Source organism: Segatella copri, assembly GCF_009494835.1.
GTDB classification, from domain to species: domain Bacteria; phylum Bacteroidota; class Bacteroidia; order Bacteroidales; family Bacteroidaceae; genus Prevotella; species Prevotella copri_F.
In genome coordinates, this window is sequence record NZ_VZBE01000088.1 from 1 (window position 1) to 57,671 (window position 57,671).

Consider the following 57,671-nt stretch of genomic DNA (forward strand, 5'->3'; position numbering starts at 1 on the left):
TAGGGCTTGTTAGGGACTTGCACCCATTAGAATAAGCTCATGCCGAGCATACCATAAGAAAAAGAGGCAGACTCCCCACAGCGAGAGTCTGCCTCTTCTAATTTATAAAGAACAGATATCTTTATTCAACAACTTCCCATGTAAAAACACAGCCGTTCTTCATGCCGGCATCAGCACCTTGGAAATCTGCTGAATAAGGACTTCCATCCACAGGATTCTTACCCACATAACGCTGAGTCTTCAGAGAAAGCAGCATACAGCGGTTATAAAGCATATCCTGCCATACAAACTCCTCTGCCTTGGAAGAGTCGGAAGTCAGACGAACATCACCAGATAAACCAGCACCAGCAATATAAACATATCGTCCGTCAGCCGTCTTCAAAGCAATTTTTCCCTTACCTCTATCCTCCACAACAAACTTCACCTGATTTCTCATGTCCTTTCGGTTACTAGAACTATGCATCAATCCATGTCCGGTAGCATCCATCAGACTGCCATCAGCGAGATTAGAGAATCTTATGGTCTTGCCGATAGGCAAATTGGCTGTTCTGTCTGCCAACGGCTCCTCCACCTTGAAATCATCAAAATCAGCCACACCGCCATTCACTTCCTTCTTATTGAAAGCATAAAGTGCTACACGTACACCCTGGAAGGTCTTCAACTGATAAGGCGAAAGTATCTGCTCGCCGATATTCTCCCAGTTCTTACCATCCAGAGAATAGGAATATTGCAACTGGCTCTTGTCATAATCACCCCAAAGTCGCAACCATACTACCTTGCTTTTAGCCAACGGCTTCAGCACTTCCCTATTGGTATTCTGGTCGTAGCATCTCAAGCTTAATCCCTTATCCGTCTTGACAACGCCCAATGAAGCATATGGCGTATTGATGGCACCCAAACCAGCCTCATCACCTACCTTCAAGCGGGAAGCATCCAACTTAACAGATGTATAAGATACCGGTCCGATGGCACGCTGCGTCAATGTATTCTTTGCCCAAAGCAGTTGCTTAGCAGGCATCGAATGCAAACGGAGCCATCCTTTTCGCTCCTTATTCAGCGACCACATCTTGTCATTCGGATTATGATTCCACTGCCAAACCGGTTTAAAAGTCTTACCCGAGAAATCATCACATCTGTCGTATGGAGCCTGTGGTGTCTTTACCATATCATTCGGTTTGAACCAGGTACGAGGCGAGCGTCCCAGGTTCTTCTCCAATCCGAAGTAAGGCCAGCCGTCAACCCAAGTGATAGGCGACAGGCACACCGTTCTTCCCACAGCATTGAAGTCCTGCATCGAAACACCCCACCATTTCCCGTCAGGAGCCTGCACGATGCCTCCCTGATGAATGGTAGCACATCCCAGGTTCAGACCATTAGGCTTGTTGTTCTGGAAATTGAAACCATCTTCCGGCAAAGGCCGACCGATTCCCATGTTACCTACGCTCCATCCAGCAGCATAACCATACGATTCGCGCTCGCTAATTACGCAAGTTTCATAAGGTCCCCAAATGCTCTTGCTTCGGGCACACTGCATACGGCCCATCGGTGAATAATCTGCAGAGAGGATGTAGTACATGTCATTGATTTTATAAATATGATGTCCCTCACCCATCGCATTACCTTCAGGAATCACCACCTTGCTGCTGCCCTCTACCGGACCGCTCAAATCGGGCTTCAACTCCGTAACGGTTACGTTGCCATACTTGTGCACGGCATAAATCTTACCATCCTCATCGAAGAGCACAGAGAGGTCGTAGATATCGCCATTAACTTTATGATGCGTCCAAGGACCCTTGGCACTGTCCGAAATATAAACCTGCAATCCATGCCCGTTGATATTGGAGAAGATATAGAACTTGCCGTTATGATATCGGATGGCAGGCGCCCAGATACCCTGTCCGTACGCCTCCTTGCCATTGCGGAGATTGAAATCATCCGAATCATCGAATCGGTCGAAACAGTAGGAAGAGAATTCCCAATTCACCAAATCCTTGGAATGGAGAACCACCAGTCCCGGCACACAGTGCATCGTAGTACCTGCCAGATAGTAATCCTCCCCCACTCTGATAATATCAGGGTCAGAAAACTCATCATAAAACAAAGGGTTTGTAAAGGTACCATTACCATTATCTGCCGACCAAGACTTCCCTTTCAAAGTCTGTGTCAGAACATTCTTGGCTGCAGATTTTTTCTGCGCCGCAGCTCCCAAAGAACCGCTCAAAAAAGCGATGCAACAGGTTGCAAATAATAATTTCTTCATTCTTATTTATAGGTCTAAAAGATTATTATAAAAAATATTGCCACAAAAGTACGAATAATTATCCAAACAGAGGTGGATAAAATGATACTTTTATGGCAACAAATGTGATTTTAGGACATTATTTAATCAGATAAGTCTTTCCAGGTTCTGTTTCCAAGTCATATTCATATACGTCAGGAATAGGAACCTTCACTCCTTCTGCTATCCGATGCTGTTCCATTACAGGCTTCACTTCTGCAGATGCAAAAAGGATATTGGGACATGTTCCTTCTGCCTTCTTCAGATTCTTCGCCTTAAGCGGAACGTAGGAGCGGAGACGCAGGATGCCTCCGATGGTGGAACGAATCTTCGCCTTCATCAGTCTGCCATTCTTCCAGTCCATATCCACCACAAAGCCGCCACGGGCACGAAGTCCCTTTACGCTTCCTTCTTTCCAGGCATCAGGCAAGGCTGGCAAGAGATGCACGGCTCCATCATGACTCTGCAGGAGCATTTCGGCGATACCGGCTGTTACTCCGAAGTTGCCGTCAATCTGGAATGGTGGATGGGCATCGAAGAGATTCGGATAGGTTCTGCCCTCAGGATACTCCTTTACCTGCGCATCAGATGGCAACAGGCGAAGCATATTGCTGATGATTCTGAAAGCATGATTGCCATCAAGCATGCGTGCCCAGAAATTCGTCTTCCAACCCAGACTCCAGCCCGTAGCCTGGTCGCCACGATGCTTCAGAGTGGTGGCTGCGGCACGGAAAAGTTCCGGATGAGAGAAAGGAGAAATCTGATTGGATGGATACAATCCGTAGAGATGCGAGATATGGCGATGCTCGTTCTTCGGATCATCCGCATCCACAAGCCACTCCTGCAACTGTCCGTACTTTCCTATCTGCATCGGTGGAATCTGCGAAATCAGCTGCTGCATCTCCTTACGCTCAGCCTCATCAACACCCAATATTTCTGAAGCCTTCACTGCATTGGTCAGGGCATCGAAGGCTATCTGATTATCCATCGTGCAACCAGCCGTTACGGCAGTTCTCTTACCCATAGGTCCCTGTTCCGGACTCACCGACGGCACGGTTACTTTCCATTCTGTGCCTGGCAGTTTCTGCATATAGTCGAGATAGAACTCTGCAGCCCCTTTTATCACCGGATACCACTGCTTAAGGAAAGCCTTGTCACCCGTATAGAGATAATGCTGCCAGAGATGGGTGGTGAGCCAGGCACCGCCATTCGGAAACATGCCCCACTGCGCTCCATCCACCGGACCCGCTATGCGCCAGATATCGGTGTTATGATGTGCCATCCAGCCACGGCAGCCATACATTTCCCTAGCCGTCTGTGCTCCCGTTACGCTCAAATCCTTAATCAGTGAATACAGAGGCTCCGTGGTGTTACCGAGATTCGTTACCTCGGCAGGCCAGTAGTTCATCTCCGTATTGATGTTGATGGTATATTTGCTGTCCCAAGGCGCATTCTTACTGTCATTCCAAACACCCTGCAGGTTTGCTGCCTGTCCACCAGGCTGGGAAGAAGAAATGAGCAGATAGCGGCCGTAGTTGTACATCAGTGCCACCATCGCCATATCCTTGCTGCCTGCAAATTTCTCCAGGCGCTGGTTGGTAGGCAAAGAAGCATTGACATCGGTTGGCAGAATCAGGGAAGAAGTAGCAAACTGCTTCTGATAAGCCTCCACATGGCGTTTCTCCAACTGTGCATAACTCATCAGTTTCACCTTATTGATATAGTCAGCATTGCGCTGGGCTGCATTGCCCGACACATCGTGATAGTTCACAAAGTTGGTGGCAGCGCTCACCAGGATGGTAGCCTCGGTACCATCTGTCTTCACATCCGCCACACATTCGGCAGCAAGAGCCGCCTTGATGCCTTCCTGGTCTTGTCCCTTCACCTTCAGCACTACACCATTCGCAGTCTTCTGAGTCTGATGATCAAAAGGCGAATCCAGGGTAACATCAATATTCAAAGCACCCTTTCTACTCGCCTTGATATGGCAAACGATGACGCCATCAGCCAGCGAAGCAAAGGTGGTACGGGTATATCTTACGCCATCCATCACGAAAGAAGTCGTGGCAATCGCCCTCTTCAAGTCCAGGTCGCGCAAAAACTGCCCAGCCTTTCCCTGATTCTTCATGCTGATGTGCAGATTTGCCATCGGCAGGAAGCGCATACCATGAGGACCAGGTATGAAGGTCTGGTTGATGAGAGCAGCCGCCTCCTCTTCCCTGCCATTGAAGATGAGTTCCCTCACCTTTGGCAGATTCTCCAGGGATTTCTTACTGTTGTTGTTATGAGGACCGCCACTCCAGAATGTTTCCTCATTCAACTGGATATTCTCGTCCGTGGTTCCGCCATACACCATACCCCCCAGATGAGAGTTTCCGATAGGCAGAGCCTCCAGCCACTGCTGGGCAGGGGCGTTATACCAAAGTCGAGTACTATTATCTGTGCAACTCGCCTTAGCCATCATCTCTATCGGGAACAATAGTCCCATGACCCAAGCCCCCAAAATCATCTTATTTCTGTTCATAAAATCAGCATTGATTAGTTATTAAATACGGCACAAAGATACGGAAATTTTTTGTTTTTCCATCACTTTGTGCCGCCAAAATAAAAAACACCTCAACTTTTATCTCTATTTTCTTTTAAAATACTCAAAAGAATCTACATCTATATATCCTCCGGTAGCTTTTGTTGCATAGTTATAGATGGCAATACGGGTTCCCATAAAGAGACGTCGATAATCATACTGCATCTTAAAATCCTTGATGGCAGGAATCCAGGTCTTTCCATCTATACTATATAATAAGGTGGCGAGATCCTGATGAAGACGGAAATCGCAACTCATCTTCAGATAGATGATGCTTGATTTCGTTGCCTTATCCTGCTTCAGATTCAAAGGCTGGCGATATACCTCCTCACGTTTTACACCGGTCACAGCCTTCTCCTTATCCGTCAGAGCCACACTCTCCTTGGTACCTACTACAAAAAGCTTCTTGCCTTCCTTTACTACAGAAAGCAAAGCTGCATCACCCTGGAAGGCAGACAGACCAGCCACATCGCCATCCTTCATCTTGCTCACATCCATCTTGATGATTCCCTCGCAGGTTGGTCCTTCGGTACGGGTACTGATGGTATTTGGAGCCAGGAAGATATTAGGAACGATACGGGATGTCTTCAGGCGGAGCCAGCCCTTGCGCTCTGTGAGCGACCAGGCATCATCCACCGGATTGTGGTTCCACTGCCACTGCAATTCCAGCTTGTCTTTAGAGAAGTCGTCGCTATACACGAGTCCCTTGCCGTCATAACCCAGTACAGGCTTCTGCATCTGGGCAGGAATATTGCCCTTCTCATCGGTCAGCATAGGCCATCCATCCTTCCAGGTACATGGTTCCAAAGTGAGAACTCTTCCTACACCACCACGATCTTGGAATACAATACCATACCAGTTGCCATCCTTATCATCTACAATCGTACCTTGTCCCACACCGTTGAATCCAGCAAACTCTGTCTCCAAAATCACCTTCTTTTCGTAAGGACCCGTTATCTTATCTGCACGATAGCACACTTCACGGCGCGGATGCCCCTTGGTCCATGAAATCATCAGGAGATAATACTTGCCATTATGCTTAATCATACGGGAACCTTCGAGCAAGCCTGTTTCATCAGCATCACGTTCAAAGAGTTTGCGGTGACTGCCTGGCACCACATCGGTTAAGTCTGCATTCAGCTGCACCATCTCTCCCGTGCCATAAACCACGTATGCCTTGTCGTCATCATCAAAGAATAGAGCGGCATCATGGAAATGCTGCAAACGGCTGTGGATGGTCCATTTACCCTCGATATCATCGGCGGTGCAGATATAAGTCTCTCCACCAGGACTGTCGTTAGGAGCAAAGAGCGCATAGAACTTGCCACGATGATGCTGCAAAGATGTAGCCCACTGACCACGACCATACACCGTACCCTCCTTCATGTCATACTTAGGCGAATCGGTAAGTTTAGGGAAGATATAGTTCACTGTTTCCCAGTTTACCAGATCCTTCGATTTCATGATAGGCGCACCCGGCATCAGATGCATGGTGGTGCTTACCATATAGAAGCTGTCGCCCACTCGGATTACATCCACATCAGGCACATCAGCCCAAACCACAGGATTGGCGAAATTCTTTTCAAACTTCCACCAGTCGAAATTAAAGAGTTTGCTTCCCTTCAATCCCTTGAAAACGAAGTATATATCATGCTTTCCTGTCACTTTCTTCATCATTTGTGCCGAGAAAGTCTTCCACTTTTCCCAGCCACCAGTCTTGCTGACATCTATCTTTGCCACCAGTTCACCATCCTTTTTATCGAGATGAACCTCCAAAGAACCGCCGAGCGATGAGCACGCAGCAGAGATGGCAAATGCATCCGGACTCTCATTTCCGAAATCCACCTCGCGTACCTTGATATAATCACCCGTATGAATTTCAGAGATATAAACACCCGTGTCGTCGGTCTGCTCCGACTTCACTCCCTTAGAGAAAGCGATGGTTTCAGCCTCCTGACGCTTGTAAGGATTGAGGGTTGCGATAGGAGCCACTCCTTCCTGGGTATGATGGATGATTGGGAAGGTGCCGTCGGCATTATATTTGAATTCTTCCACAGCTACGCTGCGTCCGAATCCGCCACCCAGTTTACCCGTATGATAGAAGAAATAAGACTTGCCCTTGAAGTCGGTCACGCCACAATGATTGGTAAAGGAACCCGTATTCTCCTGTGGCATGATTTCGCCCATATACTTCCATGGTCCGAAAGGCTTCTTGCTCATGGAATAAGCAATGTGCTCAGGCACTCCACCTGCAGCATAAAGCATATAATAGTTCTTGCCACGCTTCATGAACCAAGGTCCCTCTGTGTAGCAATCTTTATATTTTCGGGTTGAATCGCGCTTCTCCACGTCAGGCGAACCGAATCCCTCCTCAGTCATCACGATTCTGCCCACTTCACGCTTTTCATCAACAGCAGCCTTAGCATCTATACCACCCTTGAAGCTGATCATATCTTTATTCAGTTTGGCATAGTAAAGATGCGGATTACCCCAATAGAGATAAGCCTGACCATCCTCATCCATCCAAACCGTTGGGTCGATATTGTCCCAACTTCCATTATCGAAAAGCGGTTTGCCCAGCGCATCCTTGAACGGACCGGTAGGAGAATCAGCCACAGCTACGCCGATAGCCATTCCACCCGTCAGTTTAGAGTGCGCACAGATATACCAGTAATACTTACCATTACGTTCGATGGTCTGTGCAGCCCAGGCACGGTCGTCTGCCCAGGAAAAAGAACTGAGGTCGAGCGGAGAACCATGGTCGGTCCAGTTTACCATATCAGTAGTGGAATACACACGCCATTCGTTCATCCAGAAGAAGTCAGCCTTATCTTCATCATGACCGGCATAGACATAAAGCCGGTCACCGACAGGAAGAGGAGCTGGGTCTGAAGTCAACTGTGTTTGCACGATAGGATTCTGCGCATTCATCGTTGCGCTCATACTCATACACAAAGCCGAAGCAATCAAAAACTTATTGTTCATTGTTTATCTAAAATTATTAGTTACTATTTTTGAGCGCAAAGGTAGCAATAAAACAGACATTTTACTTTGCTGTATGTTACAAATACTTTAGCAAAACAACCATGGTGTAAGAAAAAAACGGTGCATTTCAAAAGAAACACACCGTTTTTACATCTTTACCTAAAAGTTTTGCCCGAAATAGCTGTATCTGTTGTTGTCTGGATTGATAACCACCTGCTCCAAGACAATCTCAGGGTCTATCATCACGATACGAAGCGTATGCTTACCAGCCTTGACTGCAGATGATGATGTAGCTGCCAACCAACGCTGGTTGTCAAAGATTTCATCTCTTCGCAACTGCTTCTTCCCTTTCCACCAACCATTCAAAACCAGTTTAGGCTGCTCAGGCAATGGTTTCAACACCTTGGACACAGCGAGGTTCTGAGGAGTGTACTCGGCAAAGGTATCCACAAATCCTGCGCGAGCATCCACAATCTGCAAGGGCTGGTCGTCTATCTGCACTCCGATGCGAAGACCACGAGCTGGATAGACATCCTGGGTTGGCAGAATGCCGAGGGCGATGGAAAGCTGCTGCATATCAGAAGAAAGTTCGAAATCGTATTCTAGCGATGCCCCCTTGCCATCCGGCTCACTTGCTGCCATCACATGGTCGATGCCCATGCATCCCTTACCTCTGCCCAAGTCTGGCAAGAATATCCACTTGGCATTCTTGCCTTCCTTGATTCGGCAGTACTGATAGGCAGGAATGCCAATCTCCGTGGTGGAAACAGGTACATTTAACGGATGCTCCACCTTCATACCCAAAGTCATCGGGTTGCGATTCTTGTCTGGGATTGACCATTGGGTATAGCCGATGTGATTATCCATCATCATGCCTTTCCACTTGCCACCTGCCAACACATTATTATAATAGTCGCTCAACTGCTGGTCTTTCTTCATCAACACCTCCACACCGAGGCTGTCACCCATGGTGGCATGGTTGTATGTCTCTACCACACCAGCACTTGCCACCACTGGATAATAAACCAACTGGTAGAAAGCATCCTGCTTCTCCTTAGGCATCTGCTGGCGCAACAGCTCTGCCCTTTCCACCAGCGACTGCCAACGCTGTGACATCACCAGCATCTCATGCTCATTAAACAAGCCTGGCACCTGAGCCTCAGGCTTCCTAAGGAGATTATACTTGCTGTATTTGGCTATCAAGTCGGCAATCTCCTTGGCATATTCCTCGCCGAAGATGCTTGCTGAGAAACGTTCCAGCCATGGCTGTTCATCACCAGGTTTTACGGCATCTGGATTCCATGCATAATCCATGATGAAGTCGATAGGCACCTCCTTCGGCTTCAAGTCGCCCACGTTGATAATCCAGATACGGTCGATGCCACTGGCGTATGCCTCATGCAGCTGCTCACGGAGTTTCGGGATGGTTGTGGTGTTCACCCAGCGATCGTTCCAAGGACCACCATTCATGTCGATGTGATAATACAAGCCCAGTCCACCCTTGCGCTTGCGTTCTGCGGCGGTACCCTTACGGCGGATATAGCCCCAGTTGTTGTCGCAGAAGAGCAGGGTTACATCATCAGGTACGTTGAAACCTGCATCATAGTATCGCTGCACCTCGGTAAAGATAGCCCAGAGCTGCGGCACAGAGCTTGCCGGCTTGCCATAGCAATCCTTGATGATGCGACGCTGTGCTTCAATCACCTTTCCTAATGTCTTGATGTTGTCCTCGTCCTTGCCGTTGCCCATCGCCACATCGCCATCACCTCGCATACCGATGGTAATGATGTTCTCATACTTGCTGTTGCGCTTCAAGCCATCAGAGAAGAACTTCTCGATGCGCTCAGGGTTCTGTGCATAATCCCATGGACCCACCTCAGCCTTGCGGCGCACATATTCCTTATGTGCTCGCATCATCGGCTCATGATGGGAGGTACCCATCACGATGCCCATGTCATCTGCCAACTGTGGCGATTTGGGGTCATCCTCATTAAAGGCTGTAGCCCACATGGCAGGCCAGAAATAGTTGGCTTTCAGGCGGAGCAAGAGTTCGAAGATATGGCTATAAGCCTTGGAATTGATGCCCCCAAACTGGTTGCCGCACCATCCACCAAAAGATGGCCACTCGTCATTGATAAAGATGCCACGGTATTTCACCTTAGGTTCTCCATCCGTATAAGTACCAGGCAAGACATAAAGCTGGTCATGATGGGCGATAGGCGCATCCGCCATCCAATACCAAGGCGACACACCTATCTGGCGAGACAACTCATAGATACCATAGATGGTACCACGCTTGTCGGAGCCTAGAATCACCAGTTGTCCCTTGTCTGTGAAGATGAGATATTGCTCCCATTTGCCCTTCAACTGCTTGGATTGCTTGGGATATTTCTTGGCGATTTCGCTTTTTCCTACTGTAGCCACCACGACGGGAGCATACTCACTGCCCGTCACGCTACGCAAGTCATGGCGCAAGTTAGCGACAGCCATCTTCACTCCCTTCCAGTCGGAAGGACTATAGCGGATGGTATCCTTCGTGCCCGTCAAGAGAAGGGCTTTTTCAGCTGAAGCCTTGTCAAACTTTACAAACTGTGGAGCTGCATCCACGGCGGAGATTACTCCCAGCAGCATACCTACCAACAAGATATATTTCTTCATAAAATCAATTGTTTATTCTTTGTTATTGTCTATTTTGTTGTTTTGCGCTGCAAAAGTAGCAAAAAAAGGGGTAGAAGAGCGCCCTTACTTCACGTAAGGACTCTCTAGCATTCCTAGATGAGTAGGTTTATACCCACCAAGATTGATGAGTATTTTCTCAAATACAATACCAGGCTGCATAGGACGAAGCCTCAAGGTATGTTCTGCCTTCCCCGTGTTTCCTACAGCCATCCTCACCTTCTTCTCGATGATGCGCGATGCGGCTGTAGGATACATCAAGTCGTACTTATGCTCCCAGTTCAGATTCTGATTCAGCCCTACAATCTCTTCCTTGCCACCATCCAGCGACACTGCCACATAATGACCGCCCAGCACAAAGGGCATCACTGCATCGGTAACAAGATGTACATCCACCGAATCCATATCTGCCTTAAATTTCATCTTATAGGTAAGATACGCTCCTGCTGTTGGCTGGGTATATGGGAAGAGAGCTATACCCGACTTCGTCCGTCCTAAACCTGGGATGAGTCTCCACTGCGACTTCTCTGATTCAGCAGGTGTCAGTGAGAAGAGATGCTCTGCCTCCATCACCACCATGCCGCCATCTTGCTCAAACACGTAGCCTGTACTAGGCTGCGTAACGGCAAAAGGGCTACTCTGCTGAATGCGATATACCATAGGCATAACTTGATGCTGTGGGGCATGCCAGTTTTGATAGCCGATATGCACTTGATCCATCATGTGATTCCACTTGCCATTGGCGATATGGTGATTATAATTACCGCAGAGCAAGGAGTCTCTCTTGTAACATTCCTCCACCCTATCTGCCCATGTATTAGCCTCAATACGTCCCTCACGATAGAGTTGCTTGTTCATCGCCAAAGAGTAATACATATCATAGAGATTTGCCATGCCTTGTATTGGGAAGAGAACCAACTCTTGATAGGCATCCTTCGCAGTTTCATCCAGGGTGATATACTGACGCAGGGCTCGTGCCTCCAAGGCCAGGAATTCATCCCGTACGCCCTTAAACTCTCCCGTCTGCAAATTGTATGTCTTGTCATCCAGCAATTCGGCTTGCACCCTAGACGCATATCTTCCATAGCTCATCAAGAGACGAGCAGCCTCTTTCGCTTCTTTATCACCAAACTGCTGGGCACAGAATTCCTGTGCATATTGCTCCAGGTTGCTGGCATCGAAGGCATCAGGATTCCATGCCATGTTCATAAAAAAGTCGATGGCAAACTCATGGGGTTTGATATCACCGACATTGAGCATCCAGAGTTTATCCACACCATGTTGATAAGTGGCTTGCAACTGCTCCCACATCTCGGCGATATGCGACATGGTGAGCCACTTGCTGGCTCTTGGGGCACCATAATAGCCCACGTGATAATACATACCATAGCCGCCCTTGTGGAAATTTTTCTTTCTATCAGGAAGTCGGCGCACATGACCGAAATTGTCATCGCAAAGCATCACGATGACATCATCGGGCACCTTGAGTCCCTGGTCATAATAATCGAGCACCTCACTATAGAGTGTCCAGACCTGTGGGGTCTCGGCGGCTGGTTTTCTGGTGACATCAGCTATGATTTTTCGCTGTTCCGAAATGATTTGTTCCATCAGCCGGAAGTTAGCCTCTCTACTACCTGCATCGGTCATCGGACGGTCTTCGTCACCTCTCATACCGATGGTCACAAGCTTGTCGTAACCCTTGCTATTCTCGATTCCCTCTCGGAAGAAACGCTTGATGGCATTCTTGTTGGTCAACCAGTTCCATTCACCATTGCCATAGTTCTTCTTATGTCGAATCCACTCTTGCTGCGAGCGTTGCATCGGCTCATGATGCGAGGTACCCATCACGATGCCATATTCATCAGCCAGTCGGGCATTCTCCGGATCATCCTCATTGAAGCAGTTGCCCTCATACAGTCCGTTCTCATCCTTCAAGATAGGTACCAAAGGCTTGTATTCCTTGAACGAGCCCCACATGGCAGGCCAGAGGCAGTTTGCCTTGAGGCGAAGGAGGAGTTCGAAGACATGGGCATACATCTGGCTGTTCATGCCCCCAAACTTATTTCTAGCCCAGGTGGTCATACAAGGGAACTCATCATTGATGAAGAAACCACGATATTTCACCTTCGGCTCTCCACTCTCCACAGAGCATGGCTTGGCAAAGACCTCCTCATGCTTGGCTATCGGCGCATCCGCCCACCAATACCAAGGCGACACCCCCATCTGTCGGGAAATCTCGTAAATGCCATAGATGGTGCCACGCATATCGCTACCAGCCACCACCAAGGCACGCTCCATGCCCTTGGCAGGATGATCAATGGTCTTGATGACAAAGCTCTCCCACTTGCCCTTGAGCGAACGCTCTGGCAAGATGCCTTTCTTGGCAAGGCGAGTAATAGCTTCACTCACTCCGTATGTACCAATGAGGATGGGATAACGCACCACATCCTCGCCCTGGCAGCACACTCTGGGTGAACGACCCGACACGGTATAGATATCCTTACGCAGGTCTTCCGCTGCTCTTTTCACTCCTTGTTTTTCGTGAGCATCCATACAGATACCAGACATCTGAGAGGCGGTGGAAATAGGGAATGCTCCCCCTTGCTGTCGGAAGCTGATAAAGGAATCAGCCATTGCAGTGAGAGCAAACATCACAAAACAACAGGCTAAGAGAGGCCTTGACCATGGAAAGTTGATCTTCATTTGAAATTTCATACTGTAATATTATTAAAATAGAGAAATTATGAAAAATAGAGAAGAAGGGGATTGCCCCACCTATTCCCTTTTTTATGCAAAGGTACAACTTTGCTCCAAGAACAACTTTTCTCCATGTTCCAAACACTTTGGCGTACATTCCCACATCAACAAAAATATGATAAATACTGCCCAATTATGTCATTTTTTTTATAACTTTGCAAGCACAAACACAATATATATAGAAATATGATTAAAATCAAAAATCAGTGCATGGGATTCATGCTCACAGCCATCCCATTGCTTTCGCTCAACACTCCTTGCATGGCACAAAATCCATATCTCCCACTTTGGGAACATGTGCCAGACGGAGAACCTAGAGTATTCGAAGACCCTGACAACCCAGGGAAGTACAGAGCTTACATCATAGGCTCTCACGACACATCCTTCAAGTCTTACTGCGGATCAGACATACGCATGTGGTCTGCCCCAACAGAAGACCTCACCCAGTGGAGAGACGAGGGAGCCATTTTTTCCTATCACATCAACAATCAATGGGACACCATGTTTGCTCCCGATTTGGTAGAGATAAAACGAAAAGATGGAACAAAAGATTACTATCTCTATCCTCACTCCCGAGGACACAAGCGTGTGAGAATGGTCTGCAAAGGCAAGCGACCTGATGGTCCTTTCACTCCCATCAACCTCAATGCAGATGGAACGGAAGAGCTGCCAGGCAGCATCCTCGACTTCGACCCTTCCGTATACATCGAGAATATCACTGACCCAAAGGATCCAGATTACGACACAGGATTCAGAGCATACGGCTACTGGGGATTCCAACATTCATCAGCCGCACAACTCGACCCTAGCACCATGTACTCGCTCAGACCAGGTACTGAGCTCATCAAGTACTCGCTGCCAGCTTGCGACGCACAAGGCAACGTAAGAGACCCTAAGGGAACAACCTACCCTATCATCAAGGGACAGAAGCCTACAGATTTCAACTTCTTCGAGGCATCATCCATCCGAAAAGTAGGCAACAAGTATGTGATGATTTACTCCGGCTATTCCGGAAAGGAATACGGATTAGGCAACACCAACTCCACCTTGCGATATGCCTATGGAGACACCCCATTAGGTCCATGGAAGAATGGTGGTGTATTGGTTGACTCACGTGGAGTGGTTCCTAACGAAGACGGCACCAAGTTAATCACCAGCAATGCCGCCCATAACACCCATGGAAGCCTACAAGAAATCAACGGTCAATGGTATGTGTTCTATCATCGCCCACCACGTGGATTTGGGTTTGCCCGTCAGTCTGTCGTTGCTCCCGTTACCATCCAATGGGATAAGAAATCTGTGGAAGAAGGCGGAAAAGTGGTTATCAGGGCATACGATCCATACAACAAGAAAGGCATCTGGACCGCCAAAGCATCCGACAACACAGAATACACGGGAGCAGAAGTCACTTCGGAAGGATTCCAGATATACGGATTGAATCCATACCACTACTATTCTGCAGGTATCGCCAGCTATCTGAGCAACAACCAAGCCATGCAGGATGCCTGGGACGTATGGAACAACCACATGCCTGTAAACATGAACGCTGGTGACATCGTTGGATTCAAGTATTTCGGATTCGGCGGTCTCAGCAAAGCACAGAAAGGATTGCAACCTTTTGAGGGAACAAAAAAAGGAAACGGCACCCAACTTAATATCTTTGTGAAGGCAAAAACGCAAAAGAGCTTCAAAATCAAAGTAATGATGGATGGTCCATGGGCAAACAAGACATGGAAAGGCAAATTGCTTGGTGAGCTAACGGTTCCTGCCCAGACTTCAGCGCAGGGAATCCAAAAGTTGACACTGGACGTAGCTGACAAGGTCGATGGTATCGGCAAGAAACATGCCATCTATCTCATCACCGAAGGTGAGGGCAAGCAACTTTGCGAACTGGAGGGCCTCGGATTCACCAAGAAGGGCGAGAACATGGAATGCCCAATATCGCCTACCATCGAAATCAAGATGAACGGCAGAAAACTGGATGTTCCTACCATTCCAACGAGAATGACCAATGAGAATGGCAACTTCGGTTACAATGAGTATGATGTCATCGCCTCTTTGCAAACAGGCGAGAAGAGCGCACCACGCATCACTGCATCATCCGACAACAAGGAGGTGGAGATAGAGATTCTTCAGCCTAAGACCTTGCAAGACAAGGCTTATGTGAAATGCACCTACAAGGGCATCAGCAAGAATTACACCATCCACATCAAATAATACATTCAATACATTCTAAAAAAACGCTTCGCACTTTGTTTGGTGCGAAGCGTTTTTTGGATTTGATAACCATCACAAAGCCACCACGAGGCTGTACATTGATATAATCTTTCATACCCCTAACCTTACGGTATGAAATTTTCCAAGGATTTTTTGCCGTTCCGCTATCCTCGAACAAAACAACACGTGAGTTTTGCTTTGTCAGAGAAGATAAATTCAGGGCCAGTTTCTGGGATTCATCCTTGCCATTAATGCCAGCCACATACCAGGTGCTTCCCTTTCTGCGAGCCATCACGACACTTTCGCCCGGATAACCACTGAGCAATCGCGTCTCATCCCATGCAGTCGGCATGTTCGAGATAAAATCCTGCACTTCCTTTGGCTGGGCAAGATAACTCTCCGGCTTATCAGCCCAATGCATCAAAGCCGACTCGAACAAGATTGGCAAAGCCAACTCATGAGCATGGGTAGTGATATGCGGATGCTGAGAATCAGAAAAGGTGCAAGGCGTATAATCCATCGAGCCCACGATGCCGCGGGTAAATGGCAAGGTAGCATTATGGCAAGCAGCCTTTTTTGTCAGCACAGATTCATTATTATACCATTCCGCTCCATACACACCCTCGGTAGAGAGCAGGTTGGGATAAGTGCGCTGCCAGCCTCGGGGAACAGTAGCACCATGAAAATTAACCGTAAGATGATGGCGTGCCGCACACTCCAAGAGGTCGATGCAATACTCCATCGTTTCCTGTTTATCGCCAGCAAAGAAGTCAATCTTCACTCCAGCTACGCCCATTTTCTCCAACCAGGCAAACTCCTTCTCCCTGTTTTCCGGAGCATTCAGTCTATTGTGAGGACCTGGTGCACCCCAAGCCTTAATCCATGCAGTAGAAGAATTATACCAAAGCAAAGGCTTCACACCCCTATCCTTAGCATATTTCAAAGCCTCCTCGATGGTGGCTCCATTCTTCATCTCATCCCATTCTGCATCAATCAATACGTATGGCAGATGCAAGGTCTTCGCCATATCTACATACTTTTTAATGATATTCAAGTCGTTTGAGCCATGGTTGTAAGCCCAATAAATCCAGCTTACACTTCCCGGTTTAATCCATGAAGTATCTTTCAGACGACAAGGGGCACTGACATCAGTTACCAGGGTCGAAGCTATCAGATCCTGCTTCTTTCCAATGACAACCACTCGCCAGGGAGATTTCCAATTACCCGAATAATGCTGTGTGTTTTCATCCAGGAACACATGATAGTCCTCCGGATTCTGCCCATTCTTCAAGGAAGAGGCACTGTTGATTCGTTCTATACCAGCTTCAGTAATAAGAGAGTACACACCATTCTGCTCAAGCAGACAAGGATAGCCCCAATGTTGTTTTCCACCTTTACCGGTAGTGGATAAAGGGAAGAAATTCTCATAAGACTCCGTCCATTCCTGAAACCACCGGCGCGTGCCTTCACTGATATGATAAGTAGTCAAATCCTGCTTGATTGACGTATGCTGCAAACCCTCCAACTCATAACGGAAGGCTACGCCATCGTTATAAAGTCGAACCACCATGCGCAACGGGCGCTGCAGATCATCCTCAAAGGTATAAACTATTTCATTCGCCTCGTTCTTGCATTCACTCTTCTTTCCCATGAGCATCTGATAATGCTCCGAAATATACTTGGGTTTGGAAATGTCTTTCAAGACTAGATTTCTTCCTCCACCATCGCTGGTATTCAAACCATAACCAGAAATATGAAGCACCTGGCTTTCCTTATTTCCTCTACAGGCATCGCAATAAGCTACCTCAAAAACCTTCACCTTATTTTCCTCACCCTCAGCCTTCCATTCAATCTTTCCATTGGGAGAAGAGAAAGTTTCCCGCAGATTCTGCGCAAAAGCTGCGCCCTGCATGGCAAGCAGCCATACAATCATCAGTAACGGCTTTCTGAAAGCCAAGATTTTCGTTGTATTCATCATTATGATTGTTTATTCGTTTAACGCTACAAAATTACGAATAAACAATCATAATGACTTTTTTTAATGTTTCAAATACTTTACTCAGTATATTTTGCCGCATATTCCGAAGGCGACATTCCGAAATATTTCTTAAATGCAGTGGAGAAATGACTATTATTGGCAAATCCCACCATATACGAAACCTGCGTAATGTTGATTTTACGCTCTCTTATCAATCGAGCAGCCTCATTGAGACGGATGTTTCTCAAGAACTCGCTGGTAGGAACACCGGTCATCTCCTTCAACTTTCTATGCAGCTGAGTACGGCTTACGCCCACCTCATCACACATCTTCTCTACATTGAAGTCTGAATCGCTCAAGTTCTCGTTCACTACCTTCATGATACGCTCCATCAGCTCCTCATCGTAGCCTTTCACCTCTACCTTCTCCACCTTGTCATCCTGCTTCAGAGCTCCACTGAACTTACCCTTCAGGCGACGTACATTGTCGATGAGATTGTCTATCGTGAGATGAAGTTCCTCCAGACTGAACGGTTTAGCCAGATAAGCATCAGCTCCTAGCTTAATACCCTCCAGCCTATCGCTGATTTCCGATTTGGAAGTAAGCATGATTACTGGCACGTGGCTGATATTGGCATTGCCCTTGATATTTCTAAGCAACGTGATACCATCCATCTCCGGCATCACCACATCGCTTACCACCAGGTCGAAATCATCGGTAAGCAACTGCTTCAGTGCCTCTTTGCCATTGTTGCAGATTACAAAGCGATACCAGTCGCTCAGTTCCGTCTTGATGTAGCGGCAGATTTCGATATCGTCATCCACCAGCAGGATTTTACTGTTCTTGCTAGCCCCACTTCTCTGCAGTTTCTTTCCATTCACCACGTAGTCTGAATTAATCTGGCTATCCTTAAGATGTTCTTTTCCCAAAGGCAATTCTATGATGAAACAGGCACCGCTCTTCCCGTCTTCACGATTATGTGCATACACATCACCTCCATGAAGCCTTACGATGGAACGGCAGAGATTCAAGCCGATGCCCGAACCTCCCAGGTGCATATCAGCAGAATTTTGTCCCTGATAGAAGCGTTCAAACAGGGTTTTGGCATCATCGTTCTTTCCCAATCCCTTGCCGCTATCAATCACATACAGGAGCACCTTCTTATCCTGCTTCTCAATGCGGAAGATGATTTCGCCGCCATTAGGCGTATATTTAAAGGCATTAGACAGCAGATTAGCTATCGCCTTATCCAGCTTGTTGCGGTCTATCCATGCATTCACAGGCGTCTCTGGCATCTCCAGCCTGATATTAATACCACGCAGGTTGGCATTATAGGTGAAGAGCGAAACCAAACCCTGCGAAAACTCCACCAGGTTGGTTTCCCTGCACGAGAGGTTCATCTGATGCTTGTCCAGGCGTCTCTTGTCGAGAATCTGATTCACCAGGGTGAGCAGACGCTGTGCGTTTCGGTCGATGGTATCAATATCCGCCTGATATTCCTCAGCATTTCCCAATCGCTCCTTCAATTTCTTCAGAGGCTCCATAATCAGCGTCAGCGGCGAACGGATATCGTGGGTGGCATTGATGAGGAACTGCATCTTAGCCTCTTCCATATCTCTTTTCTTCTTGCGCAGATAAACAATGATAGCGGCAGCCGTGAGGCCGAGAATCAGGAAGAGATAGATGAGCTTCGCCCAAACGGTAAGAAACCAAGGTGCCAGCACATCCAGGTTGATCACCTTTTTATATGTGGAGTACTTACCGTTGCAATAGGTACGCACTTCTATACGATAATGTCCATACGACAAACCAGTGAAGTTGAAGCTATTGTCTCCAGCCGCATTGCTGATCCATTTGCCCCCGTTAATGCGATACTGGAACACGATGTTACCCACGCTCTGATAATCAAGCTGGGAGAAGCTGAGTACTATCGACTTGAAATCAGACGGAACACTCAGATTATCTCCAATAAACGGAGCCATCTTTCCATCAAGCAACACACCCGACAGATAAATGACGGACGTTTTCTCATTATAATCCTTTACCTGAGAAGGCCTAAAATAAGTCAAACCTTCGGAGTTTCCATAACAGATAACCCCATCCGATGTAGAACCTACTACTCCAGCCAGATATTCCTTGGTCAAGAGTCCGTTTCCCTTTTCAAAAGAGAAAAACGACTTAGCTTTACTATCATAACACCAGATACCCTGCGCAGTACTCATCCATAGGTTTCCCTTGGCATCCTTCTTCAGCGAATAAATTCTCAATCCGCTAATACTCTCGGAATGAGGCCAAGGGGTAGTCTGCTGTTTTTTCCTGTCATAGAGATAAAGCCCCATCTCTGTGGCAATAGCAATCTTACCATCCGACAGTTCTAATGTAGAATAGCACGTTTTACCCTCTAACAAAGACCGAGAAAGAATGATGTCAAAATATCCGGTTTTGGTATCCATGCACGACACACCATTGGCTGTTGCACACCAGAGCCATCCCCGGGAATCTAACCTGATCTCCGATATCCAGTTATTGCAAATGGTTTTGTGTGGACGCTTATCATCCATCAGATATTGCGTCATCTTGCCACTCTTTCTATTCCATACATAAAGTCCGTTGCCCGGGCTCGTAAAATAAATATTACCAGCAGCATCTACCTGCATACCATCTAGAGAAAGTCCATTGGCAGGCAGCAACAACCGGTAAGTCTGATGCTTCCAATCATACTCATAAATGCCATCACGACCATATACATAAACATTCTTCCGAAAATCCGAGTACACTCTGATTGGTCCTGCAGGACTTTGTAGTAGCTTGGTATTGCCCGTCTTCTCATCCAAGAGATACAACCCATGATTTTTGACCACAAAAAGCATCAATCCGTCAGCAACTCCCACTACAGACGAAATGGTTTCCATACCAGCCCCCAATTCATCCAAAGAAACCGGATGGAACACATTCTTATCATTATTCGACAAGAAAAGTCCTTTCATATAGCATCCATACCACTGATTACCATCTCTATCTATCAGCAAATCGCTGATATGCGCATTATCAAAGATAAACGATTGGTTATTCAACTCCACCCGATAAGCCTTTCTGCTTCCATGCGGTATCTTGAAAGTTCCATCTCCCGAAGTACCCAACCATAAATTGCCATACTTATCCAAGGTAACAGCACTGATATATCCTGCCCCCTGATGAGCTGAAAAATCGAAATCGTAGCGTGAGAAGCTATGCGAGGCATAATCATAGCGCATAATGCCGCCCGTATGCGCCACAAAGAACCCCTTCTTGTCTGTGGCATATAATTTACTGATGCCAAACAGATCTTTAGGTTCATATACACTTACCAGTTTGATAGACTTGCCATTGTATTTATATTTTCTCAACACCTTTGTATGATTAGCCTGCCACAGATATCCCTCATCATCGAAGAACAGCATAGCAAAGAAATCATCCACTGAATTTGCAGATTTCCTTGAAAGGCGAGTAACTTTACCTGTAGTCATATCCAACCTATAGGCACCATACCCGGCTGTACCTATCAGGAGATTATGCTTTCCATCCTCAATAAGAGAACTTACTCTTATCTTCTCATCTTTCTTTTCCAATACGATATGCTGGAAACAATTGGTAAGATAGGAATATTTATAGAGTCCACGATTTGTTGCCACAAAGAGGAACTCTTTGCTGTAAGGATAGAGTTTTACGATATCATTGTCCTGAATGGTTGTCGTATCGGCAGGATTGCAAAGATAGGAACTGAATTTATAGCCGTCAAAACGATTCAGTCCATAATTGGTACCCACCCAAATGAAACCATACTTATCCTGTATGATACATCGAATCAAGCTACTCGACATGTCGTTGGATGTATAAAGTCGTCCAGAGTTGGCATAAGAAAAGCATGTCAGCATCTGTACGAAGCAAAAGATTGAAAAGAGTATAAAACGTTTCATTGGCTTATGATTGTAATATAACTGTCATTTACATGAATTATTTATCCTGCAAAGTTATATTTTTTCTGTCAGAAAAAAGAAAAAAAAGCAAAAATTTGCATTTTTTTACCAATGTTTTTGTTCAAAAGGTACAAGAGAATAAATTTATGATACAAAAAAACGCAATAAGATGACCTTGCAAAACGCAAGGTCATCTTATTTATAACTGGGATTTTAATACCCTCAGCTGGAAGTTCAATCTCGAAATAGCCATTACATTCTTTACAATGATAGAACCATCGTATAGATAAAATTTTGTTTATTATTTCTTGATAACCTTTCTGGAAACCTTTCTGCCATTGGCAAGCTGTGTCTGCTCGATAACCATACCCTTGGTCTGAGCGCTGATGCGATGACCCGCTAAATTGTAGGTCATGCTATGGCCATTTCCAAAAGCATTGATTGCGTTCTCAGTAATACCAGTACTGGTATCCGCCTTTTTAATCTTCACATTGCCAAGAATAACCGCAGCCCAACCAGAAGACATGGTGAAATAAAGTTCATAGTCACCTTCTTTTTCTACAGTGAAGTTCAAGAAGTGAGCCAGAGAACCTTTCACCACCTGATTGGCATTCTCCTTCAAGTTACCTTCCGAATCCAAGTTCTGTTCCAACAAGACAGAATTATTGTCGCTTATGCCAGCAATGCCAGCATCAAAGGTCACTGCCCCATTCTCGGAACCATCATTCCAATAAGAAGAGTTGAAAGAAAGCTGGTATTTACCAGGAATCAAGTGCAGACGATGCCCATCATACAAGCCATAAGAGAGCTTGCATTGGTCAAAGTCACGAGCACTGAGATAGAATCCTGTATTGAAATCACCACCAGCCACGAAATCCTTGATACGAGCACCACCCGTATTGGCAGCGCCGTTCGCTTTCTCATCGCTGCGGCTCCCATCATTCATGCTATTGATGCGCTTCCACCCAGCAGGCACGCCTTCACCTACGTTGATGACCTCGTCTTCCCAATTGTCAGAGAACAACACCTCACCCTTAGCCTCGCTAGAATCTTCATTATCAGGAAGATCGAGCTTATACTGCTTGAAGAAGTTCCAAAGCTCGCGGGTAGAATAGACTGCATCAGGATCATCCGAATGCCAATGTCCCTTACCATCAATGGCGATGAGAGTAACCTCCGTTCCATCCATCTTATTGATATAGCGAGTACGAGTGGCGGCAGCATAACTCATGGATGCAGGATAAGGGCGAATCACCACTGGATTATCCACATCACAACCTTCATAAGCAGCCCACTTCTTGACATAATCGTCAATTCTACCATAGCCACCAGCGGCATGGTTTGGATCGCCACCCCATTTCACGACATCATCTCCCGTGCCATGGATGTGCATAATAGGCACATGGCGTGGAGCCACAGGCTCACGATAATCGACAGGGATACCACTCACAGGACCAAAGGCTGCAACTACAGTTCCCAATTTGGTCATACAATGATAAGTCATCATTCCACCCATAGAGAAGCCAGAAATATAGATGCGATTCTTGTCTACCTTATATTTCTTCTGCATCGTCTTCATGATGGTTTCGATAAACTTGACATCGCCAGAGCCTGAGATGTCCCAGGCATTACCGTTTCCCTGAGGGTAAACCACCAAGATCTTTGCCGTGTCTGCCACCTCGTTCCAATGAGTCTGTCCCATCTGATAGTCAGGGTTTTGACTATAACCATGCAAAGAGATGACCATCGGAGCCTTCTCGGGTAAGTCGGTTGGTACATAGACCAACATTTCTCGTGTAGATGTACCCACTTTTACTGTCTGCTTCACTGCTTTCTGCGTATAGGAATGCTCGGCAGCAACCACTTGCATGCACAAGGCAAAGAGCAAGCACAGCAAGAAAGTTGTTCTTTTCATTTTAAGTTATAATTATCAGTTATACGATTATCTGTTGTTATAATTGTCTGTTGTTATGACACAAAAAAAAATCGGCAAAGTATCTGCTGGATTCAACAAATACTTTGCCGAACATCTGAACTAGGGACTACTCCCTAGTTACACAAAAGGAGTAGAATTTCTGCCATTACTTATTCATTACTTTAACAACCTTACCACTCTGGAACTTCTTGATAACAAGGCCCTTGGCGTTGGCTGCTACCTTAGCACCAGCAGCATTGAATGTTGCAACCACTGCATCATTTGCTACATTAACGTTCTTGATACCAGTTGCTCCACCTCCGAGCTCCTCAGGAAGGGTATTGTAAAGCTTGATTAAAGAAATAAGGCAAGGACCGCCCCATGGAGCCTTGATAGTAACCAAGTGAGCAAAATCATCAACAGTAGGATCTTCGCCAGGAACAGTGCGAACCAAATCTTTCTTCAAATCAAGAACAATTGCTCCTGTTTTTTCATCAAAAGCTTTGTTCTCGATGGCAATCATACCACCATCAGCCTGCTGACCATTCGCAACGGTACGGTTGAACATGAAACGAGGATTGGTACCTTCACCATAAACTACCATGTAATGATAGTCTGACAAGTCGGCATAGATATTTTCAGACACAGTAGATGTACCTACGATAACAGAACCTGGGTCATTTGGATTCTCTGCACCCACAGTCCAATCCATATAAACATGCTCATCAGTTGGTTGTGCATCCTGTGTTAAACCATCCCAAATGTGGAACATGTCCTTAGTCAATTCAACACCCTCATCTGCACTCTCTTCCTGAGCAGAAGCTGTACCAAAACCTGCGAACAACGCAATGGCTACCATAGCCATACTCTTAATTGTAGTTCTCATAATCATAAAAAATTAAATTGTTTATTAATAACTAGTTATTTATAAAGTTTCTCCGTATAAGTTTTGCCGCTACGAAGATATACTTTCTTGATATTGATGCCCTGCTTGGCAGCAGAGAGGCGCATGCCCTGCAAGTCGTAATACTCCACATGGTCTATCTGGTCGGCATCGGTGGTTACACCAGCGATACCCGTCAAGGCACCCTTGTAGTTCAGGCGAACGCAATCGAGCACAGCTCTCTTTCCGCTCACATAGTTAACCGTCATATTTCCCTTGACATCAGCGATGTCCATGTCAAACTCCACTTCCGACCATTCCTTGTTGGAAGAAGCATTCTTTGGCAGTGTAACCTGCTTGGTCTGATTGCCACAGATAACTTTGATAACAGCATCTCCCATGGAAGCCTGATAACGGATAGCCACCTTGTAATTACCCACCTTACTTACCGGAATGTAACCACGAACGGAAGCCCCCTTCTGGGTTCCCAGGTTCAGGCAGCCCTGACCATAGTATCCACGGAAACCGTTGTTCCAAGCGTTGCCATAGCAACCACCCACATTCTTGTAGTCGAAGTTCTCAAACTCATACTGCATCTCGCCTTCGTAAGCTCCTGGAGCAGCAGGAGTCTCGATGACAGCAGCAGTCACATCAGAATCCTTCAACTTTCCTGTAGTCTTGGTGCCCTTACAGTTATCGATGGTCAACTCCAATGGACCATTATGCTTTACATAAACCGTGAACTGACCATTTTTCCACTCGCTGGTAACAGTACTTGCCGAATGCTCGGAATTATCCTTCCAAGAGATAGTAGGCTGTGCACTGGCTCCCACCACAATGATGGTATCAGTCTGCTGGGCATACTCCGGAAGATTCTTGTCATCCTGCAATCTGCCATCACCCACACCATAGCGGAGTCCATCCTTGATACGGTAGTTCTGCATGTAGAGACTCAACTTGTCTGAATACTCACGCATGTGAACCAAAGAATATGGAGCGAGGTTCATCTTAATCTGGCTACAGGTATTGTAGGCAGGTTTCAATGTACCCTTGGCACTGCGTCCATTGTTTACCCAGTACTTACGGATATATTTCATACCATTCTTTGTGGCAGCCAACCGAACATGCTCCTCATTATACTGATAAGGGTTGTAGCAAACCCAAGTATTCTCCAGACGCGAAGCATAGATATCACCCGAATATTCCTGCTTGAAGAGCTTATTCATATAAGCCTTCTTGCTGGTCACATTACTCCAGGTAGGGTTGCTGGCATACTCGCTGCTCTTGATAGCCACCTGCAGTTTCTTGGCTTCTTCGTCGATGAGATCATACACCACAGGGATGGTAGGATAACGTCCTGAAACCTTCAACCACCATTTGTTGTTCAAGGTGGAGTTAGGCCACTGCGTACCATTGTCATCCTGCTCGCTGCGATAGAGACCATCATACAGTCCGCTTGGCGAAACGTATGGTTCCATCTCGTTCTGGCTGGAAGTGATATCCTTAGGTTTGATGTCATTCTTAACACAAATCTTAGTACGTGCTATGACCTCCTCACGGGAAGGAATACGAATTGTACCATCCAGAATCTTACGGAACATATCGATGTTGATATTCTTAAAGTGATTGAACCAAGCCCAGTTGCGACGGATATAGCCATCAGCAGTCTTGGAGGTCGCAATCTCACGCAGGTCATCAGTTGACACCAACTCAGGACCGTCAATCACCGTCTCACCAGTCAATGCCACATGCTCCAAGATAGGAATGGCACCACAAGCCTTAGGGAAATCATTGTAATACTCCTTCAGTGTTTTTGTATCATCCGAAGGGTCCTTGATGGCATTGCCATTCTCATCCAGTTTATCTTGTTCTTCCATCCAGCCGCAGATATCGAAACGAATACCATACTGGCCGGCATATCCACCCAGATAAGCACCCAGACAGTTGCTCTCGATGTCATAGAAACCATTCTGCATGGTGTACTTCTCGCAGCAGATGAAATGTTCCTTATCGGTAGAAAGCAGACGGTTCATCTCGGCATTACGCTTCATGTATGCCACTGGCATCATATTGGCAGAATAGCATGCCTGCGTAAAGCTCACACAAAGGTAGCCGCCATACTGATGGGCAAACTTCATGAGATGGGTGAAGAGTTCCAAGCGTTTCAGGAAAGTAGGCGTATGAACGGTTCCGTTCTCACGCTTACGATCCTCGTCAAATCCCCAGAACTGCTCGGCATAGTTCCATCCCAGAAAGTTAGGATAGTTCTTGTAGTAGCTCTCATAGAGTTCCAGGTCGTCATCATCGAAAGCACTGCATCCGCCACTGGCAGGCTGGATCATGGTCCAGACGCGGTTCTCGGCGCATACCTTCATCCATGAATCCACCACCTTCTTACCATCCGCACAGATGTTCTCCGAAGCAGAGAGCGAGAGGTTGAATATCACGTAAGGCTTGATGTCTTCCGGCACCATATTGATGATGGCTTGCGGATTCGGAGAATTCCATGTATCGATATGGATAAACCATGCCGGCTGGGATGGCGAGATAACTCTTCGCAGGGCAGGCCCGTCATGAGCCTGCGCCACTGCGAATGTTAGCATCCCGAAAATAAATATGAATAATCTTTTTACCATTTTATTTCTGTTTTTTGAAGTCCATTAACCACACCCACGTAAGTAGGAAGGCGATTGAAATGATTCCACAGTCCTACACCCGTAGTGCCCTGATTGATAGTAGAGAAAGATACCCCATAGAGCTTGTCGCCCAACACATCCTGTGCCTTGTTCAGGATATAGGCATAGAGTTCAGCCATTCCCTTGTAATCCTCGAATGTAGCCTTGCTCTGATCGGCTACTGTTCCGTTGGCATCAGCCAGGTATACGTTCATATCAGAAAGACGTACCTCCAAGCCTGAAGCTTTCAACGTAGCAAGAAGATTGTCGATATTCGCCTTAGTTTCTGCCAAAGAACTGCTGTTGTATGGCACGTCAAGCTTCGCATCGATGCCTTCAATCTTAGCACCTGCCTCATTCCACTGCCTGATGTAGTTGATGGCAGCCTCGGTCTTCTCGGCATCCGTCAGCAGATTTTCTTCACTGTAGAACAGTTTGGCATCAGCCTTCTTTGAATGGATTTCCTTGCATACATCAGCCACCCAGTTCTCATCCAGATAGTCGTTAGGATAGAATTCATCAGTAGCTACCATATTCTCTGAAGACTTCAAGGAATAGAAGAGATCTTCTATCAGGTTGGAAGCCACATTCCATGCCTGCACCTTGTCTCCATAGTTCTGCATAACGGAATCAACGTAAGCAAACATAGCCTTCTTTACATCAGCAGCCTTCTCTTCTACAGGACGAGGTTTATAACCACCCGGCTTCTGATATGGAGCGTAAATATCAATATTGTCAACATACACCTGCTGAGGCGCAGCTGCCTGACCAATTACCAGAGAAATATTGGAAGATTTCATATCATCTGCATCAAAGGCCTCAGTAAAGTCAATCTTTGACAAATCCACCACGAATGTTTCCCAAGTCTTAGCCTTGGTAGGAACACCGAAGTTTCTCAGTTCCTTGGCTTTGTCACCCACCTTTACTCTGATAACCACATTCTTCTTGACATTTGATGAATAATAATCAAAGGAGATGGTCTTGATTGTTGACAGCGAAGCACCCTCAGGCAGATTCACTGGGAACGCGATGTACTTGGCTGCCTTCTTGATGCATAGCGACTTTCCGTTCTTTCCTGTTGGATCCTTTGCCACTTTGGAATCCTTGTCTGTTCCGAAGACATCACCGATGGCACTGCTTTCGAAATCATACTTCTGATGGAGATCCACATTCTCACCATCTACCCAAGTATCCTTGGTAGCCTCTTTCATCACATTCATGTTCCATGCGTTAGGTGCAAAAAGGGAAGCTGTAGGAACGAGTCCTGCGGCAATAGCAGCACCAACTTCATCTTTTGAAGCATCGGCACTGACCGTACCATCATCAGCAACCACAGCAGCATGGGAGAAGCCATCTACGACATTCACTTCATTGAAGTTGGCCAAAACGGTACTAAAGCTAGTATTGGCAGCTTTCAAATCTGCAATGGTCAAGTTAGCTCCCAGCTTCATGCCCGTATAGTTCTTCAGAACTTCATAACCTCTGGTAAGGTCATCCATCGCCACGCTCTCAGGCTTTTCGCCAGCAGCATAGCTTGTATCGAAGTCCTCCACACAACCAGTGAGCAGCATGGAAGCTGCTGCACTGGCCAAGAGGATATTATGTATTTTTTTCATAATTCTGATATCAAATTAAAAATGTTCTTAATGCTCAGGAGTGAAAGTCTGGAAACCAATGCCACGATTGCGGACCACCATGGTATCTGTGGTTTCAACCGTACCCAAGGCATCGCTCTTGATATTGTAGTTCAAATAGAGAGTGTTGCGCTTAAACTCGCCCAAGAGCTGGTCGTTCTTGACAAACTTACCACTACCCGAAACCTGAACGCCCTCACTGCCGGAAGAGATGGTGCAGTCATCACCGTTGAAGGTCATCAGCACGTTCACCTGATGGTCTATACCACTTGCGTCCTTCACATCCACAGTCATCTGTGCCTTGTACAAGCCTTTGGTCACCACCTTGATTACCTCAGCCTTCTCTATATATGGATAAGCACGGTGAGATTCGTTGCCGTTTCTCACATCCTTACCCTTGCGAAGATAAGTGGCAGTCCAAGGATTGACGAACTTCACAAGGCAGAATGTAGTATTCTTCGACTCCAGCACCTTGTCAACGCCCTGAGCACCTGTCAGCTTCACAGGAATCACATAGCCCTGCTCATAGCTCTTGTCATCGTTGAAGAACGCATCAGTAAGTTTCACTCTTACGCCTCCCATCTGCTGTCCCTTGGCAATGACAAACTGGTTAGGGTTCTCTATCTCATAGTAAGTGGATGGCATCATCTGGATGGCAGCGCCATTGATTTTATAGCCATCACAAAGACTGGCATCAGATATATAATCCACGGTAACGTCATTGTTGTTGCCATAACCACCGGCACAGTAGGCCTTGATGTTGATGATGTGGTTGTTATCGTCGGTAAGGTCAGCTTCCTGATCCTCACCCAGCTCCACGGTGCGCACATAACCAGCATTGGCAAAATAGACAGCAGTTTCTCCGTCATATCCAAATTCCTTGTTACCGCTCTCGCAGGAAGCGGTCATCAACAAAGTCATGGCAGCAATGCCTATTGTATTTAATAACTTAAAACTTTTCATTTTCATTATCATTTTTAACTGGTTTATTTCCATCCCTTGTTCTGATGGAGATTAGAGTACTTCAATGCTTCTGAATATGGAATATAACCATAGTTCATATAGCTATCGAAATGGCGCTCTTCTACATTTGGCAAGATGGTAAACGTATCGTTGTTCCAATCGATGCCCTGTACAGAAGTAAGCTTGTCCAACTGGTTCCAGCGGCGCAAATCCCAGAAGCGGAATCCCTCGAAGCAAAGCTCCAGGCGGCGCTCGTTGCGAATCAGCTCACGCATCTTAGCCTGGTCGCCGGCACACTCGTTGAGATAAGTATCATCTGTCAAGCCTGCACGGTGGCGGATTGCCTTGATCACATCGTATGCTGAGTAAGCATGTGTGCCAGAGTTCTTAGGTCCCCAAGCCTCATTGGCAGCCTCAGCATAATCGAGGAAGAACTCAGTAAAACGTGCCTTGCAGCTATACTTGGTTACCTTGGATGTGTTGCTAGGATTGCAGTTGGCAGTCATGCGCAACATCTTCTTCATATAGTAACCGGTGCGGGTAGAAGCATCACGGCGGCCGATACCATCATCGCCCGAAGAACTACCCGTCTTGATTACCTTGTTTTCAACTCCCGCTGTGGCTCCATTATAGATAATGTATTTAGCCAGACGAGGGTCACGGTTATTGTATGGATTATTCTCATCATATTCACTGCGTGCATCGGTGATAGGATAACCCTTGGCATCAGGGAAGGCATCTACCAGATTCTGGGTAGGATTGGTTTTGCCGCTTCCGAAGAGCGATGGAGGGAAATTGTTCTTCTCGTCATCAATCTCATCATCTTTCTTGTCAGTGCGCCAGATGATTTCCGGAGGATTGGAACCATTCTTCAAGTTTTTTATCTCATCATCGTTGTCGTAGTAGGTAAGACCTGTTTTAGACAAACCTGCAGGACCGCCTACATAGTCAACCACCTCGGCAGCAGCATCAGCAGCCTGTGCCCAGGTTACATTGTTCTGGGCAGGATCCTGGAAGGCAGGGCTTGCAGCAAGCAGCAGGGTACGAGCCTTGATGGCACGCAGAATCAGTCCGTTGATCAGCTGGCGTGCATTCTCGCCCATCACCTTATTATATATACCCATCTTGCCATCCTTGACAGATGTCACCTCAGGCACATTCAGGATATCATCATACTTGGCTGGCACCTTGTCGTCGCTTGTCACCGGCTCATAATCCATAGGCAGCAGCTTGTCAGCCTTCTCGATGTTCGCCAGAATGAAATCCACATGTTCCTGGAATGTCTTGCGAGGCTGATTGAAATCAGCATCCGTACCTACATATCCGTCAAAGAGCTGTGTGCCGAGCAACTTTCCTTCATTGTCAAATCCGGCATGGGCACGAAGCAGATAATAGGCATGGGTAGCCAGAAGTCCGTAGGCCTCACCTGTAAGGCGTCGTTGCATCAGCTTGTTCTCATTGGCATTCTTCAGGAACCCGATGTTCGAAATGTTTGAGTTCAGGAAGATATGCAAATACTGCATGGAAGACAAGTCGTTGTTCCAGCGGCCCGTAGGGTCCCAACTCTGAACGGTCCATGAGCCTGTGGCATACTTAGACCAGTTGGCTCCCTTCTCATTCGTCACGGCATCATCCGTCGCTACATCCGTACCTGTGCCCACCTCGTAGTTTGGCAAGTTACGGTAAGCGGTGAGCACGAAGCCCCTGGCCATGTTAGGATCATTCTCCATCTCGTTGATGTCCATCATGTTTTCTGCAGCAGGAGTAAAGACATCATCACATGCTGTCAACAATGCTGCAGAAGCCAATATCATGAATATATTTCTTAGTTTCATCATTATTACGTTGTCTTATTGTTCTATATCTAAGAAGTTATTTTTTCTCAACAGTCTTTAGAACTTCATCTTCAAACCGATGTTGTAGAAGCGACAATATGGAGCTCCATAACTGGTATCCATATACTTGTGGTGCTTGCTGATGGTGAGAAGGCTCTCGCCCAATACGTAAACACTCATACCCTTCACTACCTTGTTCTCAAACCACTCTTTTGGCATATCGTAGGTCAGCTGCACCTTGTTGAGGTTGAAGCAGTCTGTGCTGTAAAGCCAGAAGTTTGAGTTGCGGAAGTTGTTGGTATTGTCCTTGGCTGTCAAACGTGGATAGGTAGCGGTTGCGGCTGTCTCAGGTGTCCAGCGTCCACGAACCACAGAGGTATATTTCTTCTGGTTGTAAATCCAGTCGTTGCTCTTGAATGCCTTGGCACCCATCTGACCTGTACCGGCGATGAAGAGGGTAAACTGCTTCCAGTTCAAGGTGATGTTTACACCATAGAAGAAAGGAGTTGCACTCCATCCATACTTACCCATCACCTGCTGGTCGTTGCTGTCAATCTTGCCGTCGCCGTTGATATCCTTGTACTTCAGGTCACCAGCCTTGATTTCACCGAAGGTATGGTTTGGCACGAAATTAGGATCGTCCTTGTCGAGGTTTGCCTTCATGTGGTCCACATCTTCCTGAGTGAAGAAGCCTTCGCAGACATAACCGCGAATCACGTCGAGAGCCTGACCCTGTGCGTTCATATAGCTATATTCGTTTTTCTCCTCACGCTTGTTAACCTTTGAGTCGAACACCATACCTGTGAGTCCGAGCTGTGCCTTCACCTTGCCGATGTTCTTCTTGAAGTTTACGGCGAAATCGAAGCCCTGTCGCAAATCCTCGTTATAGTTCAGGGATGTGATGAAAGAACCGTCACTCTGCATCCATGAAGGATAGATGGTAGCAGTTCCCGAAGTAAGCAAGCCCGAAGTAAGCTGATGGAAATAGTTCATGTCGAAGCTTACGGTTCCGTTGAGGAGTGAACCCTCCAAACCTACTCTCCATTCCTTACGCTTCACGAAATCGAGACCGTAGTTGCTACCACGCTTAGATGTTGTGCCCCAAGTTCCGTTACCACCTTCGTTCCAGGTGTACCAAGAACCCTTTACATCATAGTATCCCTGGTAGAGATAATAATCAGAAATGTCGATATCCTGGTTGAGCACAGAATAAGAAGCATTCAGCTTCAAATCGTCGAAGCAAGGAAGTGCATTCTTGAACCATTTTTCCTGACCGATTCTCCAACCCAGTGTTCCTGAAGGAGAAAGAGCGTTGCGATGACCCTCTGCCAGCTTGGATGAGTGAACCAGTGCGCCGCCAAACTCTGCGTAGTACTTCTGAGCATAATTGTAAGCTGCTCGAAGGGCAAGGTTGGCATTGGTAGTACGGTGGTAAGAAGAACCCTTTACACCAGATGAGCTCTCATGATTCTCGTCCACGGAATTCGACTTGGAGTAACCCCAGCCAGCCAAAGTAGCATTTACGTTGTGCATACCACCAAAGGTGTTCTTATAGTCAAACTGAGCACGGAAGGTGGTGTTCTGGTAATATTTGGCTGCACCGATATACTCGCTCGTACTGCTTGATTCCTTACCATATTTCTTCAGGTCGATAATCATGTCCTGTCCGTTCACATTTGCCCAGGTAGGCTCGTAAACGGCATAGTCAAGCTTGTAAGCCTCAGAGTAGTTGTTCCAGTAGTCGATGCTGAAAGCTGTCTCGAAGCTCAATCCCTTGACCCACTGATCGAAGTTGGCCTTCACACCCACATCAAAGTTGAAGGTACGGGAGTGATTCTTCACGTAGCCGGCAGCAAGCGCATCACCAAAGAAAGTAGACTGGTTATCGTTGTTTCCACCCAGCAGATACTGACCATCGAGCACGTGGAATTTTGAGCCAGCTATCATCTGCTGCAAGGCTGAATTGTTAGCATCCATCATGGAGATTGGCAGCAGACCGGAATACCAGTTTGGACGAACGCTGGTAGCTGTTGACCAGTAGTCCTCAGGACGTCCACGATAGTTGTCCGAGATGTTGATGCCTACATTTACATAAGCCCCCAGCCAGTCGGTGATGGTAGCATCAATGTTAGAACGCACGCGGAAGGAATTGTCCTTGTCCTTCTTGTGCTCGCCAAACTTCACCAGGCTGTTGTTGTAGGTCATGCCCAGGTTGGCATAGTATCTGGCAAATTTGCTACCGCCCTTCACTTCCATCGTAGCATCCGTACGGTTGTTGAACTTGCGCAGGTAGTCACTGCTGTAGAAGTCCATATCCGGATAGCGGTAAGGATTCGTACCTATAGCCGTATTGTAGATCTGCTCCTTAGAGTATTTCAGCGGCTGTGTAGGGTCATCATTGGTCATCGCCTCGTTATAGAGCGACATATACTCAGCCGCACCCAGATATTCAGGATAAGCCTTAGGTGTATAGATGCCCGTATTGACGGTGGCGGCGATGCTCAATGGCTGCACCTTACCACGCTTGGTAGTAATGAGGATTACGCCCTTGGCAGCCTTGGCACCATAGAGTACTACGGCAGAAGCGCCCTTGAGCACGGTAACCTTCTCCACCTCGGTGGCATTGACGGTGCTGGCCTCACGGGGAGCTCCATCTACGAGAACAAGTGCACCTTGTCCCCAAACATTTCCGTTATAACCACTGATGAGCGACTGAAGATCATTGAGTGCATTGGCGCTGTAGTCCTTTTTCAACAGCTCTTCGACATTCACCTCGCTGACACCGCCCATCAGGTCGGCCTTGGAAACCTGACCGAAAGCCACGTTTACCTTGGTAGTGTCAGTCATTTCCTGGGCGCTTGCCACACCACTGGCGACTAGCATGGAAGCTAGCGCCAATGACATTCTCTTATTAAATATATTATGTTTCATAATAAATTCTCGAATTGTTTAATTATTCCCAACCAGGGTTCTGAGAGAACTCAGGATACATCTTTACATCCTTTCTCAGGAATGGGAACCAGTAATGCTTTGAAGTAAACTTACGGGTAATCAATGGCTTCTCCTTCAGGTTGAGCACGTGATTTTTCTTTGGATCGTCGTAGCGGTCAACATCCTTCTGGTCGGCTGCACGGTCGAAGTAAACAGCCATCTTCTGGGTGTAAGGAGCCTTGTCTAACAGGAGCCAGCGGCGAAGGTCGGTGAAACGGTGGCCCTCGAACGCCAACTCTACGGCACGCTCACGGCGAAGCTCGCTCATGAAGCCATCCAGATTGGTAAGATACTCATCAGCAATATTATCCACATGCGCACGGTTGCGGACGATGTTCACGGCATCCACGGCACTCAGATTGAATGCCTGGCTTGATGCCTTGTAGCCATAACTCTGAGCCACCGACTCGGCATACATCAGATAAACATCTGCCAGACGAATCATACTCAAGAGTACGCGCATATACTTAGAACGTTCACCACCATCATCAAATCGATTACGGTATGGATCACAGAACTTCTTCAGGCAATATCCCGTAAAGCAGTCCTTGGAAGGTGTTGCCGTACGATACTTTCCTCCCGTATAAAGAGAAGCATACTGCACATCTGCATCCTGTCCTGCACTCTTCACACACTTCACACCATCGTAGATGAAGAGATCGTAGAAGCGAGGGTCACGGTTCTTGAACGGATATTCCGGATCATAGCCGCTGTCGGGATCCTTCTTCGTGATGTCCTTGATAGGCTTTCCGTTTGCCATACCGAAGTAATCCACATAGTTGGCAGTAGGATAAACCTTGATACCACCTGCAATAAGGCTGGTAGGACGATAGTCTGTCACCTGATTCCAAATCCAGTTGGTATTACTTGAATTCTCATAGAAGATAGCCTCTTTCTCACCTGGAATCTTTTCACCCTGATCATAGGTATAGAAGATGTTCATGTAATTTTCATAAGAAGACAGCTGGTAAAGTCCTGTTTCCTTATTGATCTTCAAAGCCTCGCCGAATGCCTCAGCAGCCATCTTGCAATACTCCTTATTATATCCGTTAACATTCTTGAAATCAGGATTCTCCTTGCTCACTTCATTCATCAGCGGTGAACCTGCCCACAGATAATTCTTACCCAGGAAGCAGAGAGCAGCGATCTTGTTAGGACGGAACTTGTTCTTGCCCACTGTCTGCTTACCCACGGTAGTCTTATCCCAATCTACAGGCAACAACTCAACAGCCTTCTTGAAGTCTTCGGCAGCCTTGTCGGCACATGCCTGATAGGTGAGGCGCGGATAGTTGAACACGGCATCAGAAGGAATCAGGAAGTCGATATATGGAATACCGCCCCAATACTGCATAATCTGGAAATGGAAGAATGCACGGAAGAAATAGAGCTGACCTGCAATCAGGTTCTTCTCTTCCTGGGTAGCATCTACCAGGTTGCCCAGATTTTCCAAGCCCAGGTTGGTGGCATAGATTCCCTGCCAGCACATACCCCAGAGGCGACCCTTGGAATCGCGGTTCACATCATTACCGCTGTTCAGGTCGATGCCCGAATGGAATGGAGAATACTGCACCTCGTCCCATGCCCAATAGTTTCCCTGGTCAATGGCATTAGTGAGCATACGGACCTCTGATGGCTGCCAATATTCATCCTCACCATAGTTCCAGCAACCATGATACCAGGATGTTGAGGCAAGACCAGGGATGTCATTGTAGCACTGCTCCAAGAAACCCTGAAAGTTGGTATAATTCTTATATGGCTCCGTTGGGGCAATATCACTGCCCGGTGCTTTGTCCAAATAATCTGTACAGGATACAGATGTGAAAGCTACACCGGCAGCTAACAACAATGTATATATCTTTTTAAACTTTTTCATATCTACGATTTATTTAAAATGTAAGGTCGAAACCTAAGTTAAATCTGCGTACTGTTGGGTAAGCACCTTCAGAAGCATTGCCGCTAAAGTTGTTCTCGCGGTCATCTGGCATGTTGGTCCAGAGGAGCAGGTTGTCACCATTCAGATATACACGGAGTGAATTCAAGTGCATTCGTTTCACCCAAGCACCCCTGAAGGTATAAGCTATCTCGGCATTCTTCAGGCGCAGGAAAGCTCCGTCATAGTAGTAACGGGTACCGGCATTTCCTTCGTCTGCCACTGTGGTCCAACGTGGCAAAGACAACTCTCCTCCCGGATTGGATGGCGTGAAGTAAGAACCTTCCTTGAAGGCAACGTGGGTTTCACGCTCAAAGGTTGGGAAGTTCACCTCGCGGGTAACATTGGTTACACCATAGAACTGTACCGTTACGCTCAAGCCCTTCCACTCTGCTCCCAATGTAGTACTGAAGGTATTCTCAGGAATAGAGGTGTACTGATAAGGAGCCTTGTCATCTTTTGTTATCTGACCGTCACCATTGAAGTCTGAAATAATGGCATCACCCGTATATTTCTCTGAATCATGGCTACCCCAGGTTGGTACGGCATAGAGATCATCCCAGTTGCGGATAAAACCATGATCTATATAACTAAGGTTCCGATTAATGGAATAACCCGCCTTCTTCTGATAACTTGCCTGAAACTTTGCATCATCGGCAAACTTAATCTCGTTGGTAGCATGGGTCATATTGAAGTTTGCCCATGTACGCAGATTCTTGTTCCATGCTTTATTCACCTTCAGGCTCAACTCGTAACCCTTGGCATCCACCGAACCTAAATTGGCGACCGTATAGTTCATACCATAGTAAGAAGGGATGGAACGTTCGGTTAAGAGCACATCGGTACGCTTGTCGCTAAATACATCCAGCGAACCGGTAATCAGTCCGCCCAGGAATCCGAAGTCGAAACCCAGGTTGCGCTTCTCTGATGTCTCCCAACGCACGTTAGGGTTTCCGATGCGGGTAAGGCGATATATAGTATAAGGTGAATCATAAGTATTATCACCACCCAGCAAGGTCTTACCACCATAGGAATACTGGTCGGTATAGAGATAAGAGCCTCCAGTAGAATCATCACCGATGCGACCCCAGGAAGCACGTACCTTAAACATATCTACATATTTCTTGATGTTCTTCATGAATGGCTCCTCGGTGATAGTCCAACCGAGAGAGGCTGATGGGAAGAACTTGAAGCGATAGTCGGGACCAAACTTCTCAGAACCGTTGTAACAGCCGTTCAACTCGAGCATGTAGCGCATCGCATAGTTGTAGGTGGCACGGAATACCCAGTCTTCACGATAATGTTTGAAAGAAGAACCGTTGGCATATTCGTTGCGGTTGAATACACCCATAGCACCCACTTCATGATTGCCGAACTTGCGGTTCCAGTCGAGCTGAGCCAGATAATAGAGACGGCGATAAGTAGCATCCGTATTTACCTTACCGCCATTGATGGTCCATGCCACAGACTCATGGTAATCCACGCTCTGGTCATAGGAAACTGAGCCATCATCAGGGTTAATCCACTTCAGCTGCGGATCCATATACTGGTCGCTGATACCACGCTTCTCCTCTACCATTGTATTGTCAAGAGAAACCTTGGCAACAAACTTCAGACCCTTGGTCAGGAAATCGAGTTTCTGGGTAAGAATAAAGTCGGTGGTAATCTGTGTATTGGTACGATTCTCCACACCGCTTCGGGCAAGACTCATCACAGAGTTAGGACAGTCTGCCTTACGTGGGGCATAGTAACCATAGGTTCCATCAGAATAGATTGGACGCATAGCATCAGGAGCTGCATGATAGACAGAAGCCCAATAGGCACTGGAATCACTCGCCTTGTCCCAAGGGAAATGGCGGACACCGTTACTACCGAAAAGGTTGGTAGAGAACAGAGTAGTCTTGGTCAGATTGAAGTCCAGGTTGGCACGCATGTTAATACGGTTATAGCCGAAACCGGATTTGTATCCACGACCGCTGGTGAAGTCCTTGAACAGGTCACCTTCGTGAGCGAAGTCTATCGCTGCGAAATACTTCACGAGTTTGGTACCTCCCGAAACATCCACGCTGGCATTGTAAGACATGGCTGTGTTGTTGAACAGTTCCTTCTGCCAATCCACGTTAGGATAGCGGTCCCATTCCTCAGCATTAGCAGGGTTACGATACTTGTCAATAATAGCCATTGGCTTGTAAGAACCCCATGATTTTTCGTCGCTGATGTTCAGCTCGCGCTCTACCACTCTGTTCAGGAGTCGGAAAGTATCGTAAGCATCATATTTCTCAGGCAACTTGGAAACCACCTTCATGGTAGCATTCGCCTTCACGTGTACGGCAGCCTTGCCTTCCTTACCACGTTTGGTAGTAATAAGGATAACACCATTACCACCCTTCACACCATAAACGGCAGTAGCAGAAGCATCCTTCAATACGGAGATGCTCTCTACTGAAGAAAGGTCAACGGTGTTCATGGCACGCTCCACACCATCCACGAGAACGAGAGGGTCGTTGGAACCGTTGATAGAAGTCTGCGTACGGATCACGATCTTAGGATCTTCCTCACCTGGCATACCCGTAGAAGAGAAAGTAACGACACCTGGAAGATTACCTGTCAGTGCCTGACCCAAAGAAGAAACTCCGGCATGACGATTCAAGGTTTTCGCATCTGTCTGTGCAATAGAGCCGACAACAGAGGCTTTCTTCTGCTGACCATAACCAACCACTACTACCTCGCCCAATGTATTGTCATCAGTCAAGGTAATTTTAAACTGTCTTTTCTTACCTACTTTAATCGTTTTAGATTCCATACCGATATAGGTAATGACAAGGGATGAATTTTCAGAAGGTACTGCAATCTGAAAGTTACCATCCATGTCGGAGATGACACCCGAAGTGGCATCACCCTTCACTTTCACAGTAGCACCAATCAGTGGCTCTCCTGTGCCGTCAACAATACTACCCTTCACGGTAATCTTCTGGGCTTGTGCGTTCAAGCTGCAGAAGGCTCCCACGAGGCATAGAGCTGCTGTCCGTTTAAATGTAAACACTTGTTCAATCATGTTGTATCATTTTAATTAAGTTTGTTTCTAGGTGTTATTACTTCTTGGTTAAAGAACACGGCTGCAAAGGTAGAAAACTGTCATGAGAACGTGTTTTCTTGATGTTCCAATTGTTTCATCTCTTGTTACAGCACACCGTAACTAACACATTTTCTGTATTTTATGATAAACTAAAAAAAAGAAACATGTTATAGCACAAAAAATGGCGCATATCACTATGCACCATTCTCGTGAACAATTTAACCTGTATCACAACAGTCTTGCAGTTCATCAATATGAACTGTTTTCTTTTTATAAAAGCATAAATCTAAAAATAAATATCTTATTTATTGTATATACTGCAAAATTACTACAAAACTCAAAAATACTGTTTGGCAGATGTTCCAAAATATTTGCATGATAACACATAATAAAGAAAAAGACAAAAAAATAAAAAGATGACCTCACGTTTTGCGAGGCCATCTTTCACATTTAACAATCTATCTCATATATTTTATCTCAAAACCACCTTCTTGCCATTATGGATATAGATACCCTTGGTTGGGTGTTCTACCCGCTGACCCTGAAGCGTGTACCAGCCGGAGTTCTCTTTGGTCTCCTGACCGCTGATATGCTCAGCACTCTCAACCTGCCCGATGCCCGTAGTGCCATCGTTCCAACCACCATCGATGCTTCTTGAATGGGAAGCACTGGTCATGGAAATCTTCAGATGACCTACCACTACCTCAAGCCATGAACCACTGCCACCCCAGCTGTTTGCCACAGGAGTGAAGCGGAAATGATAGTAACCCGTGTGGGAAGCAGTGAATCGTACCTGACCACTATTGCTGCCATAAGTATTTGCACCGGTGTTCTTGTTCACATTCTTGGTACACTGGATAATCTGAGAACCCAGTACGTTGTTGCTCTCGTCGAGAACCTCACACTTCAGATAAGGAGACCCCGACCACGCCACGGCATTATAAGAGAATACATAGCTGCCCTGCTTCAACGAGAAGCCATAGCCCCAAGTAGAACCAAACTCAGCGTAGCCTGCCTTGCTGGCATCGCTCTGACGGATGTAAAGACCCGTAGAAAAATCACCACCGGCAAACTTGAAGATGCGTGGACCAATGCCAGCTGCACCAGCCGCTTTCTGCTCTCCGGCATCAACAATCTTCCATCCGGCAGGAACCTGTCCCACGGCATTCAGTGCCAGCGGATTTCCCTTGAAGTAAAGAGCCACATTGCCTACCAGAGCCTCAACCCAGGCACCACCTGTGCCCTTGGCATCAGCCACAGGGGTGAAACGTACACGATAGTTGCCCTTAATCATGGAATAGAACGAGAGAGAAACCCTGGTGGTACCCGAGAGATAAGCCCCCATATTGCCATTGGCATTGCCATTTGCCTTGACGATGGTAGAAGCAAGCACGGCATTCTGAGGGTCGTACACCTCCACCTTCATATATGGAGCACCCTTCCATGCTGCCACATTGCAGCTCAGCTCATACTCGCCATATACCAGAGGCAGGGTATAACCATTGGTATTACCATATTCTATATAGCCAGCCTTATCGGCAGAAACAGTTCTCACATAGAAAGCATTCTTGAAATCACCAGAGAAATTCATGATGCGTGGACCGCTCGATTTATTGCCGGCATAAACCTGACTGCCATTATCTGCCACCGTCCAGCCCGAAGGAACGAATCCGCTGCCATTGCCCCACGACTTGATGATGTTCTCGCCCTGGGTATTGGCAGAAGTAGAAGGCTGAGTATTCGGGTTAGAAGAAGACGTACCAGCAGACTTATGAGCATAGTCTTTCTTGGAATACTCGTAATACCAGTAGAAGCAGGTCTGACCGCAAGCCTCCGGATTAGCCTCCAATCCAGCCTTGATTTGACCAGTTTTCAGGAAGTTGTCGATATCAAGATAATCATCAGTACTGGTCAGCGTCATGCTGATGTTTCCGAAATGATCCATCACCTTCTTCCAGGCATTACCCCATTTGCTGGTAGTGGCAGTTCCCCATGAACCCAGGTTGCTGGCCACCCACTGTCCAAACTCATTATACTTACCTGCGCCAGGTTTTTCCGGACTCCAGTCTATCTCAGAAACAAGAATCGGTTTATTCTTTACCACAGGCACCTGCTTCTGGAAATTATAGATGAAAGCGTTGGAATCATAGTTGGTATCACTTGCCCCATACCATCCCGGATACACATGCACGGCATAGCCGAAGTTGCTGTCGGAAACAGGATAAGAGGCATAATTCTCATACTGGCTCTGGTAGCCCGTGCCAGGAATCCAGATAATACCCTTGAAGCCATTCTTACGAATCACATCAACCACTGGTTGGAAATAATCTCGCATGGCTGTGGCAGAACTCTGACCATACCTATTATATATATGAACAGGCTCGTTGGCAAGTTCCAGGGATACGATGCCTGAATTATTCTTCACCCAACTGTTGCTGGAAACAATGTTCCACACCGTTTTAAGATAATTCTGATAAGCATCTCCTACCTTCAAATCCTTAGGACATACGCCTGGAGGACGAATCACCACATACAAGCCATGATTGATGGCCTTCTGCGCAATAGGCAGATAAAGGGCATCAAGATACTTCTGCAAACGGGTAGCACTGAAACGCGATATATTAGCCTCTCCAGTATCAGAACCCATTGACTTCTTGTTGGGATCATTGGTCCAGCCTGGTTCGAGATGAAGACGGAAGATATTACAATAGGTACCTTTGGCAGGATTCTGGAGTGCTCCAAAAATCTTGTCATAATAGCTTATGCATGCCGAGATGTTATTGTCGGTACAGCTATAACCCCAACGATATTTGTTGAAGTAAGGACTCGGTGTATCCATCACACCATGCAAAACCACTTTGTTGCCATAGGCATCATTCAACTGATTGCCATTCACATGAAGCGGCGAAACCACTCCAAACTGGGCGAACAGACATGACGGTAGCAACGCAGCCGCCAATATCGCCAAAAATCTCTTTTTCATTTGTTTTTAGGTTGAAATATAAATGTTTAAAATTGTTATGATGCCGACAGTTTCACCGGCTTTTCTGATTTACACAGTTAAAACGCTGCAATAATAGCGATTTTTTCGAATCATAACTTTATTTCATGTAACAAATGCTTTATGATTGGTTTCATGTCGAATAATTATCTAAGAGTGTCTATTTCATACTACAGAAAAGATGACACCGCATATGGCGATGTCATCTTTTTGTTTACTCCCCAAACTTCCACCAATCCAGGAAGAAGAGGTTCTGCTTCTGGATGTCGCCTCCCTTAAAGACGAAGTAGAGATCATGAACACCCTTTACCTTCTTCACCTGGGTAGAGAAGGTTTTGTATTCATCCTTGGTGTTTTTGATATCCACTTTGCCGATACACTGACCGTTTACCCCATCAAGACGGATTTCGATGCAGCCACCCAACATGTGGCAAGAGGCAGAAACCTCAAACTTACTTGCTCCCTTCCTGAAGTCAACACCCTTCACGAGGATATACTCAGCCTCATCAATATTCGTAACCACCTGGTTCCATTTGTTCTTCTGCGCCCACTGATTCTTAGGCTGCGTCTTCAATCCATAGCCCCAAGCCATTGTCTCAGCCTCAACCTGGCGATAAGGGTTGAACCATTCTATCTGCTCCAGCTTGCAGTCCTGGAAGTATGGCAACTCCTGGATGGTTCCGTCAGGATTGTATGTCATCTCGGCCGCAGATACAGAACGCTGCTCAGCATGACGTCCCGTCTTCAAACGGAAGATGTCATAATTCAAGCCGAAGCAATAGCTCTTGCCCTTGTAGTCGATGATGCCCGGATGATTGCCACGAGTACGAGGCGTATGGTTCATGATATGTCCCTTATAGTCCCATGGTCCGAGCGGATTCTTGCTCATCGCGTAACCGATGCCCTCAGGACAGCAGGTAGAAGCATAAGCCAGATAATAATTGCCATTGCGCTTCCAGAACCAAGGACCTTCCTGATAATCCTGAATCTTCGGGAAGTGCATGATGGAATCAGAATATGAAATCATGTCCTCGTTCAGTTTCACTGCCTTCAACTCCGGGTTGCCCCAATACATGTAAGCCTGGTTATCATCATCTATCCATACGGTAGGGTCGATGTCGAACCAGTCGCCCTCCCATACCAGAGGCTTTCCGATAGGATCCTTAAACGGTCCGTATGGATTATCAGCTACCAGCACTCCGATGCCATGACCATGGATTGGGCAATACATATACCATTTGCCATTGCGCTCGATGACCTGCTCTGCCCAGGCACCATTCTCGCCCTTGAACCACTTGAAGTCTTTCAATGAAGCCACGGCACCACGGTCTTGCCAGTTTACCATATCCGTAGAGGTATAGAGCAGCCAGTCCTTCATCAGGAAGCCCTCAGCCCCATCCTCATCGTGGGTGGTATAGAGATAAACCGTATCGTTGTGCACATAAGGTGCAGGATCGGCAGTATACTTGGTCTGGATGATAGGCAAGTTGATGTTCTGTGCAGTTGCTGCAGTTCCCATGCCAGCCAAAAGCAGGGATAAAATCATTCTGCTTCGTATCATTTTATGATTTAAATTAATCATTAGTATTTCAAATTGTTATTTGCGACTGCAAAGGTAAGTAAAAAAACAGAATTCTACTTTATCACATGTACCAAATACTTTATATCATGTAACACTTACAAGAAAAAAATGAGTTAGGATTTTTAACATAAAGCACTAAAGCAGCCGCATAAGAGAAAAATCAAATTTGCTTCTCTAAGTATTTTATCGCTACAACCTTATATACATTCGCAAATTGCACTGAGTAGAGTGCAATTTACGTTAAAAATTGCACTCTATTCAGTGCAATTTCGTATTTAATTCGTATATTTGCACCCATAAAGAGCAATATAACAGGCATAATATGGAACAATTACAAGCAACATTCGACAAATTGCTGAGAGAAACGAGTACTACGTTTCATCGCTATATGTATAATCGCATCAATTGGGATGCTCGTATGATTGGATTAATGGGACCAAGGGGTGTCGGTAAAACAACTTTGGTGCTTCAACACATCAAAGAACAACTACCAAGAAAAGACTCTCTCTATGTACAGGCAGAAGATTTTTATTTTGCCAGTCACAGACTCACCGAACTGGCAGATTCATTTGCAAAGATGGGAGGAAAGTATCTTTTCATTGATGAAATCCATAAATACAAGGATTGGGCAAGGGAGCTGAAATTGATATATGATTATCATTCTGAACTCCATATAATGTTTACAGGGTCATCTGTTCTCGACATAGCAAAGGGGGCATTTGACCTGAGCCGTCGTGCACTTATGTACGAGATTCAAGGACTCTCATATCGCGAATATCTGGAACTCTTTCATGGAATCCATTTTCCTGCATGTACTTTAGACCAGCTCATGCAACAGGAAGTCGATATACCAAATGGTTTCTTGCCTCTAGAACATTTCGCGGACTATCTGCAACGAGGATATTATCCTTTTTCTGATGGCGACATCAGAATGTATATTCAGCAAGTAGTCAATGCAACGATAGAAACCGATATTCCGCAATATGCAGACCTTACGGTTTCAACTGCAAGAAAGCTCAAAAGACTACTTGCCATCATCGCTCAAAGTGCGCCATTCAAACCTAACATGAGCCAGATAGGAGGTCAACTTGAAGTTTCAAGAAACAATATAGCCGACCTTTGCGCCTACTTGGAGAAAGCTGGACTTATTGGGCAACTCCGTACTTCAACAGGTGGCATTCAAGGTCTAGGCAAAGTGGATAAGATCTATCTGGATAATCCAACACTCATTTATACCCTTGCTGGAAAGAGTGTGGAGATAGGAACTGTTAGAGAAACTTTCTTCTTCAATCAGACACGCTCTCTCATGCCTGTCACAGTATCCCCTATATCAGATTTTCTGATTGACGGGAAATATACATTCGAGGTTGGCGGAAAGAAGAAAAAGCAAAATCAGCTACAGAACATAGAGAATGGATATGTGGTAAAGGATGATATAGAAACGGGCTATGGCAACATCATTCCGTTATGGATGTTTGGCATGCTCTATTGATAGATAATCCTTTATTATAGAAAAGATGACCCCGCATTTTGCAAGGCCATCTTTTCTGTTGCTACTCCCCAAACTTCCACCAATCCAGGAAGAAGAGGTTCTGCTACCAAGGGAACTATTTTGCCCAATCCAATACAATCGTCTTGTCTTCATCAATCATAAAGTTCATACCAATCTTTTCCACGGTTTTACCTTTTAGGGCAAAAGCATCAGCATAATGCTTGCTGTTGATTTGGTCAAGAGCCTCTTGTGCCGACTTATTAAATTTCAGTTCTATCACATAGATGGTATCCTTTGTTTCCATCGTAATGTCTGTTCTTATACCGAGACTTAAAATCTCTTTTATGAAATATAGGAGTAGAAAAAGAATACTGAAAAAAGAAAGTCACTGATTATTAGTTCAATACATGATTTTTAACAGTTTTTTCTTTTTCAGACCTTTTTTTTTATGCCATTACTTTATATAATATTTACTATCAAATCGAGTGCCCTCTTTTTCTATCTCCTTCCCAACCATAGAATAGAGCATCTTTCGAATCTCTTTCATATCTATATCAGGAATGCGCTCTGCTATATCAGATATTTTACTCAAAGGATGCACACGGAGATCTTCCATAATTAGTGCCTTAAGAACATGTGGTTCTATAGTCTTCAAACTAGTAACAATGTTAGATTTTGCATTTTTCAGCAAAGTTGTATTGATTTGGAAAAATGATCCTTTCTTGACGCCACCTTTCGTTATCAGATTGCTTTTGTCTAAGTTATCGATATAGCTTCTCAATCGTTCTTCTGCAGATAGCTGGAGGATTTTAGATAAATCAGTTGCGGCAATGCGTTTCTCTCTGGCTATGATACCGAAAGCTATTTTGTTCTTTTGGGAAAGCTGATAATTATGGTCAACATAATCCATCAGGCGAACAACTTCTTTATCCGTAATCTCTGCACTTTGATATACCGTGACAGTGTTGAATGTTGATTCTATCTCTGGTTGTTTCTTTGCTTCAACGGCATCCAACTCATAAATCAAGTCATAACCAGAGCCCTCACCTTCCATCAATCCAAGTGCAGTCAGTATCTCAATCATATTCGGATTACGTCTGTGCTTAGTATGAAGGATGTTGTCTTTGGTTACACCCAAAGGGAGACCACCAGGATTGGAGATGCTGATATAACCTGGATATACCTTGATAGTGATGTCGTTAGAGATGGTTCTTGAACTATGAGCCAAACTGTTAACAAGCAACTCTCTGATTAAGTTCTCGTTATAATAGCGTACTGTCTTACGGAAGAGTCCATTAGGCATCTCATAGCTATAGGTCAACTCTACAGCCTTGTCCATAATATCTTCCAAAAGTTCTTTCGGATTACGTGTATTGTCACGCCATTCCAATTTGTTGGTTTTGTTCTCCAAGTCATCATATACGATATATTGCACAGTGATAGGATAGCAAATACGGCTACGCTGTTTGGCTGTACCAATCCATAAGACACCAAGATTAGTCATCTTGTTACCGTCAAGAAGATGGTACTGTTCGCCAATTTCCATATCGTCGAGCTGCTTGATATGCTGCTTCACTCTATCAGATTGGCGTATATCATTAGCGAATTTAGAGAGATTCGTCTTATTCTCATCTTCCAATTCAAATCGTGTTGGCACAAGTTCCCATTGGAAAGCTCCTTTCTCTTCTCCTACACGTTGAATATCTTCACTACGCACAGGCTCGCATTTGTCTGCGACACGGATGTACATTTTGCCATCAGAAGTGGTGGCATATGAATGGAGTGAAGGGAATACTGTGATAGCAAAGTACTGGCTGCCAGTTTCGTCTGCACAAACGTCGCCTACAGCAAGACCTACGTTGAAACAGAGTCCACGCAATCTTGTAACGGCACTATTTGCCTCTTCTTGCGGTATAACCTGATTGGGAGCAGGCTTCTTGGTCTTGTCTTCTACGCCAATCATAATTTGTCCACCTTGTGCATTGGCTAAAGCCACACAAGTAGTAGAGAGTTCCTTGAATCCTTTCTCTCCAGTTCGAATCTTTTGCAGACTCTTGTATTCTATCTTTTGTTGCTCTGTATTCATGTTTATTTGTGTCTCCTAATTTTAATTAGTGTATCCAAATTTATTCCATGCTTTGGGGACGAGGTGCTTGGTACGGTATTTTCCAAATCGGCGTATCTCGATGGCACTCTGCTGAGCCGCAGGCAATTTGTAATGGGCGATTATTTTGCCCAATCCAATACGATCGTCTTATCTTCATCAATCATAAAGTTCATACCAATCTTTTCCACGGTTTTGCCTTTTAGGGCAAAAGCATCAGCATAATGCTTGCTGTTGATTTGGTCAAGAGCCTCTTGTGCCGACTTATTAAATTTCAGTTCTATCACATAGATGGTATCCTTTGTTTCCATCGTAATGTCTGTTCTTCCTCGGGAAGTATGCTGTTCCACCAATATACGGAAATTCGTAAGCAGGGCAAAGATGATATACATTGTCTGCTGATAATGCCCCTCATAATCGGTATTATCGCAATAAGGTACTGTCTCCCAGAACGTTTTCAATAGCTGAAGAGCACCATCCATGTTACCCTTATTGATAAGAGCCGACATCTTGGCTACGGTCGTATTGCACATTACAGACTTTGCCGCCAAATAATGCGGCAACATACTGCGATACAAACCTATCCTCACCTCTTTGTTTGGCAGAGCCAAGGTATAGAGTTCCGTTTCCGAATCATAATTCTTGATAGTGATATAACCACTCTGATAAAGCAAAGGCATAATAGTAGTCATCGTCTCAGTGGCTGCATCGAAATCATCCTTTGATGCATCCATCTGTTCACCCAGGTCAATCGGTGTAAAGTCATATTTCCGCATCATATTAAGGAGATAAGTAGGAGTGCCTGAGCCAAACCAATAGGAATCAACCTTTCGCTTTGAAAAGCAAGTGAGCAAGCTATATGGATTGAATATGTCAGAAGAAGGCCAAGCGAAATGATAGCCATCATAATTTTCCTTCAACTTTTCCAAAGTTTTATCATACGACAAGCCCAACACATCTGCCATCTGCTGAATATCTTCATGCATTTCTGTCACAAGTTCCTCCTTGGTAATGCCACAAATACCAGCATATTCTGTATCCATACTCACATTTGTGATATTATTGAGTTCACTGAAGATACTAAGCTGCGAGAACTTGGTGATACCTGTCAGGAAGACGAAACGCAGCATTCGGTCGCTATACTTTAGGGGACTATAGAAATTGCGCATCACCTCTCTCAAGATATCCAAGCTAGTATCCTCATGTACCACATCAAGCAAAGGAGCATCGTATTCATCGATGAGCACAACAACCTTCTGCCCTGTCTGTTCATATGCCGTTTTTATTAAATTAAGCATACGAACATTCGGGTCAGGAGAATCATTGACGATGCCAAATTTTTCTTCATTTACCTTCAATATATACAAGAGATAGCGCACCAATTGGTCTTTCTCCATGTGCTTTCCACCAGCCAAACTAAAGTGAAGCACAGGATATTTCGTCCACTCCTTCTCCAGTTTTTCGATGGCAAGCCCCTTAAAGAGTTCCTTCTTACCCTCGAAATAACTTTCAAAAGTAGATACCAACAAGGATTTGCCAAAACGGCGTGGACGACTCAAGAAGAAATACTTTCCACTCGTATGAGTCATACGATAGATGTATTCCGTCTTATCTACATAGAGAAAGTCCTCCTCTCGAATCTCAGAGAAGGTCTGCATGCCTATTGGATATAACTTCGTTGCCATATTATCAACAATTTACTATTTACGTTGGCAAAGATAAGCAAAAATCCCGAAACCGCCAAGCGATTTCGGGATTTATTCTGTATTCAACTGTGTACCCAATACCTTGAAGGGAATTTGATCACTCTATCTACGTCTATCAAGATGACCTTGCGTTTTTGCGAGGTCATCATTTCGTTACTGTTTATCGTTCTGGAAATATAATTGATTTATTGTTGTCTGAAATTCCATTTAGAATTATCACTGTTGAAATCGAAGGGAGCCAGACCTGGAGTACAATCGCCGAGTGAAACCAATGCCAGTTTCTCTTCTGTGCCCGGCACTGCCTTCGGCATGATGCGATAGGTGCCATCGGTGAGCTGTTCGATGCGCCAAAGCTGGGCATCTTCACCCGTAAACTCAGGTTTAGCAATGACATCATGCTGAATGGTTGCGGTAAGATAGCGAGTAGTGCCCTCTATGCAGATCTTATAATAAGGACCACCCAGATAACCACCCTTTCCGGCAGGCATGATGCTCCACTTTTGATGAGGACGGAACATGTAATCGTTCATTCTCACCTTCACCTCGCCCTTAGGCCATTCTGCCTCTACCTCCTTTAAGGTCTGAGGTTCGATATTCTTCAGAGGCTTGGTTGGCTTGATCCAGAAAGGTTCGATATCCCGCTGCATTCTCACGAAATCTACGGCAATCTCCAGGGCATAGCCTCTTCGTTCCGATTCTATCTCGTAGGTTCCGGCATGAAATTCATCACCAGCCACAGGCCAGTCGTTCTTCCACAACAAAGGACGGATAGCCAGGACGCTTCGTCCTCCCTGTCTGAAATCAGACTCATAGTGGAATGACATCTTTTCCACACCCTCTTCCTCGATATAGCGTCCGAAGTGACCGGGACCCGTCTTCAGATTATTGGCTGCAATCACCATCTTTCCACCGCCCTGCAACATCTCTCTGCCCACATTATCTACGTATGGACCGGTTATCTTTCGCGAACGTCCCACCACGATATTGTAGGTAGAATTAGGACCATCGCAACAGGTGCCATGAGTGCCGAGAAGATAATACCAGCCGTTGCGGTAAATCAAATCAGTAGCTTCGCAGTCGATGGCGATATTGACGGGTTCGTTGCCTTCCATCCGCTTACCCGTCTTCGGATCAAGTTCTACCAGACGGATAAATCCGAAATAGGTACCATAACTGAGCCAGAGTCTGCCGGTAGTAGGGTCGAGCAACAAGCCCGCATCAATGGCATCACAGTCTTCATCATCTAAGGATGAGGCAACCACCACCGGTTCAGTATATTTGAAATCAGGCGATTTCGGATCGAGCGTTTTGTTCCACATCGTCAGGACATCACCGCGATGACTGCCTCCCAATCCACCACCCGTAGCACTGTAGGCTACAAGATAACGGTCGCCAATCTTCAACACATCAGGAGCCGCTCCTCTTCCGGGACGAACAGCACCACCCTGCCAGGTCCAGCCATCCTCCGACCAGAGTCCGCCTTCACCCGTTCCAAAGGTATAATACTTTCCATCACACAGGGCAATGGTAGAAGGATCATGAATGAAAGGTTCGCCAACCTGGGCTTCTGCCTCGTAAGCAGAGGAAGACAACAAGGCAACCAAAGCAGCGGCATAAAGTTTCTGCTGAGCAGCAACCGGGCTAAAATATCTGAAAAATATATTGTTCTGTTTCATAACTTTCTTTATTGATTGCACTACTTCACGTGAATAGACAGGTTTCTGACAGGCTTGCCCTGTCCGTCGATGAATCGGACACAGAAGTCACTCATACCAGGACCATTGATTACCGCACCACGAAGGATATTCCTACCTTTCTTCAAGGTAAGTTTCTTAGAAACCACATCATCGCGAACCATTCTTCGGTCGCCTTCGAGCATCACCGCCTCCTCGCCATTGAGCCACCACATGGAAGCACCATTCGAGCCAACAGACAAGCGGACGTCTTTCATCTCCTCAGGGGAATCGATAATGGTAACCGCCCAGAACAAGACACCATACTTAGGCTTCTTAAATGAAGTAGCGAAACGGAAGAGTTTCACATTAAACAGTTTACTGTCCAGCGCATGCCATTTCAGTTTTTCCTTGCCCACCTTCACGACGGCTCCATCCTTAGGAACTGTTTCCATCTGTTTAGGGAAATACTGCGTATGGAATATCTCCTTCAGATAAGAATCAGTAAAAACGACATTGCTCTTGACCGGCATAGAGATGGGCTCCAGGAGCAACCATCTCTGAATAAAGCCAGCCGCATTAGGCATGACAGGCTGCTTGCCGACTGGTCCGAAATAAGGATTGATGTCTTCAGGTAAATTCCTATTTTGGGCATCCGCAGAGGAATGTCCAAAAAGGAATACACATAAACAAAACAATCTAACTATTTTATTGAAAAAGTTGTTCATAGACTATTCATTATTATTGAGGTTCGATAATCTGATAACGGCCACTCAGATGCATGAAGGCAAAGAGGCGCAACAGTCCGTCGTAGTAGCCATCGAAGAAACCTTCCTTGTCTGGCTCATGCTTGGCATTCCAGAAATGACTGACGAATTCCCTGCCCTTTACATGATTGCTGACCAATGAAGCCGCAGCCGCAGTGGCAACGAAACCGATAGAATGGCGGAGTGCCTTAGGAGCCGTACCTGCCGGCAGAATATCTTCTACCATCGTTCCATCTACATTATACTGGTCCAGGAAAGAATCTATACCCTGACTATACAGGAAATTCTGCAGCGTATTGGCATATTTCTGCTGCCACTCCTTATCCTTGCAAGCCCAGGAATAATCGAGCGCTATGTTCATTGGAACACGCCATGAGTCATAACGGAAAGCATCACCCAACAACCGACCGGTCTTCATCAGACTGCCATCATAGTTGCAATAGTCCGGGTTCAAGCCCGTCTTCTCATTGATGCACTTATGCAGGAACTCACGGCTTTTCTCAGCACACTCCTTCCAGAACTGAGAACGTCCATCGTTAGCCCATTTAGCCCAAACCTCGTAAAAGGCAGGGAGATGGTAAGAAGGATCGGTAAACTTCCCGCCCCAATGATCGGGCGTAAAGGTAATGAGCTGATGTTCGAGATTGATAAGCGGAGCCGTACGGTCCATTCCCACCTTCTGCATGCTGCAATCCAGAATATGCTGCGCTTCCTTCAGATAGTTGATGCCCGTATCATTGCCCCATCGGTTGGATGCAAAGATGAGCGAAGTTACGAAATAGAGCTCACCATCCGATGCGGCTCCCTGCGCATTTCTCGTTCCATCAGTCTTGCAGCTCCATGCGAAATAGCCCTTATAAGGTCCTTCCTGATGCTGCATGTATCTTTTGCTCCATCGCCAGAGGCGGTCGAAGATGTCCTTCTTGTCAAACTGCACGGCAACCATCATTCCATACGACATGCCTTCGGTTCTCACATCATTGTTCTTTATATCGCTGACATATCCCATGGAATCGCCCACCTCGAAATAAACCTTGTTCTTACCGTAGAATACATCATTGAACACTTCGTTCACCTTCCTGTCTATATCAGCCTGCTTATAGCCCATTTCGGCAAAGAGATTACGATACCGGTGAGTTTCGAAAGCTCCCTTTTCCCAAGGCAACGCATCAAAGCCCAGCCAGTCAACCTCAACATCGGCTCCACTCTGCAAGGATACATGGAGAGCATGAACGCCCTGAGGAGCATGGAGCACCTGGGCACGGACATTCTTCCAGCCTGCCGACTTCGGAATCTTCACCTTAGCGATGATATTGCCCTTCTTGCCATCGGCTCTGACTACGAGCACACCGCCCTTAACCGACTTGGCACGAACGGTGATTTCTTCCACCTTCTCGTTACCAAAATCCACCTTATTATATATAAGAGCTGTATTCGATTGAGAGAAGAGAGTTTTCCATCCGGCAAAACAATTGTTTTTATCCAGATATTCAATACCAATACCCTTGCCTTGCAGCGCAGAATAGCGGTCTATCTGAATGCGCGAACGAGCCTTGGTCAATCCCACACCTCTTAGCGTAGGTATCACCTTCTGTATCGTTCCGTCAGGATTGAAGTTCAGAGAGTCGATTCGCACCGAGCGGTTCTTGTCGAACTTAGGCGAATAATCATTATGATGATAGAAGAGATACCACTGTCCCTGATATTCCACGATGCTGTGATGGTTGGTCCAGCACTTCGTAGGCGACTCATCCATGATGATGCCCTTGAACGTGAAAGGTCCCATCGGATGGTCAGCCATGGCATAAGCCAGCGTTTCGGTTCCATTCTTTTCACGTACCCAAGGGAAGGTGAAATAATATTTGCCGTTACGCTCGAAAGCAAACGGTCCTTCCTTGAATCCCTCAGGCAATCCCTCTACCAGTTTGGGCTCCGAGGCAAGTTCCGTCATGTTTGGTTTCAGCTTAGCCATGTGCAAACCAGCTCCAGCCCAGTAGATATAAGCTTGTCCGTCTTTATCTATCAACACACAAGGGTCTATACCATGAACCCCCTCTATAGGTTTCCACATCGGCATAAATGGTCCTTCCGGTTGGTCGGCAACAGCCACACCTATTCCGAATCCCTTCTCCTCCCCTTTCGGAGCGGCAGGGAAATAGAAGTAATATTTACCATCTTTCTCCACACAATCAGGAGCCCACATCGTATAGCTTCCATCCTGTACCCAAGGTACTTTATCCTGCGAAACGATGACTCCATGATCCTGCCACTCAGTAAGATTGGTAGAAGAGAAAACGTGATAATCTGCCATGCAGAACCATTCCTTCAGTTTCTCGATAGGACTCGGAATGTCATGAGAAGGATAAAGATATACCTTCTCGTTGAATACGCGAGCCGTAGGATCAGCAGAATACTGTCCGCTGATAATCGGGTTTTGGGCTGATGCTCCTACCGACATTGTCATCAACATTGCACACATCCATGTTTTCATACGCAAATTTTTATTCAAGTAGTATTATCAGTTGTTTGCAATTAGTGTCACTATTGTTTTCTTTCCGTCATAAACCATCGTTTGTTGATTGCCATCAGGCATTACAAAAATCAGCTGGCGACGCTTTACCATTTTTTTGTAACTACCTTTCCGTGCAGATATAGATAGCTGACGATGGCTGTCATCCCAATTTAATGTATAGGTGACATAGCCTTTGCGCTCACAGTCATAACCGTCACCAGCATCTTCATAGATAGTAAATGTAGCATCCGCACCAGGATACACCTTTATAATATAAGGAGCATCGGGATGTTCATCGGCATATTGCTGTGGAGCGGTCATGGGCACTATAGAACCACCACGCACATACAGTGGCGAATGGTCGATAGGCGCTGGGGCATCAATTGTTTGACCACCTTCTATCCTAATTCCAGTCCAATAGTCATACCATCCCCCTTTTGTTTGCGGCAGATAAACCAGCCTGGAAGCTTTACCATAAGCCATCAGGGGACGTGTCATAGGCGCTACCAGAAAGGCGGGACCGAACATAAATTCGTCTTTAAGATCATATACTGCGCTATCGGCAGCAAAATCAAATGCCAATGCTCGGGTCATCGTATAACCCTCATTACTAACCTTTGCTGCCATTGAATATATATAGGGCAAAAGTGAATAACGCAGTCGGATATGGTTGACGATACTTTCGTAGAATGGTTCACCGGGCTTGCCAAAACGCCATACTTCACGTGGGGTATCAGTACCGTGACTGCGGAGCATGGGCAAGAAAGTGGCATATTGGAACATTCGGGTATAGAGTTCACGATAAGCGGGATCATTACATCCATCGGGATACTCTCCTTTATAAAACCAACGATTCCAACGATCTGGACCTGCAAAGAATGCCCCCACATCAATAGTCCAATATGGACATCCCGTAGCCATAAAGTTGAGTCCTGCAGGTATCATCTGGGCAAAGGTTTTCCATGAAGCGTAGGTATCACCATTCCATGTGATGGTGGCATAACGTTGCTGTCCTGCATAGGAACTTCGTGTTAGATTGACCACTCGTTTACTATCAGTGGTTTGACGCTGATGATTGTAGATTCCCATTGCATGATAAAGAGAATAGGTTTGGCTACGTTCCGCACCCAACACGTCACTCAATGCCTTGGTATTAATCTGCCAACGTTCAAAATGGTTGTCATAACCATAACCAGGATGCACTGGATTGTTCCAATCGCCATCGATGGGTTCCGATGAATCGCACCACCAAGCATCAAAACCATTACTAAAAAACTCCCGATTGGCATAGTCCCAATAGAGCGAACGAGCATCGGCACGATAGGCATCATAAACAGAACTGCCTGGCAAAATCCATCCACGACGATTGAAATCATCATATTGCGGACAGTATTGCGCATTAGGCCAAATAGAAACCATCAACCTACAATTCATTGCATGCAGGCTATCAGCCAACATACGTTTATTGGGATAATACTTCGAATCCATCATCATCCGTCCCCACTGACCTGCTGGCCAATAGTTCCAATCTTGCACTATCATATCAAGAGGTATCCGGCGCTTACGATACTCACCAACTATGTCAAGAAGTTCTTGGGAACTGCAATAGCGTTCTTTCGATTGAGTATAACCAAAGAGATAACGTGGCATCATAGGGCTCTGACCTGTCAACCACCGATAGTCCGCCACTACCGCATCCATGGTCGTTCCCTTCATGAAATAATAATCTATCTGCCTTGCCGCTTCCATCTCTACATAACTACTGTCTGCCACATCATTATAAACCATGGCACAACCAGCATCAAAGAGCAATCCATAGCCTGCGGTAGAGTTGAGCACAGGAACCATTGCCTTAAGATTGTGTTGGCAGAGATACATTTTCTTGCCACGCAGATTCATATAATTCTCTATGTGGGAACCAAGTCCATAGAGGGCTTCGGTGGCGGTCCAGTCGAAATACGTGCGATAGCGGAAGGTGCTGCCGATAGTATCGCGACGCAACACGTCCATCACCGCCACATCGCCATTGGCGGTATGCGCAGTACGGCGGCTTGTTTCATCATAGGTAATTTTCTCTTGCCAGACCTTCTCCGAACTTCGCGGACAGCGAGGATGCTCACGTAGCAGCAGTCGATGGTGCAGGTCGTAATAGCTGACAGCGCCTGTTGCAGCATCAATACAGACCGTCATACTATCGGAGGAGACCGACCACAGGTCATCGCTATAGGTCAAAGGCAACTTCTTTTTCCGATGAGCCACACAGACGTCAGTACCATTGCCCGTCAACTGCCCATCGGGCTGATACTGCACACGAACAATATCTGCACGCACAAACTCTACACGCAGTCGTGACAATCCGTCAACCACTTCCAATCCGTTGCTGACAGCCATAGGCTTTACTGCCTTTATTTCCCTATTAGCAGCTATTGCCAGTGGGACAGCAAGTCCCACCAGCAACATGGTTATTGTTTTCTTAAATTCCATTGAGAACAATACTTAGTTAATTTTTAATTTTACATTGACTTTTTTCAAGTCTTTATCTGCAGAGCTATTACCATAATATACTTCATACTTGCCACCCTTAGTCCGAACGGTATTGGTGGTAGCATCAAAGAGTTCGAAGCTCTTGCTGTCAAGTGTTATTATGGCATTGGCGGTTTGACCAGCCTTCACTGCCACACGCTGATAGGCTTTGAGCGACTTCAACGGACCATCTGCATCTGTTGGATCCTTGACATAAACCTGAATCGTCTCTGTACCGTCTTTCTTACCAACATTGTTCACAGGAATTGTCAGCGTGATTTTTCCGTCTTTTCCGAATGAAGTAGCAGAAAGTTGAGCATCGCCTATACGGAAAGAAGTATAGCTTAAACCATAACCGAATGGGAAGAGCGCATCGTTCATATAACGATAGGTTCTGCCCTTCATGCTGTAATCCTTGAAATCAGGCAACTGCTCTGAATTCTTATAGAACGTAACAGGCAACTTGCCGGCAGGATTGTACTCTCCGAAGAGTACACGAGCCACAGCCTCACCACCTTCTTGTCCCGGATACCATGCCTGTAGGATAGCATCACAACTCTGGGTTTCTGGTGTGAGTGCAATAGCCGAACCTGAGCAGTTTACAAATACCACTTTCTTTCCAGCTGCCTTCAATGCTTTCAGAAAATTGCGTTGTACGGCAGGCAGTTCGATATCTGTGCGGTCTCCACCCTTGAATCCTGGTACATGGATAGGCATTTCCTCACCTTCCAACTGTGGTGAGATGCCACCTACGAAGACAACGGTCTCGCAATCCTTCAACTGCTTGAGCGAAGCCTGATAGTCGATAGGATTCTCGTGCCCGATATTGAACTTCATGTCCGCATTATAATTAGGCATCTCAGCATATCGTATTTCTATCTTATACTCCTTGCCCTTCTCGGCTTGGAACTCGATACGACTCTCGGTAGTGCGCCAGATAGAATGCTCTGCCTTCTTCTCACCATTCAGATAAACCTC

At 46.1% G+C, this 57,671-nt stretch carries 28 protein-coding genes (1 of these 28 running past the window's edge); 2 read left to right on the top strand and 26 right to left on the bottom strand.

Going from position 1 to position 57,671, the window contains the following annotated elements:
• Window positions 1–121: 121 nt before the first annotated feature.
• The 5 genes from F7D47_RS13745 to F7D47_RS13765 all read right to left on the bottom strand — a co-directional run bounded on the left by F7D47_RS13745 (window position 122) and on the right by F7D47_RS13765 (window position 13,157).
• Entirely contained in the window at window positions 122–2,260 is a 2,139-nt protein-coding gene (locus tag F7D47_RS13745) for a glycoside hydrolase family 43 protein (RefSeq protein WP_153086492.1), read from the bottom strand.
• A 118-nt stretch (window positions 2,261–2,378) separates the two neighbouring features.
• On the bottom strand, window positions 2,379–4,802 hold the full coding sequence (locus F7D47_RS13750) for a glycoside hydrolase family 95 protein (protein ID WP_153086493.1): 2,424 nt from the start codon (window positions 4,800–4,802) through the stop codon (window positions 2,379–2,381).
• Window positions 4,803–4,907: 105 nt separating this feature from the next.
• A complete protein-coding gene (locus F7D47_RS13755; RefSeq protein WP_153086494.1) occupies window positions 4,908–7,847 on the bottom strand; it encodes a family 43 glycosylhydrolase in 2,940 nt (979 codons plus the stop codon).
• Between the two features lie 159 nt (window positions 7,848–8,006).
• Window positions 8,007–10,505 (bottom strand): glycosyl hydrolase 115 family protein, encoded by a 2,499-nt coding sequence (locus tag F7D47_RS13760; protein ID WP_228113368.1) that lies wholly within the window; start codon window positions 10,503–10,505, stop codon window positions 8,007–8,009.
• Window positions 10,506–10,589: 84 nt separating this feature from the next.
• Window positions 10,590–13,157: a glycosyl hydrolase 115 family protein gene (locus tag F7D47_RS13765; RefSeq protein ID WP_228113369.1), complete on the bottom strand. Its 2,568-nt coding sequence runs from the start codon at window positions 13,155–13,157 to the stop codon at window positions 10,590–10,592.
• Between the two features lie 333 nt (window positions 13,158–13,490).
• Here F7D47_RS13765 and F7D47_RS13770 point away from each other — a divergent pair, with 333 nt between their 5' ends.
• The gene (locus F7D47_RS13770; RefSeq protein ID WP_228113374.1) at window positions 13,491–15,497 is read left to right on the top strand and encodes a hypothetical protein; all 2,007 of its coding nucleotides are present in this window, start codon (window positions 13,491–13,493) and stop codon (window positions 15,495–15,497) included.
• Here F7D47_RS13770 and F7D47_RS13775 read toward each other — a convergent pair.
• The 13 genes from F7D47_RS13775 to F7D47_RS13835 form a co-directional block, all read right to left on the bottom strand.
• Window positions 15,490–17,472, bottom strand: coding sequence for a glycoside hydrolase family 97 protein (locus F7D47_RS13775; protein ID WP_228113614.1), 1,983 nt, complete (start codon window positions 17,470–17,472; stop codon window positions 15,490–15,492). The two genes, F7D47_RS13770 and F7D47_RS13775, sit on opposite strands and share 8 nt — an antisense overlap.
• A gap of 80 nt (window positions 17,473–17,552) precedes the next feature.
• A complete protein-coding gene (locus F7D47_RS13780; protein WP_153086496.1) occupies window positions 17,553–21,431 on the bottom strand; it encodes a response regulator in 3,879 nt (1,292 codons plus the stop codon).
• A 301-nt stretch (window positions 21,432–21,732) separates the two neighbouring features.
• The gene (locus tag F7D47_RS13785; RefSeq protein WP_153086497.1) at window positions 21,733–23,346 is read right to left on the bottom strand and encodes an alpha/beta hydrolase family esterase; all 1,614 of its coding nucleotides are present in this window, start codon (window positions 23,344–23,346) and stop codon (window positions 21,733–21,735) included.
• A gap of 166 nt (window positions 23,347–23,512) precedes the next feature.
• Window positions 23,513–24,232, bottom strand: coding sequence for a hypothetical protein (locus F7D47_RS13790; RefSeq protein ID WP_153086498.1), 720 nt, complete (start codon window positions 24,230–24,232; stop codon window positions 23,513–23,515).
• Window positions 24,233–24,267: 35 nt separating this feature from the next.
• Complete coding sequence (locus F7D47_RS13795) at window positions 24,268–26,832, bottom strand: glycoside hydrolase family 98 domain-containing protein (RefSeq protein WP_194252596.1); 2,565 nt, start codon at window positions 26,830–26,832, stop codon at window positions 24,268–24,270.
• A 26-nt stretch (window positions 26,833–26,858) separates the two neighbouring features.
• Window positions 26,859–28,520 carry an endo-1,4-beta-xylanase gene (locus F7D47_RS13800; RefSeq protein ID WP_153086500.1) on the bottom strand — a complete coding sequence of 554 codons (1,662 nt, stop codon included), beginning with the start codon at window positions 28,518–28,520 and terminating at the stop codon, window positions 26,859–26,861.
• 27 nt (window positions 28,521–28,547) lie between these two features.
• Window positions 28,548–29,501: a DUF5627 domain-containing protein gene (locus tag F7D47_RS13805; RefSeq protein ID WP_194252597.1), complete on the bottom strand. Its 954-nt coding sequence runs from the start codon at window positions 29,499–29,501 to the stop codon at window positions 28,548–28,550.
• A 23-nt stretch (window positions 29,502–29,524) separates the two neighbouring features.
• Window positions 29,525–31,339: a RagB/SusD family nutrient uptake outer membrane protein gene (locus tag F7D47_RS13810; RefSeq protein ID WP_367379477.1), complete on the bottom strand. Its 1,815-nt coding sequence runs from the start codon at window positions 31,337–31,339 to the stop codon at window positions 29,525–29,527.
• 54 nt (window positions 31,340–31,393) lie between these two features.
• Window positions 31,394–34,240, bottom strand: a complete 2,847-nt coding sequence (locus F7D47_RS13815; RefSeq protein ID WP_228113371.1) for a SusC/RagA family TonB-linked outer membrane protein — start codon at window positions 34,238–34,240, stop codon at window positions 31,394–31,396.
• A gap of 49 nt (window positions 34,241–34,289) precedes the next feature.
• Window positions 34,290–36,200 (bottom strand): RagB/SusD family nutrient uptake outer membrane protein, encoded by a 1,911-nt coding sequence (locus tag F7D47_RS13820; protein WP_153086503.1) that lies wholly within the window; start codon window positions 36,198–36,200, stop codon window positions 34,290–34,292.
• A 13-nt stretch (window positions 36,201–36,213) separates the two neighbouring features.
• Complete coding sequence (locus F7D47_RS13825; protein WP_153086504.1) at window positions 36,214–39,312, bottom strand: SusC/RagA family TonB-linked outer membrane protein; 3,099 nt, start codon at window positions 39,310–39,312, stop codon at window positions 36,214–36,216.
• 493 nt (window positions 39,313–39,805) lie between these two features.
• On the bottom strand, window positions 39,806–42,316 hold the full coding sequence (locus F7D47_RS13830) for a cellulase family glycosylhydrolase (protein WP_153086505.1): 2,511 nt from the start codon (window positions 42,314–42,316) through the stop codon (window positions 39,806–39,808).
• Between the two features lie 232 nt (window positions 42,317–42,548).
• A complete protein-coding gene (locus tag F7D47_RS13835) occupies window positions 42,549–43,880 on the bottom strand; it encodes a glycoside hydrolase family 43 protein (protein ID WP_153086521.1) in 1,332 nt (443 codons plus the stop codon).
• Window positions 43,881–44,238: 358 nt separating this feature from the next.
• Between F7D47_RS13835 and F7D47_RS13840 the strand changes: the two genes are divergently transcribed.
• Window positions 44,239–45,408, top strand: coding sequence for an ATP-binding protein (locus F7D47_RS13840; protein ID WP_153086506.1), 1,170 nt, complete (start codon window positions 44,239–44,241; stop codon window positions 45,406–45,408).
• A 115-nt stretch (window positions 45,409–45,523) separates the two neighbouring features.
• Here the strand turns inward: F7D47_RS13840 and F7D47_RS13845 are convergent, their stop codons facing one another.
• From F7D47_RS13845 to xyl3A, 8 genes are all read right to left on the bottom strand, one after another.
• Window positions 45,524–45,778 carry a PD-(D/E)XK nuclease domain-containing protein gene (locus F7D47_RS13845; RefSeq protein ID WP_228113375.1) on the bottom strand — a complete coding sequence of 85 codons (255 nt, stop codon included), beginning with the start codon at window positions 45,776–45,778 and terminating at the stop codon, window positions 45,524–45,526.
• An 84-nt stretch (window positions 45,779–45,862) separates the two neighbouring features.
• A complete protein-coding gene (locus F7D47_RS13850) occupies window positions 45,863–47,494 on the bottom strand; it encodes an ATP-binding protein (RefSeq protein ID WP_118150838.1) in 1,632 nt (543 codons plus the stop codon).
• 140 nt (window positions 47,495–47,634) lie between these two features.
• The gene (locus tag F7D47_RS13855; protein WP_153086507.1) at window positions 47,635–49,197 is read right to left on the bottom strand and encodes an ATP-binding protein; all 1,563 of its coding nucleotides are present in this window, start codon (window positions 49,195–49,197) and stop codon (window positions 47,635–47,637) included.
• Window positions 49,198–49,403: 206 nt separating this feature from the next.
• On the bottom strand, window positions 49,404–50,894 hold the full coding sequence (locus F7D47_RS13860) for a family 43 glycosylhydrolase (RefSeq protein WP_153086508.1): 1,491 nt from the start codon (window positions 50,892–50,894) through the stop codon (window positions 49,404–49,406).
• A gap of 20 nt (window positions 50,895–50,914) precedes the next feature.
• Window positions 50,915–51,619: an acetylxylan esterase gene (locus F7D47_RS13865; RefSeq protein WP_153086509.1), complete on the bottom strand. Its 705-nt coding sequence runs from the start codon at window positions 51,617–51,619 to the stop codon at window positions 50,915–50,917.
• 13 nt (window positions 51,620–51,632) lie between these two features.
• On the bottom strand, window positions 51,633–54,149 hold the full coding sequence (locus F7D47_RS13870; RefSeq protein WP_153108157.1) for a glycosyl hydrolase family 8: 2,517 nt from the start codon (window positions 54,147–54,149) through the stop codon (window positions 51,633–51,635).
• 27 nt (window positions 54,150–54,176) lie between these two features.
• The gene (locus tag F7D47_RS13875) at window positions 54,177–56,654 is read right to left on the bottom strand and encodes a glycoside hydrolase family 31 protein (protein WP_153086511.1); all 2,478 of its coding nucleotides are present in this window, start codon (window positions 56,652–56,654) and stop codon (window positions 54,177–54,179) included.
• Between the two features lie 12 nt (window positions 56,655–56,666).
• Window positions 56,667–57,671 carry the 3' portion of a xylan 1,4-beta-xylosidase gene (xyl3A, locus tag F7D47_RS13880; RefSeq protein ID WP_153086512.1) on the bottom strand. Its footprint extends 1,605 nt past the window's final position, so only the last 1,005 of its 2,610 coding nucleotides appear in the window; its start codon lies off the right edge, out of view; its stop codon occupies window positions 56,667–56,669.

Coding starts and splice junctions, on each gene's coding strand:
- F7D47_RS13790 (WP_153086498.1), bottom strand. CDS start 24,232: ATGAGAACTACAATTAAGAGTATGGCTATGGTAGCCATTGCGTTGTTC.
- F7D47_RS13855 (WP_153086507.1), bottom strand. CDS start 49,197: ATGGCAACGAAGTTATATCCAATAGGCATGCAGACCTTCTCTGAGATT.
- F7D47_RS13815 (WP_228113371.1), bottom strand. CDS start 34,240: ATGTCATTGGCGCTAGCTTCCATGCTAGTCGCCAGTGGTGTGGCAAGC.
- F7D47_RS13835 (WP_153086521.1), bottom strand. CDS start 43,880: ATGATTTTATCCCTGCTTTTGGCTGGCATGGGAACTGCAGCAACTGCA.
- F7D47_RS13840 (WP_153086506.1), top strand. CDS start 44,239: ATGGAACAATTACAAGCAACATTCGACAAATTGCTGAGAGAAACGAGT.
- F7D47_RS13775 (WP_228113614.1), bottom strand. CDS start 17,472: ATGAATACAACGAAAATCTTGGCTTTCAGAAAGCCGTTACTGATGATT.
- F7D47_RS13760 (WP_228113368.1), bottom strand. CDS start 10,505: ATGAAGAAATATATCTTGTTGGTAGGTATGCTGCTGGGAGTAATCTCC.
- F7D47_RS13860 (WP_153086508.1), bottom strand. CDS start 50,894: ATGAAACAGAACAATATATTTTTCAGATATTTTAGCCCGGTTGCTGCT.
- F7D47_RS13810 (WP_367379477.1), bottom strand. CDS start 31,339: ATGATGAAACTAAGAAATATATTCATGATATTGGCTTCTGCAGCATTG.
- F7D47_RS13870 (WP_153108157.1), bottom strand. CDS start 54,149: ATGAAAACATGGATGTGTGCAATGTTGATGACAATGTCGGTAGGAGCA.
- F7D47_RS13770 (WP_228113374.1), top strand. CDS start 13,491: ATGGGATTCATGCTCACAGCCATCCCATTGCTTTCGCTCAACACTCCT.
- F7D47_RS13805 (WP_194252597.1), bottom strand. CDS start 29,501: ATGAAAAGTTTTAAGTTATTAAATACAATAGGCATTGCTGCCATGACT.
- F7D47_RS13755 (WP_153086494.1), bottom strand. CDS start 7,847: ATGAACAATAAGTTTTTGATTGCTTCGGCTTTGTGTATGAGTATGAGC.
- F7D47_RS13865 (WP_153086509.1), bottom strand. CDS start 51,619: ATGAACAACTTTTTCAATAAAATAGTTAGATTGTTTTGTTTATGTGTA.
- F7D47_RS13800 (WP_153086500.1), bottom strand. CDS start 28,520: ATGAAAAAAATACATAATATCCTCTTGGCCAGTGCAGCAGCTTCCATG.
- F7D47_RS13780 (WP_153086496.1), bottom strand. CDS start 21,431: ATGAAACGTTTTATACTCTTTTCAATCTTTTGCTTCGTACAGATGCTG.
- F7D47_RS13825 (WP_153086504.1), bottom strand. CDS start 39,312: ATGATTGAACAAGTGTTTACATTTAAACGGACAGCAGCTCTATGCCTC.
- F7D47_RS13765 (WP_228113369.1), bottom strand. CDS start 13,157: ATGGCTGATTCCTTTATCAGCTTCCGACAGCAAGGGGGAGCATTCCCT.
- F7D47_RS13750 (WP_153086493.1), bottom strand. CDS start 4,802: ATGAACAGAAATAAGATGATTTTGGGGGCTTGGGTCATGGGACTATTG.
- F7D47_RS13785 (WP_153086497.1), bottom strand. CDS start 23,346: ATGAAAAGAACAACTTTCTTGCTGTGCTTGCTCTTTGCCTTGTGCATG.
- F7D47_RS13820 (WP_153086503.1), bottom strand. CDS start 36,200: ATGAAAAAGTTTAAAAAGATATATACATTGTTGTTAGCTGCCGGTGTA.
- F7D47_RS13850 (WP_118150838.1), bottom strand. CDS start 47,494: ATGAATACAGAGCAACAAAAGATAGAATACAAGAGTCTGCAAAAGATT.
- F7D47_RS13875 (WP_153086511.1), bottom strand. CDS start 56,654: ATGGAATTTAAGAAAACAATAACCATGTTGCTGGTGGGACTTGCTGTC.
- F7D47_RS13830 (WP_153086505.1), bottom strand. CDS start 42,316: ATGAAAAAGAGATTTTTGGCGATATTGGCGGCTGCGTTGCTACCGTCA.
- F7D47_RS13745 (WP_153086492.1), bottom strand. CDS start 2,260: ATGAAGAAATTATTATTTGCAACCTGTTGCATCGCTTTTTTGAGCGGT.
- F7D47_RS13795 (WP_194252596.1), bottom strand. CDS start 26,832: ATGCTAACATTCGCAGTGGCGCAGGCTCATGACGGGCCTGCCCTGCGA.